The 55,629-nt window shown below is 68.6% G+C and carries 51 protein-coding genes and 1 tRNA gene (2 of these 52 cut by a window edge); 29 read left to right on the top strand and 23 right to left on the bottom strand.

The features are described 5' to 3' along the window. From ABWV53_RS19895 to ABWV53_RS19925, 7 genes are all read left to right on the top strand, one after another. On the top strand, positions 1-189 hold the 3' portion of the coding sequence (locus ABWV53_RS19895; protein ID WP_353367876.1) for a replication-associated recombination protein A. 1,155 nt of this gene lie to the left of the window's left edge; the window shows 189 of its 1,344 coding nt (coding positions 1,156-1,344); its start codon lies beyond the left edge, outside the window; the stop codon is at positions 187-189. A 297-nt stretch (positions 190-486) separates the two neighbouring features. After that, complete coding sequence (locus ABWV53_RS19900) at positions 487-1,416, top strand: branched-chain amino acid ABC transporter permease (protein WP_353367877.1); 930 nt, start codon at positions 487-489, stop codon at positions 1,414-1,416. 15 nt (positions 1,417-1,431) lie between these two features. Beyond that, complete coding sequence (locus ABWV53_RS19905) at positions 1,432-2,508, top strand: ABC transporter permease subunit (protein ID WP_353367878.1); 1,077 nt, start codon at positions 1,432-1,434, stop codon at positions 2,506-2,508. Positions 2,509-2,531: 23 nt separating this feature from the next. Continuing rightward, a complete protein-coding gene (locus ABWV53_RS19910) occupies positions 2,532-3,314 on the top strand; it encodes an ABC transporter ATP-binding protein (protein WP_353367879.1) in 783 nt (260 codons plus the stop codon). Positions 3,315-3,316: 2 nt separating this feature from the next. Further along, a complete protein-coding gene (locus tag ABWV53_RS19915) occupies positions 3,317-4,045 on the top strand; it encodes an ABC transporter ATP-binding protein (RefSeq protein WP_056666990.1) in 729 nt (242 codons plus the stop codon). Positions 4,046-4,325: 280 nt separating this feature from the next. Continuing rightward, a complete protein-coding gene (locus ABWV53_RS19920; RefSeq protein WP_353367880.1) occupies positions 4,326-4,973 on the top strand; it encodes a DUF47 domain-containing protein in 648 nt (215 codons plus the stop codon). A gap of 34 nt (positions 4,974-5,007) precedes the next feature. Next, complete coding sequence (locus ABWV53_RS19925; RefSeq protein ID WP_353367881.1) at positions 5,008-6,018, top strand: inorganic phosphate transporter; 1,011 nt, start codon at positions 5,008-5,010, stop codon at positions 6,016-6,018. A 114-nt stretch (positions 6,019-6,132) separates the two neighbouring features. Here ABWV53_RS19925 and ABWV53_RS19930 read toward each other — a convergent pair whose 3' ends face one another. Next, positions 6,133-6,579, bottom strand: a complete 447-nt coding sequence (locus ABWV53_RS19930) for an NINE protein (RefSeq protein WP_353367882.1) — start codon at positions 6,577-6,579, stop codon at positions 6,133-6,135. Then, the gene (locus ABWV53_RS19935) at positions 6,576-7,130 is read right to left on the bottom strand and encodes a GNAT family N-acetyltransferase (protein ID WP_353367883.1); all 555 of its coding nucleotides are present in this window, start codon (positions 7,128-7,130) and stop codon (positions 6,576-6,578) included. The genes ABWV53_RS19930 and ABWV53_RS19935 overlap by 4 nt, the downstream gene beginning before the upstream one ends. 123 nt (positions 7,131-7,253) lie before the next feature. Between ABWV53_RS19935 and rpsP the strand changes: the two genes are divergently transcribed. From rpsP to ABWV53_RS19965, 6 genes are all read left to right on the top strand, one after another. After that, a complete protein-coding gene (gene rpsP / locus ABWV53_RS19940) occupies positions 7,254-7,508 on the top strand; it encodes a 30S ribosomal protein S16 (RefSeq protein ID WP_056666976.1) in 255 nt (84 codons plus the stop codon). A 103-nt stretch (positions 7,509-7,611) separates the two neighbouring features. Continuing rightward, entirely contained in the window at positions 7,612-8,184 is a 573-nt protein-coding gene (gene rimM, locus ABWV53_RS19945; RefSeq protein WP_353367884.1) for a ribosome maturation factor RimM, read from the top strand. 40 nt (positions 8,185-8,224) lie between these two features. Beyond that, positions 8,225-9,007 (top strand): tRNA (guanosine(37)-N1)-methyltransferase TrmD, encoded by a 783-nt coding sequence (gene trmD, locus ABWV53_RS19950; RefSeq protein ID WP_353367885.1) that lies wholly within the window; start codon positions 8,225-8,227, stop codon positions 9,005-9,007. A gap of 122 nt (positions 9,008-9,129) precedes the next feature. Further along, complete coding sequence (gene rplS / locus ABWV53_RS19955; protein WP_353367886.1) at positions 9,130-9,522, top strand: 50S ribosomal protein L19; 393 nt, start codon at positions 9,130-9,132, stop codon at positions 9,520-9,522. 188 nt (positions 9,523-9,710) lie between these two features. Beyond that, positions 9,711-10,379 (top strand): CoA pyrophosphatase, encoded by a 669-nt coding sequence (locus ABWV53_RS19960; protein WP_353367947.1) that lies wholly within the window; start codon positions 9,711-9,713, stop codon positions 10,377-10,379. A 133-nt stretch (positions 10,380-10,512) separates the two neighbouring features. Beyond that, on the top strand, positions 10,513-11,520 hold the full coding sequence (locus ABWV53_RS19965) for a CobD/CbiB family protein (RefSeq protein ID WP_353367887.1): 1,008 nt from the start codon (positions 10,513-10,515) through the stop codon (positions 11,518-11,520). Positions 11,521-11,627: 107 nt separating this feature from the next. Here ABWV53_RS19965 and rsgA read toward each other — a convergent pair whose 3' ends face one another. The 3 genes from rsgA to ABWV53_RS19980 are packed head-to-tail and all read right to left on the bottom strand — an operon-like array spanning position 11,628 to position 14,354. After that, entirely contained in the window at positions 11,628-12,641 is a 1,014-nt protein-coding gene (rsgA, locus tag ABWV53_RS19970; protein WP_353367888.1) for a ribosome small subunit-dependent GTPase A, read from the bottom strand. Between the two features lie 24 nt (positions 12,642-12,665). Next, positions 12,666-13,010, bottom strand: coding sequence for a 4a-hydroxytetrahydrobiopterin dehydratase (locus ABWV53_RS19975; RefSeq protein WP_353367889.1), 345 nt, complete (start codon positions 13,008-13,010; stop codon positions 12,666-12,668). 6 nt (positions 13,011-13,016) lie between these two features. Next, positions 13,017-14,354 carry a M48 family metallopeptidase gene (locus tag ABWV53_RS19980; protein WP_353367890.1) on the bottom strand — a complete coding sequence of 446 codons (1,338 nt, stop codon included), beginning with the start codon at positions 14,352-14,354 and terminating at the stop codon, positions 13,017-13,019. A gap of 103 nt (positions 14,355-14,457) precedes the next feature. Here ABWV53_RS19980 and orn point away from each other — a divergent pair, with 103 nt between their 5' ends. The 3 genes from orn (at position 14,458) to ABWV53_RS19995 (ending at position 18,896) form a co-directional block, all read left to right on the top strand. Then, the gene (gene orn, locus ABWV53_RS19985; protein ID WP_353367891.1) at positions 14,458-15,054 is read left to right on the top strand and encodes an oligoribonuclease; all 597 of its coding nucleotides are present in this window, start codon (positions 14,458-14,460) and stop codon (positions 15,052-15,054) included. A gap of 286 nt (positions 15,055-15,340) precedes the next feature. Then, a complete protein-coding gene (locus ABWV53_RS19990) occupies positions 15,341-17,269 on the top strand; it encodes a DEAD/DEAH box helicase (RefSeq protein ID WP_353367892.1) in 1,929 nt (642 codons plus the stop codon). Between the two features lie 163 nt (positions 17,270-17,432). After that, a complete protein-coding gene (locus ABWV53_RS19995) occupies positions 17,433-18,896 on the top strand; it encodes a sensor domain-containing diguanylate cyclase (protein WP_353367893.1) in 1,464 nt (487 codons plus the stop codon). 30 nt (positions 18,897-18,926) lie between these two features. Here the strand turns inward: ABWV53_RS19995 and ABWV53_RS20000 are convergent, their stop codons facing one another. The 4 genes from ABWV53_RS20000 to ABWV53_RS20015 all read right to left on the bottom strand — a co-directional run bounded on the left by ABWV53_RS20000 (position 18,927) and on the right by ABWV53_RS20015 (position 21,709). Further along, entirely contained in the window at positions 18,927-20,159 is a 1,233-nt protein-coding gene (locus ABWV53_RS20000; protein WP_353367894.1) for a multidrug effflux MFS transporter, read from the bottom strand. A 183-nt stretch (positions 20,160-20,342) separates the two neighbouring features. Beyond that, entirely contained in the window at positions 20,343-20,843 is a 501-nt protein-coding gene (locus ABWV53_RS20005) for a copper chaperone PCu(A)C (RefSeq protein ID WP_353367895.1), read from the bottom strand. 37 nt (positions 20,844-20,880) lie between these two features. Further along, positions 20,881-21,519: a DUF2946 family protein gene (locus ABWV53_RS20010; protein ID WP_353367896.1), complete on the bottom strand. Its 639-nt coding sequence runs from the start codon at positions 21,517-21,519 to the stop codon at positions 20,881-20,883. Further along, the gene (locus tag ABWV53_RS20015) at positions 21,482-21,709 is read right to left on the bottom strand and encodes a DUF3606 domain-containing protein (RefSeq protein WP_353367897.1); all 228 of its coding nucleotides are present in this window, start codon (positions 21,707-21,709) and stop codon (positions 21,482-21,484) included. Before ABWV53_RS20015 ends, ABWV53_RS20010 begins: the two co-directional genes overlap by 38 nt. A gap of 341 nt (positions 21,710-22,050) precedes the next feature. Between ABWV53_RS20015 and ABWV53_RS20020 the strand changes: the two genes are divergently transcribed. Both ABWV53_RS20020 and ABWV53_RS20025 read left to right on the top strand, forming a co-directional pair. Then, the gene (locus ABWV53_RS20020) at positions 22,051-23,358 is read left to right on the top strand and encodes a sensor histidine kinase (RefSeq protein WP_353367898.1); all 1,308 of its coding nucleotides are present in this window, start codon (positions 22,051-22,053) and stop codon (positions 23,356-23,358) included. A gap of 145 nt (positions 23,359-23,503) precedes the next feature. After that, positions 23,504-25,570: a hybrid sensor histidine kinase/response regulator gene (locus ABWV53_RS20025; protein ID WP_353367899.1), complete on the top strand. Its 2,067-nt coding sequence runs from the start codon at positions 23,504-23,506 to the stop codon at positions 25,568-25,570. A 485-nt stretch (positions 25,571-26,055) separates the two neighbouring features. Here ABWV53_RS20025 and ABWV53_RS20030 read toward each other — a convergent pair whose 3' ends face one another. From ABWV53_RS20030 to ABWV53_RS20055, 6 genes are all read right to left on the bottom strand, one after another. Further along, positions 26,056-26,934, bottom strand: a complete 879-nt coding sequence (locus ABWV53_RS20030) for a hypothetical protein (protein WP_353367900.1) — start codon at positions 26,932-26,934, stop codon at positions 26,056-26,058. A 798-nt stretch (positions 26,935-27,732) separates the two neighbouring features. Further along, positions 27,733-27,808, bottom strand: a tRNA-Lys gene (locus ABWV53_RS20035). A 111-nt stretch (positions 27,809-27,919) separates the two neighbouring features. Beyond that, positions 27,920-28,897 carry a GMP reductase gene (locus tag ABWV53_RS20040; RefSeq protein ID WP_353367901.1) on the bottom strand — a complete coding sequence of 326 codons (978 nt, stop codon included), beginning with the start codon at positions 28,895-28,897 and terminating at the stop codon, positions 27,920-27,922. A gap of 221 nt (positions 28,898-29,118) precedes the next feature. Further along, on the bottom strand, positions 29,119-29,835 hold the full coding sequence (locus ABWV53_RS20045; RefSeq protein WP_353367902.1) for a hypothetical protein: 717 nt from the start codon (positions 29,833-29,835) through the stop codon (positions 29,119-29,121). A 91-nt stretch (positions 29,836-29,926) separates the two neighbouring features. Beyond that, the gene (locus tag ABWV53_RS20050; RefSeq protein ID WP_353367903.1) at positions 29,927-30,970 is read right to left on the bottom strand and encodes a tripartite tricarboxylate transporter substrate binding protein BugE; all 1,044 of its coding nucleotides are present in this window, start codon (positions 30,968-30,970) and stop codon (positions 29,927-29,929) included. A 56-nt stretch (positions 30,971-31,026) separates the two neighbouring features. Then, positions 31,027-32,238, bottom strand: a complete 1,212-nt coding sequence (locus tag ABWV53_RS20055) for a M20 family metallopeptidase (protein WP_353367904.1) — start codon at positions 32,236-32,238, stop codon at positions 31,027-31,029. Between the two features lie 225 nt (positions 32,239-32,463). Here ABWV53_RS20055 and ABWV53_RS20060 point away from each other — a divergent pair, with 225 nt between their 5' ends. Together ABWV53_RS20060 and ABWV53_RS20065 are read left to right on the top strand one after the other, a co-directional pair. Then, on the top strand, positions 32,464-33,357 hold the full coding sequence (locus ABWV53_RS20060; protein ID WP_353367905.1) for a MurR/RpiR family transcriptional regulator: 894 nt from the start codon (positions 32,464-32,466) through the stop codon (positions 33,355-33,357). Between the two features lie 65 nt (positions 33,358-33,422). Further along, positions 33,423-35,888, top strand: a complete 2,466-nt coding sequence (locus tag ABWV53_RS20065; protein WP_353367906.1) for a UvrD-helicase domain-containing protein — start codon at positions 33,423-33,425, stop codon at positions 35,886-35,888. A 38-nt stretch (positions 35,889-35,926) separates the two neighbouring features. Here the strand turns inward: ABWV53_RS20065 and ABWV53_RS20070 are convergent, their stop codons facing one another. Next, complete coding sequence (locus ABWV53_RS20070; RefSeq protein WP_353367907.1) at positions 35,927-36,535, bottom strand: hypothetical protein; 609 nt, start codon at positions 36,533-36,535, stop codon at positions 35,927-35,929. Positions 36,536-36,957: 422 nt separating this feature from the next. Between ABWV53_RS20070 and ABWV53_RS20075 the strand changes: the two genes are divergently transcribed. The 9 genes from ABWV53_RS20075 (at position 36,958) to ABWV53_RS20115 (ending at position 46,107) form a co-directional block, all read left to right on the top strand. Further along, positions 36,958-37,317 carry a hypothetical protein gene (locus tag ABWV53_RS20075; RefSeq protein ID WP_353367908.1) on the top strand — a complete coding sequence of 120 codons (360 nt, stop codon included), beginning with the start codon at positions 36,958-36,960 and terminating at the stop codon, positions 37,315-37,317. A gap of 215 nt (positions 37,318-37,532) precedes the next feature. Next, a complete protein-coding gene (locus ABWV53_RS20080) occupies positions 37,533-41,123 on the top strand; it encodes a beta strand repeat-containing protein (protein WP_353367909.1) in 3,591 nt (1,196 codons plus the stop codon). Between the two features lie 87 nt (positions 41,124-41,210). After that, the gene (locus ABWV53_RS20085) at positions 41,211-41,666 is read left to right on the top strand and encodes a hypothetical protein (protein ID WP_353367910.1); all 456 of its coding nucleotides are present in this window, start codon (positions 41,211-41,213) and stop codon (positions 41,664-41,666) included. 126 nt (positions 41,667-41,792) lie between these two features. Beyond that, positions 41,793-42,953, top strand: a complete 1,161-nt coding sequence (locus ABWV53_RS20090; RefSeq protein WP_353367911.1) for a hypothetical protein — start codon at positions 41,793-41,795, stop codon at positions 42,951-42,953. After that, positions 42,953-43,840, top strand: coding sequence for an SEL1-like repeat protein (locus tag ABWV53_RS20095; protein ID WP_353367912.1), 888 nt, complete (start codon positions 42,953-42,955; stop codon positions 43,838-43,840). Before ABWV53_RS20090 ends, ABWV53_RS20095 begins: the two co-directional genes overlap by 1 nt. Then, a complete protein-coding gene (locus tag ABWV53_RS20100; RefSeq protein ID WP_353367913.1) occupies positions 43,837-44,328 on the top strand; it encodes a hypothetical protein in 492 nt (163 codons plus the stop codon). The genes ABWV53_RS20095 and ABWV53_RS20100 overlap by 4 nt, the downstream gene beginning before the upstream one ends. 102 nt (positions 44,329-44,430) lie before the next feature. Beyond that, a complete protein-coding gene (locus ABWV53_RS20105) occupies positions 44,431-45,114 on the top strand; it encodes a hypothetical protein (protein ID WP_353367914.1) in 684 nt (227 codons plus the stop codon). After that, positions 45,114-45,851, top strand: a complete 738-nt coding sequence (locus ABWV53_RS20110) for an OmpA family protein (protein WP_353367915.1) — start codon at positions 45,114-45,116, stop codon at positions 45,849-45,851. Before ABWV53_RS20105 ends, ABWV53_RS20110 begins: the two co-directional genes overlap by 1 nt. A 1-nt stretch (position 45,852) precedes the next feature. Further along, a complete protein-coding gene (locus tag ABWV53_RS20115; protein ID WP_353367916.1) occupies positions 45,853-46,107 on the top strand; it encodes a zinc ribbon domain-containing protein in 255 nt (84 codons plus the stop codon). Positions 46,108-46,158: 51 nt separating this feature from the next. Here ABWV53_RS20115 and ABWV53_RS20120 read toward each other — a convergent pair whose 3' ends face one another. The 7 genes from ABWV53_RS20120 to ABWV53_RS20150 form a co-directional block, all read right to left on the bottom strand. Further along, positions 46,159-47,334, bottom strand: coding sequence for a DUF1513 domain-containing protein (locus tag ABWV53_RS20120; RefSeq protein ID WP_502903946.1), 1,176 nt, complete (start codon positions 47,332-47,334; stop codon positions 46,159-46,161). Beyond that, positions 47,318-48,427 carry an imelysin family protein gene (locus ABWV53_RS20125; protein WP_353367918.1) on the bottom strand — a complete coding sequence of 370 codons (1,110 nt, stop codon included), beginning with the start codon at positions 48,425-48,427 and terminating at the stop codon, positions 47,318-47,320. Before ABWV53_RS20125 ends, ABWV53_RS20120 begins: the two co-directional genes overlap by 17 nt. Next, positions 48,424-49,890: a di-heme oxidoreductase family protein gene (locus ABWV53_RS20130; RefSeq protein ID WP_353367919.1), complete on the bottom strand. Its 1,467-nt coding sequence runs from the start codon at positions 49,888-49,890 to the stop codon at positions 48,424-48,426. The genes ABWV53_RS20125 and ABWV53_RS20130 overlap by 4 nt, the downstream gene beginning before the upstream one ends. Positions 49,891-49,907: 17 nt before the next feature. Then, positions 49,908-51,116, bottom strand: a complete 1,209-nt coding sequence (locus ABWV53_RS20135; RefSeq protein ID WP_353367920.1) for an imelysin family protein — start codon at positions 51,114-51,116, stop codon at positions 49,908-49,910. Positions 51,117-51,613: 497 nt separating this feature from the next. After that, positions 51,614-53,557 (bottom strand): PhoX family protein, encoded by a 1,944-nt coding sequence (locus ABWV53_RS20140; protein WP_353367921.1) that lies wholly within the window; start codon positions 53,555-53,557, stop codon positions 51,614-51,616. A gap of 229 nt (positions 53,558-53,786) precedes the next feature. After that, positions 53,787-54,653, bottom strand: a complete 867-nt coding sequence (locus tag ABWV53_RS20145) for a BPSS1780 family membrane protein (RefSeq protein WP_353367922.1) — start codon at positions 54,651-54,653, stop codon at positions 53,787-53,789. Between the two features lie 112 nt (positions 54,654-54,765). Beyond that, positions 54,766-55,629: the 3' portion of a homoserine kinase gene (locus ABWV53_RS20150; protein WP_353367923.1), read on the bottom strand. 87 nt of this gene lie beyond the right edge of the window; 864 of the gene's 951 nt are visible here — the last part of the coding sequence; its start codon lies off the right edge, out of view — the gene reads right to left on this strand; it ends in the stop codon at positions 54,766-54,768.

A 55,629-nucleotide genomic window follows, 5' to 3' on the forward strand; every position in this document is an offset into this window, starting at 1 on the left:
TACGCGCACGACGAGGAGGGCGGCTTCGCCGCCGGCGAAACCTACCTGCCCGAAGGCATGGAGCCGCCGGGCTTCTACCGCCCGGTCGCGCGCGGGCTGGAAATCAAGATCGCGCAGAAGATGGACGAGCTGCGGGCCCGCAACGAGGCCGGCGCCCCGAAGGACGACCCGGCCGCCACCGATGCGTGATGCCCCACCGGGGCCGGCTGGACCGGGCGGCCTTGGGCGATCATGTGGCTATGGGCCGCCGATTCAGCATCAGAATTTCTAATCACTGCCGCACGCCGCTGATATGCGTCGTTTTCAAGGGAAAACCCCGGCCGGCCTCGCGAAGCGGGGTAGAAGCAACTGGCTACAATCCCGCCACCTAAACCCGCTCAGTAGTCACCCTGGCGGGTTTTTTGCTAGATGGCAGGCGGCTCACAAGGCTGCACCGACCCCCGGTGCCTGCGTGTTGGGTTCGTCACAAACGAAGGATCTTTTCTTATGGATATCTTGCTGCAGCAGATCATCAACGGTCTGGTACTCGGCAGCATGTACGCATTGATAGCCCTGGGCTATACGATGGTGTACGGCATCATTCAGCTGATCAATTTCGCCCACGGCGAGGTGCTCATGATCGGCGCTCTCACCAGTTGGAGCTGCATCGGCATGATGCAAGAGGCCATGCCCGGCGCCCCCGGCTGGCTGATCCTGCTGATCGCGACCCTCATCGCGTGCGTGGTGGCCGCCACGCTCAACTTCGTGATCGAAAAGGTGGCCTACAAGCCGCTGCGCAGTAGCCCCCGGCTGGCCCCGCTCATCACCGCCATCGGCATGTCGATCCTGCTGCAGACGCTGGCGATGATCATCTGGAAGCCGAACTACAAGCCCTATCCGACGCTGCTGCCCACGGCGCCGTTCAACGTCGGCGGCGCGGTGATCACCTCCACCCAGATCCTGATCCTGGGCGTGACGGTGGTGGCGCTGGCCTCGCTCATGTACCTGGTGAACTACACCAAGCTGGGCCGCGCCATGCGGGCCACGGCGGAGAACCCGCGCGTCGCCTCGCTGATGGGCGTCAAGCCCGACATGGTCATCTCGGCCACCTTCATCATCGGCGCCGTGCTGGCGGCCATCGCCGGCATCATGTATGCGTCCAACTACGGCACGGCGCAGCACACCATGGGCTTCCTGCCGGGCCTGAAGGCCTTCACGGCGGCCGTGTTCGGTGGCATCGGCAACCTGGCCGGCGCGGTGGTCGGCGGCATCCTGCTCGGCCTGATCGAGGCCATCGGCTCCGGCTACATCGGCACGCTGACCGGCGGGCTGCTGGGCAGCCACTACACCGACATCTTCGCGTTCATCGTGCTCATCATCATCCTCACCCTGCGCCCCTCCGGCCTGCTGGGCGAGCGCGTGGCCGACCGTGCGTAAAGAAAGAGCCACACCATGAAAAACACCAAAGTCCAATGGATCCTCGGCGCCATCGCGCTGTTGGTCCTCCCGCTCATCCTGCAGTCGTTCGGCAACGCCTGGGTGCGCATCGCCGACCTGGCGCTGCTCTACGTGCTGCTGGCCCTGGGCCTGAACATCGTCGTCGGCTATGCCGGCCTGCTCGACCTGGGCTACGTGGCGTTCTACGCCGTGGGCGCCTACCTGTTCGCGCTGATGGCGTCGCCGCACCTGTCGGACACCTTCGCCGGCTTCGCGGCCATGTTCCCGAACGGGCTGCACACCTCGCTCTGGCTGGTCATACCGCTCGCGGCGCTGGTAGCGGCGATCTTCGGCGCGCTCCTGGGCGCGCCCACGCTCAAGCTGCGCGGCGACTACCTGGCCATCGTGACGCTGGGCTTCGGCGAGATCATCCGCATCTTCCTGAACAACCTGGACCACCCCGTCAACCTGACCAATGGACCCAAGGGCATCGGGCAGATCGACTCGGTCAAGATCTTCGGTCTGGACCTCGGCCGCCGGCTCGAGCTGTTCGGCTTCGACATCAATTCCGTCACCCTCTACTACTACCTGTTCCTGATCCTGGTCGTGGCAAGCGTGGTGATCTGCTACCGCCTGCAGGATTCCCGCATCGGCCGCGCCTGGATGGCCATCCGCGAAGACGAGATTGCCGCCAAGGCCATGGGCATCAACACCCGCAACATGAAGCTGCTGGCCTTCGGCATGGGCGCTTCGTTCGGCGGCGTGGCGGGCAGCATGTTCGGCGCCTTCCAGGGCTTCGTGTCGCCCGAATCGTTCAGCCTGATGGAGTCGGTCATGATCGTCGCCATGGTGGTGCTGGGCGGCATCGGCCACATTCCGGGCGTGATCCTGGGCGCGGTGCTGCTCTCGGCGCTGCCCGAGGTGCTGCGCTACGTGGCCGGCCCGCTGCAGTCCATGACGGACGGCCGCCTGGACGCCTCCATCCTGCGCCAGCTGCTGATCGCGCTGGCCATGATCATCATCATGCTGCTGCGTCCCCGCGGCCTCTGGCCCGCGCCTGAGCACGGCAAGAGCCTGGCCCAGAAGGTTTGAGCAACACCTCGGAAAGAAGAGCAATGGCAGAAAATTCCAACGATGTGGTGCTGAAGGTCGCCGGCATTTCCAAGCGTTTCGGCGGGCTGCAGGCCCTGTCCGACGTGGGCATCACCATCGAGCGCGGCCAGGTCTATGGCCTGATCGGCCCGAACGGCGCCGGCAAGACGACTTTCTTCAACGTCATCACCGGGCTCTACACGCCCGACAGCGGCAGCTTCGCGCTGGCCGGCAAGCCCTACGAGCCGACCGCGGTGCACGAAGTGGCCAAGGCGGGCATCGCCCGCACGTTCCAGAACATCCGCCTCTTCGCCGACATGACGGCGCTGGAGAACGTGATGGTGGGCCGCCACATCCGCACCCAGTCCGGGCTGCTCGGCGCGGTGTTCCGCACCAAGAAGTTCAAGCAGGAAGAGCAGGAGATCCGTGCCCGCGCGCAGGAGCTGCTCGACTACGTGGGCATCGGCAAGTTCGCCGACTACAAGGCGCGCACGCTGAGCTACGGCGACCAGCGCCGCCTGGAGATCGCCCGCGCCCTCGCCACCGACCCGCAGCTGATCGCGCTGGACGAACCCGCCGCCGGCATGAATGCCACCGAGAAGGTGCAGCTGCGTGAGCTGATCGACCGCATTCGCCGCGACAACCGCACCATCTTGCTGATCGAGCACGATGTGAAGCTGGTGATGGGGCTGTGCGACCGCGTGACGGTGCTCGACTACGGCAAGCAGATCGCCGAAGGCCATCCGGCCGACGTGCAGAAGAACGAAAAAGTGATCGAGGCCTATCTGGGCACCGGAGGACATTGAGCATGGTGGCGAAATCGAACAACGTATTGCTGTCCATCAAGGGGCTCAAGGTCGCCTACGGCGGCATCCAGGCCGTCAAGGGCGTGGACTTTGAGGTGCGCGAAGGCGAACTGGTCTCGCTGATCGGCTCCAACGGCGCCGGCAAGACCACCACCATGAAGGCGATCACCGGCACGCTGCCCTTCGCCGACGGCGACATCGAGTACCTGGGCAAGAGCATCAAGGGCCAGGGCGCCTGGGACCTGGTCAAGAAGGGCCTGGTGATGGTGCCGGAAGGCCGCGGCGTGTTCGCGCGCATGACCATCACCGAGAACCTGCTGATGGGCGCCTACATCCGCAACGACAAGGCCGGCATCCAGGCCGACGTGGAGAAGATGTTCACCATCTTCCCGCGCCTGCGCGAGCGCAAGGACCAGCTGGCGGGCACCATGTCCGGCGGCGAGCAGCAGATGCTGGCCATGGGCCGCGCGCTGATGAGCCAGCCCAAGGTGCTGCTGCTGGACGAGCCGTCCATGGGCCTGTCCCCCATCATGGTGGACAAGATCTTCGAGGTCGTGCGCGACGTTTACGCCCTGGGCGTGACCATCGTGCTGGTCGAGCAGAACGCCAGCCGCGCGCTGGCCATCGCCGACCGCGGCTACGTGATGGAGTCCGGCCTGATCGGCATGACCGGCGCGGGCCAGGACCTGCTGAGCGATCCCCGCGTGCGCGCCGCCTACCTGGGCGAGTGACGGCCCCGGGCGATGCCGCACACGCGGCGGTCCGGCCCCGGTGACGGAAGGCACTCTACGGAGTGCCTTTTTTCTTGGGGGCGTGGCGGCATCCCGTCGGTGGGCCGCTCGGGCGCCGCTAGGGGCTGCCTTCCAGTCGGCCGGGCGCGCGCCTTCGGGCCCGCGCCGGCGGCGGACGGCGGCGGTTAAACTCCCGCCTTTTGCCGGCGACGTCACGGAAACGTCACGGCGATGTCATGTCTTTGTGTGGTTCGCAGACCCGGTCTGCCCAGGAGTTCGCATGTTGTTTGGAAAGCTGTTGCCCCGCGAGGGCAATTTTTTCGAGATGTTCAACCAGCATGCGGACCGCATCGTCGAGGCGGCGCGGGCCTTCTCGCAACTGGTGGCCAACTACAACGACCCCCATCTGCGCGACCGCTACAACCAGGACGTGGACAACGCCGAGCGTGCGGCCGACCGGGTCACGCACGAGGTCAACCGCACCCTGCACAAGACCTTCATCACGCCCATCGACCGTGAGCAGATCCACTCGCTCATCAACACGATGGACGACGTCGCCGACCTGATCCAGGATTCGGCCGAAACCATGGCGCTCTACGACGTGCGGCACATGACCGAGGAGATCACGCGCCTGACCGACATCAGCCTGCGCTGCTGCGAGCGCCTGCGCGACGCGGTGAAGCTGCTGGACAAGATCGCCGAGCCGGCCGTGGCCGAAGCGGCGCTGAAGACCTGCGAGGAGATCGACCGGCTGGAATCCGACGCCGACCGCGTGATGCGCGCCGCCATGAGCAAGCTCTTCCGCGAGGAGCCCGATGTGCGCGAGGTCATCAAGCTCAAGGCCATCTACGAGCTGCTGGAGACCATCACCGACAAGTGCGAGGACGTCGCCAACCACATCGAGGGCATCATCCTCGAGAACTCCTGAGGGCGCGGCGGCTCCCGTCTGTTCCGGATTCACCATGGAAACCGTACAAACCGCCCTCTGGGTCGTGATGCTGCTCGTCGCGCTGGCCATTCTGTTCGACTTCATGAACGGCTTTCACGACGCGGCCAACTCCATCGCCACCGTCGTGTCCACCGGCGTGCTCAAGCCGGGCCAGGCCGTGGTGTTCGCGGCCTTCTTCAACTTCATTGCCATCTTCGTCTTCCACCTGAGCGTGGCGGCCACCATCGGAAAGGGCATCGTGCAGCCAGGCGTGGTCGACACGCACGTGATCTTCGGCGCGCTGGTGGGCGCTATCAGCTGGAACCTCATCACCTGGTACTACGGCATTCCCAGCAGTTCCTCGCATGCGCTGATCGGCGGCATCGTGGGCGCGGTGATCGCCAAGGCGGGCGCTGGCGCGCTGGTGTCCGCCGGTATCCTGAAAACCGTGGCGTTCATCTTCGTGTCACCGCTGCTGGGCTTCTTGCTGGGCTCGCTGATGATGGTGGCCGTGGCCTGGATCTGCCGGCGCGCCCGCCCGGGCAAGGTCGACAAGTGGTTCCGCCGCCTGCAGCTCGTGTCGGCCGGCGCATACAGCCTGGGACACGGCGGCAACGACGCGCAAAAGACCATCGGCATCATCTGGCTGCTGCTGATCGCCACCGGCTACGCGTCGGCGAGCGACGCCTCGCCACCCACCTGGACCATCGTCGCCTGTTATGCCGCCATTGGCCTGGGCACCATGTTCGGCGGCTGGCGCATCGTCAAGACCATGGGCCAGAAGATCACCAAGCTCAAGCCCGTGGGCGGCTTCTGCGCGGAAACCGGCGGGGCGATGACGCTCTTCGTCGCCACGGCGCTGGGCATTCCGGTGTCCACCACCCACACCATCACCGGTGCCATCGTCGGGGTGGGGTCCACGCAGCGGGCCAGCGCGGTGCGCTGGGGCGTGGCGGGCAACATCGTGTGGGCGTGGATCCTGACGATTCCCGCCAGCGCCTTCGTCGCGGCGATCGCCTACTGGGTCAGCCTGCAGCTGTACTGACCTGATTCGGCGCCAAGGCGGTTTGCTATTTTTTTGATAGCTGCTCGCGCTTGATTTATAAGCGCCAGTGGCACAAAACACCTGAAAATCATGCGGAGCCGCAGCACGCCGCGGCTACTGCGAGATCTTGCGTGCTTCCTCGATCTGGTATTCGAAATAGCGCTGAAAGCTGAACGCCAGGCTGGCCATCAGCACGGTCGTGCCCAGCAGCAGCGACAGCGCGATGGCGAAGATGGTGAACCAGTGCGTGCGGCCGGGCCGTGCGTCGGGCGCGGCGGAGGGGTTGAAGCGGGCGTTCCAGCGCTCCGGCGTCATCAGGCCATACAGAATGGCCCGCAGCGCGCAGCCGGCGATGGTGAAGCCCAGCAGCGGAATCAGCACCCAGCTGAGGTGATCGTCCTGCCCCATCGCCTGCACCCGCTGGATGCCGTAGACGCCCAGCGCGGTCGGGATGGGCAGCAGCCAGCCCAGCCAGTCGCCCAGTCCGTGCAGGTAGAAACGGTGCAGCCCGAGCGGTCCGCCGACGAAGGCCAGCCAGGCGGCGACCGTCTTGTTCTTCATAGGGGAATGCCGTGCGCCGCAGGGCTGGCGGCATCGGGCGGCTGGGTGTCGCCGGCGCCCAATGCTTTTTCCATCAGCACCACGTCGCGCCAGGCGCCGAACTTCCAGCCTACCGAGCGCATGACGCCGATCTGCGTGAAGCCGGCCGAGCGGTGCACGCCCACCGAGCCCTGGTTGGCGGAATCGCCGATCACCGCCAGCAGCTTGCGCACGCCGGCGGCTTCGGCCGCCTCGCAGAGCGCGGCCAGCAGGGTGCGGCCCAGGCCCATCCCGCGCGCGGCGTCGGCCACGTAGATGGAATCCTCCGCCGAGAAACGGTAGGCCGGCCGGGGCTTGAACCAGTTGCAGTAGGCAAAACCCAACACCTCGCCGTCCTGCTCCGCCACTAGGTAGGGCAGGCCCCGGCCCAGCACGTCGGCGCGGCGAGCGGTCATGTCCGCTTCGGTGGGCGGGGTGGTCTCGAAGGTGCCCGTGCCGTGCAGGACATGGTGGGCGTAGATGGCGGTGATGGCGGCGATGTCTTCGTCGCGGCTCGGTCGAATGAGTGGCATGGACAAGATGTGGATATAATCGCGGGCTTTGCAGCGTGTCGCTGGCCGGGTGGCCATGTCGCGTGTCTCAAACGCAGCAAAAACTTCTGCAGCCACCGTGCTGCGCCACCCGAAGGATTCATTATGGTCGTGATTCGGCTCTCCCGCGGCGGCTCCAAAGGCCGTCCGTTCTTCAACATCGTCGTTGCCGACAAGCGCGTTCGCCGCGACGGCCGCTTCATCGAACGCCTGGGTTTCTACAACCCCACGGCCAAGGAAAGCGAAGAAGGCCTGCGCATCGCTCAGGACCGCCTGACGTACTGGAAGAGCGTGGGTGCCCAGGCATCCCCCACCGTGGATCGCCTGATCAAGCAAGCTGCTGCCAAGCAAGCTGCCTGATCGATCTGCACTCCTGAAAAGGGGCGGTCTCCGTTGGTTCTGCTGACGGGTTCCGCCCCTTTTCCTTTGCCTCTTTCGTTCTTTCACTGACTGCCCATTCGCCATGCCCCAGTTGCCCGTCCTCGAAGCCGCAGAACTGCCCTCCGACGCCGTCGAGATCGGGCGCATTGCCGATGCGTGGGGCGTGAAGGGCTGGTTCAAGGTGTTGCCGTACAGCGCCGCTCCCGAGGCGCTGCTGTCCGCCAGGCGCTGGTACCTGCAGCCGGCCGAGAAGGGCGCCAAGAGCTTCTTCACCGGCACCGTGGCGCTGGCGGTGCGCCAGGCGCGCGCGCATTCCGATTCTATCGTGGCCATGGCCGAGGGCGTGGTCGACCGCGACGCGGCCGAGGCGTTGCGTGGCGCCCGCATCTTCGTGCCGCGCTCGGGCTTTCCGGCGGCGGCCGAAGACGAGTTCTACTGGGTCGACCTGATCGGCCTGGACGTGGTGAACCGTGAAGGCATCGCGCTGGGCACCGTGCGTGAACTGATGGCGACCGGCCCGCAGACCACGCTGGTGCTGGGCTACGAGCACGAAGGCAAGACGCTGGAGCGCATGATTCCCTTCGTTTCCGCCTTCATCGACCAGGTGCAGCTGCCCGAGCGCCGCATCCTCGTCGACTGGCAGCCCGATTACTGAGACCGCCCCGCCCGCGGCGCGGCCGCCGGGCGTGCACGCCATGCGTTTCGACATCATCACCCTGTTCCCCGAGCTGTTCGCGCCCTTCCTGGTCAGCGGCGTGACGCGGCGTGCCTATGCCAGCGGGCAGGTGGACGTGCGCCTCTGGAACCCGCGTGATTACGCCGAGGGCAACTACCGCCGGATCGACGACCGCCCGTTCGGCGGCGGCCCGGGCATGGTGATGATGGCCGAACCGCTGGCCCGGTGCCTGGCGGCCATCCGTGCGGACCATGCCGCTGCCGCGGCGCCGGACGCCGCGTCCGAAGCGGTGCCGGTGGTGCTGTTCTCGCCGATCGGCCAGGCGCTCGACCATGCCGGCGTCTCCGGCTGGGCGGCCGGGCCCGGGGCCATCCTGCTCTGCGGGCGCTATGAAGGCATCGACCAGCGCTTCATCGACGCGCATGTCGACGTGCAGCTCAGCCTGGGCGACTTCGTGCTGTCGGGCGGGGAGATTCCGGCGATGGCGCTGATCGACGCCGTGGCCCGGCTGCAGCCCGGCGTGCTGGGCGATGAAGGCAGCCACCAGCTCGACAGCTTCAACCCCGCGCTCGACGGCCTGCTCGACTGCCCGCACTACACCCGTCCGGAGGCGTGGGCCGGCCGCGCCGTGCCCGCGCCGCTGTTGTCCGGGCACCACGCCGAGATCGAGCGCTGGCGGCGCGAGCAGCGCCTGGTACTGACCGCGCGCCACCGGCCCGACCTGATCGACGCTGCCCGCGCCCAGGGCCTGCTCAGCCGCGCCGACGAGGCGGTTGTCGCGCGGCAGGCCGGGTTGCTATAATCGCGGGCTCTTTCGATCCTCTGGCCGGCCGCTGCGCAACCGCAACGTTCCTGCAGCCTTTAAGGCGCCAATCCGGGCGCCCCTGCCAATCCTGGCGCGGACATGATCGCAGGTGAATCAACATGAATCTGATCCAGACCCTCGAGCAGGAAGAAATCGCCCGCTTGAACAAGACCATTCCCGAATTCGCTCCTGGTGACACCGTCATCGTGAGCGTGAACGTGGTGGAAGGCACCCGCAAGCGCGTGCAGGCTTACGAAGGCGTGGTGATCGCCAAGCGAAACCGTGGCCTCAACAGCGGCTTCACGGTGCGCAAGATCTCCAGCGGCGAAGGCGTGGAACGCACGTTCCAGACCTACAGCCCGCTGATCGCCGGCATCGAAGTCAAGCGCCGCGGCGACGTGCGCCGTGCCAAGCTGTACTACCTGCGCGACCGCAGCGGCAAGTCGGCCCGTATCAAGGAAAAGCTGCCAGCGCGCGTCAACAAGACGCAAGCGCCCGCAACGGCCGCCTGATCGGCCCCGGGGCTGCGAAGACGCCCCCCGCCCGCCAACGGGTCTCAGCCGCTACCGCGCAAGCCGTAGCGGCTTTTTCGTTTCCTGGCGCCCTTTTTTCTGGAGTGCTCCCTGCCGTGACCCTGCCGCCTTCCGCTCCGCTGCCGCCCGTGACGCCCGTCTCGTCGGTCATTCCGCCGGTGGCGCGCATGCCCGCGTTCGACCCCCGCAGCGTGCCGGTGGCCGGCATCGACACGCATCTGCCCGCCGTGCCGCTGGCGGCGCAAACCCCGGAGGCTTTGCGCGAACGCTTCGCGCGGACGATGGAGTGGACGCCCGAGGTGGTGCTGGAACGCTCCTTCACCGACAGGGCGCCGGCCCATGCCGCGGTGCTCGTGCCCATCGTGTTGCGCGAGCGGCCGACGGTGCTGCTCACCGAGCGCACCGCGCACCTTTCGCAGCATTCCGGCCAGGTGGCCTTCCCGGGCGGCCGGGCCGACCCGGGCGATGCCGACGCGGCCGCCACGGCATTGCGCGAGGCCTGGGAAGAGGTGGGCCTGGAAGCCCGCTTCGTCGAGGTGCTGGGCGCCTTGCCCACCTACGTGACGGGCAGCGCCTTCATCATCACGCCGGTGGTCGCGCTGGTGCAGCCCGACTGCGTGCTGCGCCCCAACCCCTACGAGGTGGCGGACGTGTTCGAGGTGCCGCTCGACTTCCTGCTCGACCCCGCGCACCACCAGCGCCACCGGCTCCAGTGGGAAGGCGCGGAGCGCGAGTGGTTCGCCATGCCTTATGCCGACGGCGACAAGGAGCGCTACATCTGGGGCGCCACCGCCGGCATGCTGCGCAACTTCTATCGCTTCATGATCGCGGCCTGATCCGGGCGCCCCGGCCGGCGCGGGCATCGGCGGCTGCCCGCCGTGCCGGCGCGGCGGCCCTGGCGCTCCGCGTGCTGCCGGGTGGGGCGGACGGGGGTGGGCGGCGCGATGTGCCTCGCTATCATTGCGCCCCATGAGTTTCTTCGCCATCTTGTTCGCGCTCCTCATCGAGCAGGCACGCCCGCTGGCCCGAACCAACACCATCCACGCCGGCGTGCGCGCCTGGGCGCTGTCGGTGCGGCGCAATTTCGACACGGGCAGCGTGCGCCACGGCTGGGTGGCGTGGAGCTTGGCAGTGGTGGTGCCCACGCTGGTGGCGCTGGCGGTGCATTGGGCGCTGATGTACTGGATCGGCTGGCCCGTGGCCATGCTGTGGAACGTGGCCGTGCTCTACGTGACGCTGGGCTTCCGGCAGTTCAGCCACCACTTCACCGGCATCCGCGACGCGCTGGAAGAGGGCAACGAGAGCCTGGCCCGCGCCCAGCTGGCCGCCTGGCAGCAGGTGGATGCACGCGATCTGCCGCGCAGCGAGATCGTGCGCCATGTCATCGAATACTCCGTGATCGCGGCGCACCGCCACGTATTCGGCGTGCTGGCCTGGTTCTCGATCCTGGCCGCGCTGGGCCTGGGGCCCGCCGGCGCGGTGTTCTACCGGCTGGCCGAATTCGTGGCGCGGCATTGGGGCGAGCGCAGCGTGCTGGTGAGCACCCACCCACCCAGCCCGGCCTTGCGGGATGCCGCCGCCCGGGCCTGGACGGCCATCGACTGGCTGCCCGCCCGGCTGACGGCGCTGAGCTTCGCGGCGGTGGGCAGCTTCGAGGAGGCCATCGACGGCTGGCGCTTCCACGCCCAGCGCTTTCCGAACGACAACGACGGCGTGGTGCTGGCTGCCACGGCCGGGGCCATCAACGTGCGCCTGGGCGGCGAGGCGCTGCGCGCGCGGGCTGACGTGGACCCGCAGGTGCCGCTGATCGATCTGGCAGCGGCCGATGCGGCGGCGGCGCAGGCCGACAGCGACAGCACGCCCGGCCGCGCACCCGAGGTCGGCCACCTGCGCAGCGTCGTGGGGCTGGTGTGGCGCTCCGTGGTGGTCTGGATGCTGCTGCTGGCGCTGCTGACGCTGGCGCGCCTGCTGGGCTGAACCGTCGGCATCGCAGCGGACCGTTCGCTATAAAATCTATAGCTATATCCGCTTGATTCATAGGCGCTGGAGGCAGTTTTTCCTCATGATCCAGCGCTGGGGCCGGCCTACCAGCGGCGGGTCTCGCTCAACTCCGCGAACAGGTTCGCGTAGATCTGGTAGCGGTTCAGGCTGATCGCGCCGGGCCCGGTGCGTGCCTCGCCCTGCAGGCCATCGACGTGCGCCATCACCATGCACCCGGGCTCGTGCAGATGGGTGCAGTTGTAGAACTTGCACTGCTGCGCATGCTGGCCGATGTCGGGCATGTAGCGCGGCAGATCCGCCGGCCCGATGTGGTGCAGGCCGAATTCCTGAAAGCCCGGTGAATCGATGAGCGCGGTGGTGCGCTCCTGCGGGTCCACCCAGTAGAGGCTGGTGCTGGTCGTGGTGTGCTTGCCGGAATTGAGCGCCTGCGAGATCTCGCCAGTCAGCACCGTGGCGCCCGGCACCAGCAGGTTGATGAGCGTGCTCTTGCCCGATCCCGACGGCCCGAGCACCAGCGTCGTCTTGCCGTGCAGGTGCTCCAGCAGCGCCTGGCGATCCACTTCTGCGGACATCGAGAGCGAAAGCGGCAGCACGCCGTAACGGTTGAAGGCAGGTGCTTCGGGCTCGGCGGCGGCAGCGGCCTCGCCCCGCGGCGCGCCCGGCATGTGCCGGTACGGCAGCAGGCGCTCCCATGCGCGGGCGAAGGGCTCGACCAGATCGCTCTTGTTGAGCGCGATGATCGGCCGGATCTGCTCGGCCTCGGCGGCGATCAGTGCCCGCGCGAGCTGGCTTTCGGAGAACACCGGCTCGGCCGCGATGAGGATCAGCACCTGGTCCAGGTTGGCCGCGAACGACTTGGTGCGGATCTCGTCCTGGCGATAAAAGAGGTTGCGCCGCTCCTGCACCCTCTCGATCGTGCCCTCGTCGCCCTGGCCCGGCGCGGGCAACTGCCAGAGCACGCGGTCGCCCACCACGGCCTGGCTCTTCTTGCCGCGCGGGTGGCAGATGCGGCGGGCGCCATCGGACGATTCGACCAGGCAGTGGCGGCCGTGGCTGGCGACGACCAGGCCATCGAACAGGGCGCTGCGTTCAGCCATGGCGTGCCGACAGGGCGAGGCCCATCATGCGGCGGCGAGCAGGGCGTCGAACCGCGACGCGCAGTCGATGTCCGTCGCCGAGATGCCGTGCACGTCGTGGGTGTTCAGGCGCACCACGCAGCGGTTGTAGTGCACCGACAGGTCGGGGTGGTGGTCCTCGGCGTTGGCGATGAAGGCCACGGCGTTCACGAACGAGATCGTCTCGTAGTAGTTGGCGAAGTGGAAGGTCTTCTCGATCGCCACGGCGTCGCCGTCGCCGCTCAGCGTCCAGCCCTGCAGGTCGGCCAGGCGGGCGACGACCTCGGTGGCGGTCAGCGCGCGGCGCGCCTGCCGGGACCAGTCTTTCTTGGGGAGCATGGAAGTCGTCATGTGGAGTTATCCAGGGGTGGCCGGGGCAGCGGCGGTGGCGATGGGCATGCGCGCCAGCCGTTCGACGGCCGGCGGGTGCGAATAGTAGAACTTCACGTACACCGGGTCCGGCGTCAGGGTGGAGGCGTTGTCCTCGTAGAGCTTGAGCAGCGCGGTCGCCAGGTCGTGGCCGTTCGCCTGGGCCATGGCATAGGCATCGGCTTCGAATTCATGGCGGCGCGACAGCTGCGCGAAGACTGGCGAGATGAACACGGTGAACACGGGCGCCGCTAGCAGGAAGAGCAGCAGCGCCAGCGCGTCATTGGGCGCAGAGCCGGCAACGCCTTCGACCATCAGGTTGGGAACGACGCCCAGGCCCGTGTAGAACCAGGCCTGCGTGCTCAGCCAGCCCAGCAGGGCGAAGCCGGCCAGGCTCAGCGCGAACAGCCCGGCGATGCGCTTGACGATGTGCCGGTGCTTGAAGTGGCCGAGTTCATGGGCCAGCACGGCCTCGACCTCGCCGACGTTCAGCTGGCGCAGCAGCGTGTCGTAGAACACCACCCGCTTGGCCGCGCCGAAGCCGGTGAAGTAGGCATTGGCGTGGGCGCTGCGGCGGCTGCCGTCCATCACGAACAGGCCCTTGGCGGCGAAGCCGCAGCGTTGCATCAGCGCGGTGACGCGTTCCTTCAGCGAAGCGTCTTCCAGCGGCTTGAACTGGTTGAAGAACGGCGCGATGAACAGCGGGTAGATCACCATCAGCAGCAGGTTGAAGGCCATCCAGGCGCCCCAGGCCCACAGCCACCAGAACGCGCCGGCCGCACCCATCAGCCAGAGGGTGAGGGCGGCGATGGGCAGGCCGATGGCCGCGCCCATCAGCGTGGACTTGGCCAGGTCGGCCAGCCAGAGCCGGGGCGTCATCTTGTTGAAGCCGAAGCGTTGCTCGATCACGAAGGTCTGATATAGCGTGGCCGGCAGATCGATCAGCCCGCTGATGGCCGCGAAGGCCGCCAGCAGAGCCAGCTGCTGCACCATGCCGCCGCCCAGCCAGGACAGCAGCGCGCGGTTCAGCAGGTCGAGCCCGCCCAGCAGCGTCCAGCCCAGTAGCACGGCAGCCGACAAGGCCATCTCCAGCAGGCTGAAGCGGGCCTTGGCGATGGTGTAGTCGGCCGCCTTCTGGTGCGCCGCCAGCGGAATGCGGCCCGCGAAGGCGGCCGGCACGGTGGATCGGTGCTGCGCCACATGGCGGATCTGGCGCGAGGCCAGCCAGAGGCGCAGCGCCAGTCCGGCGAGCAGCGCGGCGGCGAACACCAGCGTCAGCAGCACCGACGGCGACAGGAAGGAGGGGGCGGGCGTGGAGGGCGGCATGTGCGCTGGAGTGTAGGGCCTCGGGATGGCACGGGCCGGCCGTTCAGGAATGCCCGCATCCCCCGCCGGCGGCCCGCCGCTGCCATCGGCGACAATCCATGCCATGTCCGAGACCGCCGCCCTTTCCGTTGCCGAAACGCTCCCCTGGCCCACCCTGTCCAAGTCCGACCAGAACCTGGTCTGGCTGGACTGCGAGATGACCGGGCTCGACCCGGAGACCGACCGCCTGCTGGAGATCGCCGTGGTCGTCACCGGCCCGCAACTGGAGCCGCGCATCGAAGGCCCGGTGTTCGCCATCCACCAGTCCGACGAGCTGCTGAACGGCATGGACGCCTGGAACAAGGGCACCCACGGCCGCAGCGGCCTGATCGAGAAGGTGCGCGCATCGACCGTGACCGAGGCCGATGCGGAGCGGCAGATCATCGAATTCCTGGCGCGCTACGTTCCCAAGGGCACGGCGCCCATGTGCGGCAACAGCATCGGCCAGGACCGGCGCTTCCTGGTGCGTTACATGCCCAAGCTGGAGGCGTTCTTCCACTACCGGAACGTGGACGTCAGCACCTTGAAGGAGCTGGCCAAGCGCTGGAAGCCCGAGGCGTATTCCTCTTTCAAGAAGGCCCAACGCCACACGGCGCTGGCGGACGTGCACGAGTCCATCGACGAGATGGCCCACTACCGCACGCATCTGCTGTCGATCTAGCGGATCCACGCACGCCAGCCATTGCGGGAAAACCCCAGGCGTGCCATAATCGACGGCTTGCGTGACAGGGCTATGACCCAGAGCCATTTGGCGACACGCAGCTTGTGCATCTCCCTTCACACACCGGGCCTGCGGGCAGCCTTTCTTCTTGGCTGCATCCATCCGCACAAATGCCCACCTGCTCTGCACCTCGCAGCGCTGGTTTCGTTTGATGGTTGATGTTTTTTAACCATTGACGGAACCTCCCGCAGGCCACGCCTGCGGTCGTTTTCGTGTGAGAAAAAATATGACTGACACTCTTGCAGTGCAGGGCGAATTCGCGCCTGCTGATACTTCCGTGGCCGCTGCCGACACCGCCGTGTCGCAACAGGCTGAATCCGCCGTGGCGGTTGACAGCCAGGCCGTGCAGGCCGAAGGCGCGTCGATCGACGCCGTGCAGGCCGAGCCGAACGGCTTCGTCGAGCTGGGCCTGGCGCCCGAACTGGTGCAGGCCGTGGCCGACCTCGGCTACACGCAGCCCACCCAGGTGCAGGCCCGCGCCATTCCGCTGGCCATGGGTTCTGGCGACGCTGCTGCCCGCTTCATCGACCTGATGGTCTCCAGCCAGACCGGCAGCGGCAAGACGGCAGCCTTCCTGCTGCCCGTGCTGCACACGCTGATCCAGGAACAGGCCGCTGCCGATGCCGCCGCCCGCGCCGAATTCGACAAGGCCACGGCCGAAGCCCTGGCACGCGGCGAGGCGCCTCCGAAGCGCGCCAAGCGCAAGGACCCGACCAACGCCCGCAACTTCAAGGCCGCCACCCCCGGCGCGCTGATCCTGTGCCCCACGCGCGAACTCGCGCAGCAGGTGGCGCACGACGCGATCGAGCTGGTCAAGCACTGCCGCGGCCTGCGCGTGGCCAACGTGGTGGGCGGCATTCCTTACCAACTGCAGATCGCCAAGCTGCAGAACGCCAACCTGGTGGTGGCGACCCCGGGCCGTCTGCTCGACCTGCAACGCTCGATGCAGATCAAGCTCGACCAAGTGAAATTCCTGGTGGTGGACGAAGCCGACCGCATGCTAGACCTGGGCTTCTCCGACGACCTGGCCGACATCAACCAGCTGACCAGCCAGCGCCAGCAGACCATGATGTTCAGCGCCACGTTCGCGCCGCGCATCCAGCAGCTCGCCATGCGCGTGATGCACGACGGCGGCTCGCAGGTGCAGAAGGTGCAGATCGACAGCCCGCAGGAAAAGCACGCCAACATCAAGCAGGTGCTGTTCTGGGCCGACAACGCCCAGCACAAGCGCAAGCTGCTGGACCACTGGCTGCGCGACACGTCGATCAACCAGGCCATCGTGTTCGCCAGCACCCAGGTGGAGTGCGACGGCCTGGCCAACGACCTGCAGCAGGAAGGCTTCTCGGCCGTGGCGCTGCACGGCGCCCTGAGCCAGGGCCTGCGCAACCGCCGCCTGATGGCGCTGCGCGGCGGCCAGGTGCAGATCCTGGTGGCCACCGACGTGGCAGCGCGCGGCATCGACGTGCCCACGATCACCCACGTGTTCAACTACGGCCTGCCGATGAAGGCCGAGGACTACACCCACCGCATCGGCCGCACGGGCCGCGCCGGCCGCGACGGCCTGGCCGTCACGTTCGCCGAGTTCCGGGACCGCCGCAAGATCTTCGACATCGAAGGCTACAGCCGTCAGCAGTTCAAGTCGGAAGTGGTGCCGGGCCTGGAGCCCCAGCAACGTGCACCGCAGGCACGCCCCGAGTTCGGCGGCCGTGGCGGCCCGCGTGACGGCGGCGGCTTCCGTGGCGGCGATCGTCGCCCATCGGGTGGCGGCGCGGGCCGTGGCGGTTTCGGCGGTGGCTTCGGCGACCGTGGCGGCGACCGTTTCGGCCGCGGCGCTCCTGCCGGCCGTGACGGCGGCGGCTACCAGGGCGGTGGCCAGTTCGCTCCACGCGGCGACGACCAACGCGGCGGCGGCTTCGGCGGCGGTGCGCGCCGTGACGGCGAAGGCTATGGCCGCAAGCCCGGCTTCGGCGACCAGCCCCGTGGCGGCTTCGGTGACCAGCCGCGCGGCGGGTTCGGCGGTGGCCGTCCCGAAGGCGGCGGCCGGGGTGGCGACTTCGCCCCCCGCAAGCCGGCCTTCGCCAAGCCTGGCGTGGGTGGCCCCAAGCCTTTCGCCCCGCACGACGCCCGCAAGCGCCCTGCGCGCCCCGCACGCTGAGCGCCTGAGCCGCTCCGCCTTCTGAACAAGCCAGCCCGTGAGGCTGGCTTTTTCATGGGCGCCTGCCGGCCAGGGCGACGGTGCGGACGGGCCGGGCAATAATTCGCCTTCGCGGTTCCAGGGCGTGTGGCCCCTGGCAAGCACGCCTGACAGGAGTCTCCAGATGTCTTCTCTTCCCTCGCCGGGCGATGATTTCGAGCACATGTTCGACATCGCGCCGGTGTCTCTCTGGCTGGAAGATTTCAGCGCGCTGAAGGTCTTGCTCGACGGCTGGCGCGCCGAGGGAGTCGAAGACGTCGAGGCCTTCGTGAGGGCCGACCCCCGCCGCATGGCGCAATACAGTGCGTCGCTCAAGGTGCTGCGGGTGAACCAGCGCACGCTGGAGCTGTTCGCCGCGCCCGACCAGGCGACCCTGGTGGCGTCGCTCGGGCAGGTGTTCCGCGGAGACATGCTCGATCAGGCGGTGCAGGAGCTGCGGCAGTTGTGGTCGGGCGCGCTGGAGTTCTTCAACCAGACCGTGAACTACACGCTGGACGGGCGGCGGCTGGACGTCCAGATCCGCGCCCGCATCCTTCCCGGCCACGAGGCCCTGTGGGACCGCGTGCTGGTGTCTCTGGAGGACAACACCCCGCAGATCAGCAACCACGAGCGGCTGCGCCGCAGCGAACAGTATGCGCGCGGCCTCTTCGAGCATTCGCCCGTGTCGCTCTGGGTCGAGGACTTCAGTGCGGTCAAGCGCCTGCTGGACGATGTGCGCGGGCAGGGCATCCGCGATTTCAAGACTTTTTTGAAGGTGCACCCGGAGTTCGTGACCCGCTGCATGCACGAGATCCGTGTGATCGATGTGAACCAGCTGACACTGCAGATGTTCGGCGCGAACAGCAAGGCCGAGTTGCTCAACCAGATCGGCAAGGTGTTCCGTGGAGAGATGCACGAGTCGTTCACCGAGCAACTGCTGGACCTGTGGGACGGCAAGCTGTTCCAGCAGCGTGAGGTGGTGAACTACAGCCTGACCGGCGAAGCGGTGAACATCCACATGCAGTTCTCGATCCTCGAGGAGCATCGGCACGACTGGTCGATGGTGCTGCTGTCGCTGGTGGATATCACGGCGCGCAAGAAGGCCGAGGCCTACCTCGAATACCTTGGCAAGCACGACGTGCTGACCCAGCTGCGCAACCGCGCCTTCTATGTCGAGGAGCTCAACCGGCTGAGCCGCAAGGGCCCCTGGCCCGTGGCGGTGATCGTCATCGACATGAACGGGCTCAAAGCCATCAACGATGAATCGGGCCATGCCGCTGGCGACGCCATGCTGCGCCGTGTCGGCGAAGTGCTGGCCAAGGCCGTGGATACGCCCGCCTGCGCAGCACGCATCGGCGGCGACGAATTTTCGGTGCTGATGCCGGTCACCGACGAACGGGGCGCCCAGGCCGCGATCGACCGTATCGTCTCGTTGCTGGACCTGAACAACCAGTTCTATCCCGGCAAGCCGCTGAGCCTGTCCATCGGCATGGCCATCGCGGTGACCGGCGACCAGATCGAAGCGGCCGTGAACCGGGCCGACCAGGCCATGTACGCCGAGAAGGCACGCTACTACGAGGCGTTGGGCCTGGAACGCCGCCGGGGTTGAGGCGGCGGGGTGGACGAGGCCGCTTTCTGCTCAAGGAGCGGTGGCGGTGCGGCCCACGTCGGGCCAGCGGTGGTGCAGGTAGATCCACGCCAGCAGTCCGACGCACAGCATGAGCAGCGACGCGCTCGCCAGCAGCAGGGTCGAATGCATCACGAGCGGCGCGATCACGCCGGCCACCACGCCGTTGGCCGTGGAGCCGACGAAGGCCTGCAGCGACGACGCCATGCCGCGCCGCTCCGGGTGCAGGTCGAGCACCAGCAGCGTCACCACCGGCACCATCAGCGCCCAGCCGAAGGCGAACACGGCGATCGGCAGCAGGGCCCAGGCCACATGCGCGGGAAAGAGCGCGTTGGCCGCGAGGTTGATGAGCGCCATCGAGAACATGATGACGAAGCCATGGCGGATCTGCCGCTTGGGCGCGATGCGCCCGGCCAGCCGGCCGCTGAGCCAGGCGCCGCCCATGATCCCCGAGATCGTGAGAATGAAGAACCAGAAGAAGTGGGTGGGTGCCAGCCGCAGGTGTTCGCCCAGGAAGGCCGGCGCGGCCAGCACATAGAGGAACATGCCATTGAACGGCACCCCGCTGGCAAGGGCCAGCAGCAAGAAGCGCGGGCTGGAACCGAGCTGCCAGTAACCCTGCATCAGGTGCCTCGCATTGAACGGCTGGCGCTGGCTGGCATGCAGGGTTTCCGGCAGCAGGCGGAAGTTGGCCACCCAGAGCAACAGGCCGACGCCGGTGAGGAACCAGAAGATGCTGTGCCAGCCCAGATGCACGAACAGCCAGCCGCCCACGATGGGTGCGATCGCCGGCGCGACACCGAAGTAGATGGTGACCTGGCTCATCACCTGCTGGGCTTGCGCTGGCGGGAACATGTCGCGGATCACCGCGCGGGACACCACGATGCCCGCTCCCGCCGACAGGCCCTGCAGGGCGCGAAACAGCACCAGTTGGCCGATGTTCTGCGACAGCGCGCAACCGGCCGACGCGATGGTGAACACCGCGATGCCCCACAGCACCACCGGACGGCGCCCGACGCTATCCGACAGCGCGCCGTGGAACAGCGTCATGAACGCAAACCCGAACAGGTAGGCCGACAGCGTCTGCTGCATCTCCACCGGCGTGGCGCCCAGCGCCGCTCCGATACCCGAGAACGCCGGGATGTAGGTGTCGATGGAAAACGGCCCGAGCATTCCCAGCACGGCCAGAAGGGCGGCCAGGGCCCAGCGCGGGCCGCGCCAGAGTTCGGTGGCTTGTGGGTTCATTAGGGGATGTGCGTTCGTCGCTGGCTAGTGTGAGCGAGCCGGGACCGGCATACGGTCGGCCGTCGTGGAATGCGGTGCAAAAGAGCCGGGCGCTGCCGTGCGGCAGCGTGACCTCGGTGCCGGTCCAGGAAAGGTGCAGGGGGTGATTGCGCCCGTTCTCATGGCCCGGCGCTGCGGCTTCGGTCAGTGCTTGTGAGCCCCGCCGTGAGGGGCATTGCCCGGCGCCGCCGCTGCGGCTCCCGCGCCCACGCCACGCGCCTGCGCCTGGACTTGCACCGTTTCACGCTGGCCGTCCTTGCCCTCGAAGACGAGCGTCAGCGGGACGGTGTCGCCCTGCTTCACCTGCGCCGGTAGGTCCATCAGCATGACGTGGAATCCGCCCGGCGACAGCTCGACCGGCTGGCCGGCAGGCAGCGGCAGGCCGGGCACGGCGCGCATCTTCATCACGTTGTCCACCATCTTCATTTCGTGGACTTCCGCCACCGGCGCCGCCGGCGTGCTGATCGAGACCAGGCGCGTGTCCTTGCTGGACTGCAGGCGCATGAACGCACCGGTGGCTTTTTGCTGGGGCACGGTGGCGCGGACCCAGGCGTCCTGCACGGTCACCTGCGCCTGCGCGAGGCCGGCCGCGCTGGCGAGCGCCATGCCAAGGCCGAGGGAGAAGGGGGTAATGAAATGCTTCATGTCTCGATGTCTTAAGGTTGTGCGGCGGGCGCGTCGGTCAGCCGGGTTGACGCGCAAGAAAGTCGCCAGCAGCCGGGCTGCCGACGGAAAGGTATGGATGCCCATGGGCAACGATGGCGGCGGGCGGCCCCCGAGGAGGCATGGCGGCGCGGGATTGCGGTGCCGCCGGAGCAGCGGTGGCCACGAGTGCGGGCTCTCCAGCGCGAGCCGCTTGCGCATGCCCCATGAACGCGAGCGCCCGCCCCAGTGCCGGCCCCATGCACAGCGGGCAATCCAGGGTGTGGGCGAGAGGAGGCGCATCGCTGCCCCCGGCTGCCGGTGAGCGGGGCGAGGCCCCGGCGCCGGAACAAATGGCAGACCAGCCGGCAGGTGCCGCATCGGCCAGGCGTCGCACGAGGGGCGACAGGTTGGCTGCCAGGATCAGCGTGAAGAAGCACGCCAGCACCCACCGCGCATGGCGAACTGCGGGACGGAAAATGCGCAAGGCACGCGGCATGGTGCCGCGATTATGGCGGGATCGCCCGATGCCGATGTACGTGCAGGCGACAGAGGGTGCGGCTCGAAACCAGGACGCAGTCCTGCGCGTTGTCGAGGCTCGGCTGGCAGAGAGAGTTCGTGCCGCAGCCCCGACTGCGTGGTCAGTCTGTGCCTGCGCCGGCCTGCTCAATCCGGTCATCGTTGGTTGTGCTGCGGGTGCCCTTCAGGTGCATCTCGACGTCGGAAGCCTTGTCACCTACCTCTGCGACGGCGTCCTTGATCTGCTGCTCGGTCACGTCGAGCTTGCTCGCCCATTGCGACACGGCCGCCGTATCGCTCAAGGGGATGCTGTCGGCGGCAACTGCATTGGGGGCGTGGGGCTGGTTCATGAGGTACTCCGGCTCAAGGGGTTGGGGGTGTTCGGCGAACTCGTACAGGGATGGTGGGCGCGGAGTGCAGTCGGGGTTGGCGGCGCAGGGCGATGCTGGCTGTAGGTAAAGGCGCTGGCTCTCCACGAGCTTGAATGAAACACCGATGAGGCCATGCTTCTCCCGCCTCGCGGGATTCCCTTGGGGCCTGCGCAGAATCGGCAATACCGCTGCCATACTCGTCATGTTGCGAAGCGCGGCCCGATGCACAGAGCCGCTCCGTCCGCAATGTCAAAAGACGCAACGAACTGCGGTTAAACACAGGTATAACCGTCGTTTGCACACCAGAGGTTGGAGGCCTCATGCTTGCTTCATTGAGCACCAACCCCCGCGACATGCGGCTGCTGACGGAGTTGCTGGACCAGCGGCCTTCGCGTCAGGACCAGGACCCCACCCAGATTGCCGCGCTGATGCGCCTGGCATCCGTGCTGGCCACTTCGCCCGATGACCTGATGGGGCGGGTCACGCAGGTCGCGCTGGAACTGACCGGCGCCCAGTCCGCCGGCATCAGCCTGCTGGAGCGAGACGAACGCCTGGGTCCCGTCTTTCGGTGGAAGACCGTGAAAGGCTTGCTGCAGTCGCAGGAGTCCCGAGCGCTGCCTCGGGAGGCCAGCGCCTGCGCCATTTGCCTCGAGGCGGGCACGGCGGTACTCATTGCCCCGCCGATGGGGGAGTTGCCCGGCCAGGAAGACATTCCCGCGTTGACTGAGCGTTTGCTGGTGCCGGTGGTGACGCTCGAGGGCGTGGCGGTGGGCGCCCTGTGGGTGGCCATGCACGACAGCAGCCAGGGCTTTACCCGGCAGGATGCCCGCGTCTGCGAAAACCTGGCGGTCTTCGTGGGTGCCGCGGTCAAGTCGTTGATGGACGCGCGGGAGGCCCGGCAGGCGGCTGCCGAGCAGGCGCTGCAGGAAGAGCGGGTGGAGAACTTCATCCTGTCGCTGGCGCACGAATTGCGCAACCCGCTCGGCTCGATCGCCCTGGCGGAATCGGTGCTGCGCAACCGCGCCAAGCCGGGCGACGAGCTGAAGCCGCTCGACGTGATCCGTGCGCAGTTGCGCCGCATGTCGGTGATGGTGGAAGACCTGGTCGAGCTGGGCAAGATCCGCCTGGGCATCATGGAACTCAGGCTGGACGACTGCCGCGTCTCCGACCTGCTGCTGGCCTCGGCACAGGCCGTGCAGGCGCAGGCAGAGGCCGCTGGACACCGTTTGGTGCTGCACCCCAGCGATCCGGGGCTGCTCATTCACGCGGACTCGGCCAAGATGATCCAGGTGCTGGTCAACCTGCTGACCAATGCCATCAAGTACAGCCCGCAGGGCGGGGTCATCACGCTGTCGGCCACCCCCGACGATCGCCACATCGAGCTGCACGTCGCCGATACCGGCATCGGCTTGTCCGCCGACCAGCTCGGCCGCATCTTCGAGCTGTACGCGCAGGTCGACCGCAAGTCCTTGGTGGCGGCAGACGGCATGGGAATCGGCCTCGCCCTGGTCCAACGGGTGGTGGAACTGCACCACGGCACGGTGCGGGCGGCCAGCGCCGGCCTGGGGTGCGGGGCGACCTTCACCGTGCGCATTCCCCGGGAGCCGACCGGGACTGCGGTCGGTTGAAGGCTCGGCCCACGCTGCGGCAGTCCGGGGCCGGCCGCCGGAGTTAGGCCTCCACGACGCAAGGCCATCCTCATGCGCTGCAGGCATGGCAATATGACAATGGCGTATCAGGCGCACAGGCCGCGCGGTTGTACAGATGCCAGCGATGCAACTTACCCCTCACGACGAACCGACCGATCCCCTTCCCTGGCACAACAAGGAAGAACAGTTGCGCCTTGCCATTGAGGCGGCCGACATCGGGCTGTGGGACGTCGATATCGCCACCGGGAAGGTGTACTGGCCTGAACGCGTCAAAGCCATGTTCGGCATGTCGCCCGGGCGCAACGTGACACTCGATGACTTCGCGCAGGCTCTGCACCCGGAAGACGCGCCCCGCGTGCTCGATGCCTTCGCGGCCGCCCAGGACCCATTGTTGCGCACCGTGTACGACGTGGAATACCGCGCCATCGGCCGCGAGGACGGCGTCGTGCGGTGGGTGGCCGCCAAGGGGCGCGGCGTGTTCGACGAAACGGGCCGGTGCGTGCGCGCCATCGGCACCGTGATCGACATCACGGCGCGCAAGCGGGCCGAAGCGCTGCAGCGGCAGGTCCAGGAGCGGGTGCAGCTGCTCGGCAGCATCGAACGCGCTACACGCCCGCTGATAGACGCGGCCGACGTCATGCAGGTCACGGCGCAGCTGCTGGGCGAGCATCTCGGCGCCACCCGCTGCGCCTACACCGATGTCGAGCCGGCTGGCGATCAGTTCACCATCCTCGGCCATTGGTCCGAAGCGGGCGTTCCTCCCTGCGTCGGGGTGTACCCCCTCTCGCTGTTCGGCGCGCGGGCCATCGCCCACTTGCGGCGCGGTCACTCCGTGGTGGTCAACGACGTCGACCAGGAGTCGTCCGAGGACAGCGCGGTGGCCCTGTGCAACGCCATGGGCATCAAGGCCCTCGTGTGCGCGGCGCTGGTCAAGGGCGGCCGCCTGGTGGCCATGATGGCCGTGCAACAGGCGAGCCCACGCCAGTGGTCCGAGGCGGAATTGCGCATCATCAGCGACGTGGTGGAGCGCTGCTGGACGCACATCGAGCGCGTGCGCGACGCCGCGATGCTGCGCGAGCAGGACCGGCGCAAAGACGAGTTCCTGGTGACCCTCGCGCATGAGCTGCGCAACCCCATTGCGCCCATGCTGTACGCGGTGGCCTTGATGAAGCGCGACCGGGACCCGGAACGCCAGGCGCGGCGGGTCGAGGTAATCGAGCGGCAGGCCAACCACATGGTGCGGCTGGTGGACGATTTGCTGGACGTCTCCCGCATCAGCCGTGGCCTGATCGAGTTGAAGCGGGAAGTGGTGGACCTGGCGCCCCTGTTGACGCAGGCCCTGGAGGCCGCCGCACCCCTGGTGGAATCGGCTGGGCACCACCTGAGCGTGCAACTGCCGGCGCAGCAGGCACCCGTCCATGCGGACCCGACACGGCTCGTCCAGGTGTTGACCAACCTGCTCAACAACGCCTGCAAGTACACCCCCGATGGGGGCGACATCCGGCTCGCTGCCTGGGTGGAGCGCGACCGGGTGGTCATCGAACTGTCGGACAACGGCATGGGCATTCCGCCGCAGGACCAGAAGCGGCTGTTCCAGCTGTTCACGCAGCTCAGCCATACCGGGCAAAAGGCGCATGGCGGCCTGGGCATCGGCCTGTCGCTGGTCCGCAGCCTGGTCGAAATGCACGGCGGCACGGTCGGCGTGCGCAGCGAAGGGCTGGGCCGAGGCAGCACGTTCCAGGTCGAGTTGCCGCTGGCTGTCGGCGATGGTGCGGTGCAAGAGCCGTCAACAGCCACGCAGTCCGCGCAGCCCGGCCGTGTGCTCGTCGTGGAAGACAACTCCGACGGGCTGGCCACCCTGGTCGAGCTCATCACCGCGCGCGGCCACACCGTGCAAGGCGCCGCCGACGGACTGCAGGCGCTGCGCCTGGTCGAGCACTGGAAGCCGCAGCTCGTGCTGCTCGACATCGGCATGCCCGTCATGGACGGCTATGCGGTCGCGCAACGCCTGCGTGCGGATCAAAGTCTGGCCGGCGTGCGCATCATCGCGCTCACTGGCTGGGGCACACGGCAGGACCGCGAGAAGACGGCGTCCGCCGGTTTCGACGACCACATTACCAAGCCGGTGGATCCGGAACGGCTGCTGGCGTTGATCGATGGATGGATGGGGTCTGAAGCGACGGTTCGCTGAGCCGTAGTGCGGGTGTCGAGAGGCGATGTGCGGCCAGAAGGGCGGCTTGCCGCCGCATCCTTGCACGTTGGTTAACGACAGGTGGCGGCGGTGTTCAGCACGCGTGTTGCTGAGCCTCGGGCGAATCCCGATGTTCTGGCAGCCGTAGAGCGCACTGATGAGATCGGGCAACAGATGGCGGAAACGGCCGAGGCACTGGAAAGAACCACTGAACTGTTGCGGCATGCCGAAGCGAGCGCCAGCAAGTCCCCGTGCGACTAGGCCACTGGGCCTTCAGGCCTTCAGGCCTTCAGGCCTTCAGGCCTTTAGGGCAGGCGCGGCAACTAAGTTTTCCCGACCCCATTCCTACCAGTGTCGCTGGACGATGTCGCGCGTGCTGCGATGGCGGAGATCAAACGGCGGGGGGCTATGAGGTGCAGTTGGGGCGGCGCTGAAGGCGTGCCCGGGGGCCGATCGCGACAGAGCAGTTGAGCTTTTCCAACGCCTCAGCGGCGGCGAGGCAAGCGAGTAACGGCGATCAGTGCGAGCAAGCCACCAAGAATCATGAGTGCCCAAGCCTGCAGTGAAGGGACCGGTCTAGGAGTCGTTGACTCCAAGCGCGGGTTGCTGAACGACCTGAAATTGTAGAAACCCACTGCTTCGGACTGCGGCTGGGCCGGAATGCCGAGCCAACGCAGTTCCGTGATGTAGCGTCCGGCGGCAAGATCAGCTTGGGATAACACCACCCCGAAAGTCTTCGGTGGAGCTCCAGCCGGATTTGTCGGTCCTGTGACGACCGTGCTGGTGCCATCGCTTGCGAGGATTGTCAACGCCGACTTCTGTGCACCATCATTCCAGTCAACGAAGCTGAAGCTCATGCCCGCAGTGGTCGAGACGGTAGGCTTGATCGAAACTCCGGCATTGGGCGCCATATCTCCGAACAGCCCCGGCACACGAGGCGTCGTGGGGTTCCAATTCACGCAGTTCGCGCCCCCCAAATCAGTGCAATACCGCGAGCCACCAAGCTGTCCGCCAGAGCCGAATTTGTTGATTGTGAAGCCGTTCCAAACGTCTCCGGAAGCGCCAGCTGCAGCCACCTGAGCTTGGTCGACAGCGGTGGCAAAGCTCTCCGACCGAACCACGGTGGCGGAGCCGAGAGCCGCCTGAAATCCGGGCTCATCGTCCACAAAAGTTTGGAAGGTTGCCGCTGAAGCGGCAGCGGAAAAGAGCAGCGCTAGGACTGCCGTAGACGCCAAAATGTTTCTGGCAAAACTTGAAGACATGTCAAACCTGTAGAGATGGCAGCGCACGCACAGTTGCACTACCAAAATTAAACTCTGATTGACCAGATCAATCAAGACTGCAACAAGATATTTCTGTTGCAATCGTCAACTTTTGTCATCTGAACCCGTTTTTGACAGTTCTTTGCAACGACGCAGTGCGGGTTGTACTAAATGTTGACGAAGGGTGCTGCTCTGCATGGGGTGCGCGGGGCGCCTTGGCGCGTAGCCTTGGGCGCCGCCGTCCCTTTCGCTCGTGCGAAGCTCTGAATTTAAGCCTGCGTTGCCCGCGCAGCAGTTGTCTTGCGCTTGCGCCGTCGCGCGAGCCATGCTCGATGCGCGTCCGGTGGGCTTTCCCGGCTCAGCTATTTAGACTGAGCCTTGTTTAAAATGTGCAGGTAGCAGCTGAACTCGCCTCTCGCTCCAACCAGAGATTTGGCCCATTAGGGTCAGTAGAGCCTCATTCAGCGGAGCCCTGCATCTCGTGCGCAGCCTACTGAATCGCTGGCTCGTAAAAGCGGTAGGCAACCTTGGGCAAGTCTGATGCAATACGCGATGCCGAAGTAATAGCGCTCTACCCAAGCTTAAGGCCGTTGTGGCGGAGCGGGAGGAAATGGTGCAGCACTCCTGAGCCTGGGTATGTCGGCTGCAGCGCACCATACCGGTCAAAGGTGGCGGATGCCCGGCTCGTCAGTCCACAACAGTTGCGGTCGGGCCCCAGGTCCAATTGTTTGCCGAGGGGCTGTCTTGTGTTCGAAGTGCGTCAGCCAAGCGATCGATGCGGCGTTGTCACCTAACTGTATATGTGATGCATCACAAAAAACGTCTCATACGCAAGCCAACGAAAAAAGCCGACGCTATCGTTTGAATAGCATCGGCTTTAGTGGCCTTGCGGCTTGTAAGTGGTGGGTCCTGAGTGACTCGAACACTCGACCTACGGATTAAGAGTCCGCTGCTCTACCAACTGAGCTAAGAACCCACTTTTGAAAACTTGTCTGCGTTGCAGCAGAGACTCGAATTATGCACTAGTTTTTTGGCTGGGCGCAAGAGCTGCAGAAAAATCTGCGGGCCCTGGGCCCAGCCCCGGCGTTCACATCAGCAGATGCTCGCCCGCGTTGTCGCCGCCCAGGATCACGTAGTTCACCTTGCGCACGTCCATCAGCTTGGTGCCGCCGGCGTAGCTGATCGAGCTCTGCACGTCCTGCTCCATCTCAGTCAGGGTGCTGGCTAGCGTGCCCTTGATGGGTTCCAGGATGCGCTTGCCCTCGACGTGCTTGTATTCGCCCTTGTTGAAGTCGCTGGCCGAGCCATAGTATTCCTTGAACCGCTCGCCGTCGACCTCCACCGTTTGGCCCGGGGATTCTTCATGGCCGGCGAACAGCGAGCCGATCATGACCATGGTCGCGCCGAAGCGGATGCTCTTGGCAATGTCGCCGTGGCTGCGGATGCCGCCGTCCGCGATGATGGGCTTGGTGGCCACGCGGGCGCACCACTTGAGCGCCGACAGCTGCCAGCCGCCGGTGCCGAAGCCCGTCTTGAGCTTGGTGATGCACACCTTGCCCGGGCCCACGCCCACCTTGGTCGCGTCGGCGCCCCAGGTTTCCAGGTCGATCACGGCTTCGGGCGTGGCCACGTTGCCGGCGATGACGAAGGAGCCCGGCAGCTTCTCCTTCAGGTAGCCGATCATGTTCTTCACGCTGTCGGCGTGGCCGTGCGCGATGTCGATGGTGATGTATTCGGGCACCAGGCCTTCGGCCGCCAGCGTGTCCACCGTGGCGTAGTCGGGCGCCTTCACGCCCAGCGATATCGACGCGAAGCTGCCGGCCGCATGCATGTCGCGCACGAACTGCACGTTGTCCAGGTCGAACCGGTGCATGACGTAGAAGTACCCGTTGTCCGCCAGCCAGCGGCAGATTTTTTCGTCCACCACGGTCTTCATGTTGGCCGGCACCACAGGCAGGCGGAACGTGCGCGTGCCCAGCGTCACGCTGGCGTCGCACTCGGACCGGCTTTCCACCCGGCACTTGCGCGGCAGCAGAAGAACGTTGTCGTAGTCGAAGATTTCCATGAGATCCCAAGCTCCTGTGAAAGGTCGCGGGAGAGACATTCCCCCGCGATGGGGCGCTTGGCTTGGAGACCGGTTCGGTGGGCGCGCCGTGCGGCGTCGCCGGACCCTGCTGAGCGCAGGCACCCAAAAAAAACCGGACACCAAAATACTTGGGCCCGGTGATTGATTCTACCCCTGAGGGGAAGGCCGTACCGCGCGCGGGGCTGCACGGCGGCGTGGCGTCACTGCGGGGCAGGGCACACCGATTGCGCGGCGGCCACGGCCTGGCCGGCGGCATCTTCCAGCCAGCCGACCACGCGTGTGCGGCTCGCGTCCGCGCCGTCCGGCAGGCGCATGGAGCGGCTCTCCTTCCAGAGCCATTGCTCTTCTTTTGGTAGCTGCATGCGCTCATTCCATGGGCCTTGCAGCATGTTTCGCACCAGATGGCGGGGCGCGGTGGCGCCTTCGGTGCCGGCGGGAATGCTCTCGACCAGCAGCAGCGTGTAGCGGTACTCCGCAGCGGGCATGGCCCGGCGGGCGTCGCGCCCCAGGCTGATGGACGTGCCCCGGTAGTCGTTCACCGCAGGGCCGACCATCACCCGCAGTCGGCCCGAGGCCGGTGCCGAGGCGGGCGTCGCCACCTCGCTCACATGGGTGTCCGTCGCGGCGGGCACCGGGCGACCCAGTTGCTGCAGGCGTTCCAGCGCGTCGCGCGTGGCCGCGGCGGACAACGGGGCTTCGTCGCCCTGGGCGGCGCTGGGCACGATCCAGTCCACCAGCAGCGCCGACGGGCCCGGGATGTGCGTGGTGGACTCCGCCCAGCAGCGCGCGCAGTCGGCATTGATGAACCGCTCCACCAGCGCGACCGGCTGGGACTGGCCGTCACTCGTGCACGTGGATTGGGCATGCGCCAGCAGCGGGGCGCTGGCGATGAGGGCGGAGGCGAGCAGGAGGCGCATGGCGGGTGCAAGAAGCGGCGGTGCGCCATGTTCCCACAAGCGCTGCCAGCCTGCCGCGACGGGAGCCGTCCCGCCGGTCAGCCCGGGCGGCTCATTCCGGCTTGATGTTCGCGCGGCGCACCACCTCGCCGTAGCTCACCAGCCGCTCGGACATCATCTTCTCGAACGCCGCCGGGCTCATCTCCTCGGGCGGAATCACGCCCCGGGTCTTCAGGTTCTCGACCATGGCCGGCTCGGTGGCCACGGTGCGGATGGCCTTGTGCAGCGCCTGCACCACGGCCTCGGGCGTGCCGGCGGGCGCGGCGATGCCGGTCCACGAGGTCTGATTCAGGCTGGGGTGGCCGAGCTCGGCGAAGGTGGGCACATCGGGCAGCTGGGCGATGCGTGCGGGCGAGGCCACCGCCAGGGCGCGCAGCTTGCCGGCCTGGATGTGCGGCAGGAAGGTGACCAGGTTGTCGAAGATGAACTGCACTTCATTGGCCAACACCGCCGTCACGTGCGGGGAGCCGCCGCGGTACGGGATGTGCACCGCGCGCGTGCCGGTGGCGAGCAGGAAGGCCTCGGCGTTCAGCTGGCCCATGCTGCCGGCGCCCGCGCTGGCAAAGTTCACCTGGCCGCCCTGGGCCTTGAGGTAGGCGACGAATTCCGCGAAGGTCTTCGCCGGCACGCTGGGGTGCACCAGCAGCACGTTGGGCTGGCGGCCCATCATGGCGATGTTCTCGAAGTCCTTGATCGGGTCGTAGCCCAGGTTGGGCTGCACCAGCGGGTTGGCCAGATGGCTGCTTTGCGACGACGCGATCAGCGTGTACCCGTCGGCCTTGGACCGGGCCACGAACTGCGTGCCGATGGAGCCGCCCGCGCCGGGCTTGTTGTCGATGACGATCGGCACGCCCAGGATGCGGCCGAGCGGCTCGGTGTACTGGCGGGCCATCACGTCCACCGAGCCGCCGGGCGGGAACGGCACCACCAGCGTGATCGGCCGGGCGGGGTACTTGCCGTCGGCGGCCCGGGCGGGCAGGGCGGCGAGCCCGGCGACACCCGACAGGGCCAGGCCCATGCCGGCGCCCAGCAACTGGCGGCGGGACGGATTTGCAAAAGTGGAGGCGGGGGCCAGGAGCGTGTCGGGACGGAGCATGGTGAACGAGTCAGGAGTCAAAGGAACGAAAAGCAAAGCCGGAGGGGAGAGGCGCGTCAGCGCAACGCCAGCAGGGTCAGCGCCAGCGCCTGGGCACGCGGCACGAAGGTGGACAGATCGCAGAACTCGCGCTCGCTGTGGGCGTAGCCGCCCACCGGGCCCAGCGCGCAGAGCGTGGGAATGCCCATCGACGAGGTGATGCCGCTGTCGGCCGCGCCGCCCGTGAATTCGCCCTCCACGGTGAAGCCGATGCGTTCGGCCGAGCGCTGGTAGGCCTGCAGCAGCGCGTCCGGCGTGCGCGCCATCGGCAGCGTGCCGGTCTGCTGCACGATGCGGCCGCTGGTGCGCGGCAGCGACTCCTCCTCGATCACCGCCCGGATGCGCGCCAGGATGGAATCGACGTCGTTCTCGGCCGTGTAGCGCAGATCGACGTGCGCGCTGGCGAGCGGTGCCACCACGTTCGAGGCCATGCCGCCCTGCACCCAGCCCACGTTCACCGTGATGCCGGGCTCCGCGTCGTTGAGCGCGTGCAGCGCCAGGATCTTGCGGGCCAGCGCATCGATGGCGCTGGCGCCCTGCGCCGGGTTGATGCCGGCATGCGCCGCCACGCCCTGCACCTCGAAGTCGATGCGGTAGGAGCCCTTGCGCTGGTTCACCACGTTGCCGGTGATGCGGCCCGGCTCGGCGTTCAGCACGGCGCGCGCGCCCTGCGAGATCTCGCGGATCACCGTGCGGCAGGCGGGCGAGCCCACTTCCTCGTCGCACGAGAAAAACAGCTGCACCGGCGACGCGTTGCCGCCGAAGCGCGCCAGCGCCTCGAGCACGAAGACATTCATCACCAGGCCGGACTTCATGTCGGCCACACCGGGGCCGAAGGCCTTGCCGCCCTCGACGCGCCAGGGCCGCTGGGCCACCGTGCCGGCCGGAAACACCGTGTCCATGTGCCCCATCAGCTGCAGGTGGCCGGGCTCCGTGGCCGGGTCGGCGCCGTGGGCGGCGGGAAGGCGCGCCAGCAGGCACTCGCCCCAGCCCGGCTCGGGCAGCGTCTGCACCGCGATGCCGGCGGATTGCAGCCGCGAGCGCAGCAGGGCCGCCACCTGGCGCACGCCGGCCTCCTGGCCGCTGCCGCTGTCCACGTTCACCACCTGGGCCAGCAGGTCGAACATGGCGGATTCCTGCGACGCCAGCCAGTCGAGCAAGGGCGCGGCGGTGGAAGGCACCGATGCGGGCGAGGGGGTGGTCGGGTCGGCGGGCGTGGCTGTGGTCATCGGGAGGGGTGTCGGTTCGCAGTGGGGCAGCCCACGCCCCGTGAAGGGCATGCGGCCGTGCGGCTGATTGAAATGAATATTTCAGGAATGATAGAGGCATTGCAATGTTCATTGCAATGTTCATGGCCATGACTTCCCTGGCTGGGGGCGTCGGTGGCGTCCCGCTATGCTGCGGCGACCGCGCTCCCCGACCTGTTTGCCACGCCTTCCAACCCCAATCTCCCCATGCTCCTTACCGACCGATTGCTTCTCCAGGCCGCGGCGCTCACGGCCAGCGAGCGAGCGCTGGCCGACCATCTGCTACGCCACTATCCCGACGGCCTGCTCGACTCGGCCAGCGCCATGGCCGCCCGCGCCGGCACCAGCGCCTCGACGGTGGTGCGGCTCTTCGCCAAGCTGGGCTATGCCAGCCTGGCCGAGGTGCGGCGCGAGGCGCGCACCGAGGTCACCGCGCTGCTGCAGACGCCCGCGCAGCGCACGCCCGCCACCATCGGCAGCGCGCGCAGCCTGGCCGAATGCGTGGACGACGCCGCGCTGCACGACCAGCACAACATCGCCGCCACGCGCCAGGGGCTGGACATGGCGGTGTTCGAGGCCTTCGCCCGCACGGTGAGCGACTGCACCGGCCGGGTGCTCGTCATGGCGGAGAAGAACAGCGCGCCGGTCGCGTCATACCTCACCACGCACCTGAACATGTGCCGCCCGGGCGTGCAGGAGCTGGGCCTGGGCGCGCCGTTCGCCGTGGACCGGCTCCTGTGGGTGCAACCGCAGGACGTGCTGCTGGTGTTCACCATCCGCCGCTATTCCAACGGCGCCTTGCTGGCGGCGCGGCATTTCCGCGGCCAGGGCTGCCCGGTGCTGGCCATCACCGACAGCGTGGCCGCGCCCATCGTGGCCTGCGCCGACCACACCCTGCTGGTGGGCACGGCCAATGCCTCGCCGTTCGATTCCTACACCGCCGCGTTCTTCCTGGCCAACGCGCTCGTGTCCGCCGTGGCCCAGCTGCGCCCCGATGAGGTGGCGCGGGCGCTGGAGCGGCGCGACGCGCTGTGGAAGGGCTTCGAGGCCGATGCGGTGGACGGGCTGCGGCGCACGCCCACGCCGCGCCGCATGAAGTAGAGGCGGCCGCTGCCGCGAACGCCCCTGCGGGCACCCGCGAACGGGCGGCTTCCTACAATGGCGGAATGCTCCCACACGACCTGTTTTCCGGCGCGCCCGACGCGCCTTTCGGTGCTGGCGAGGCCGGCCCGGCGCCGCGCATCGACCCCGCCAGCTCGCCCCTGCTGCAGAACCTGAACGACGAGCAACTGGCCGCCGTCACGCTGCCGGCGGGGCATGCCCTCATCCTGGCGGGCGCCGGCTCGGGCAAGACCCGCGTGCTGACCACCCGCATCGCGTGGCTGCTGCAAAACGGCTACGCCACGCCCGGCGGCATCCTGGCCGTCACCTTCACCAACAAGGCGGCCAAGGAAATGGCGGCGCGGCTCTCGGCCATGCTGCCGGTGAGCGTGCGCGGCATGTGGATCGGCACCTTCCACGGCCTGTGCAACCGCCTGCTGCGGGCGCACTACAAGCTGGCGGGGCTGCCGCAGTCGTTCCAGATCCTGGACACGCAGGACATGCTCTCGGCCGTCAAGCGCCTGTGCAAGCAGTTCAACATCGACGAGGAGCGCTTTCCGCCGAAGCAGGTCGCGTATTTCATCAGCGGCTGCAAGGAAGAGGGCCTGCGCCCGGGCGACGTGGAAACGCGCGATGCCGACAGCCGCAAGAAGGTCGAGCTCTACCAGCTCTACGAGGAGCAATGCCAGCGCGAAGGCGTGGTCGATTTCGGCGAGCTGATGCTGCGCAGCTTCGAGCTGCTGCGTGACAACAACCCGATCCGTGAGCACTACCAGCGCCGGTTCCAGCACATTCTGGTGGACGAGTTCCAGGACACCAACAAGCTGCAGTACGCATGGCTCAAGCAACTGGCGGGCGACACGGTGGACGGGCGCTTCCAGTCGCGCGGCAGCGTGATCGCGGTGGGCGACGACGACCAGAGCATCTATGCCTTTCGCGGCGCCCGGGTGGGCAACATGGCCGACTTCGTGCGTGAGTTCGGCGTCGAGCGCCAGATCAAGCTGGAGCAGAACTACCGCAGCTACAGCAACATCCTCGACTCGGCCAACGCGCTCATCAGCAACAACAGCCGCCGCCTGGGCAAGAACCTGCGCACTACGCAGGGCCCGGGCGAGCCGGTGCGGGTGTACGAATCGAGCACCGACCTGGCCGAAGCGCAGTGGATGGTCGACGAGATCAAGCAACTGGTGAAGAGCGACGGCTTCGAGCGCAAGGAGATCGCCGTGCTCTACCGCAGCAACGCGCAGAGCCGGGTGATCGAATCGGCGCTCTTCAATGCGTCCGTGCCCTACCGCGTCTACGGCGGCCTGCGCTTTTTCGAACGCGCCGAAATCAAGCACGCGCTGGCCTACCTGCGCCTGCTGGAGAACCCGCACGACGATACGAGCTTTCTGCGCGTGGTCAATTTCCCGCCGCGCGGCATCGGCGCGCGCAGCATCGAAGTGCTGCAGGACGCGGCGCGCAGCGCCGGCTGCTCGCTGCACGACGCGGTGAGCGCGGTGCCGGGCAAGGCAGGCGCCAACCTGGGCGCCTTCGTCGCGCTGGTCGATGTGATGCGCGAGCAGACGCAGGGCCAGAACCTGCGCGGCATCCTGGGGCAGATGCTGGAGTCCAGCGGCCTGGTGGAGCACTACCGGAGCGAAAAGGAAGGCGCCGACCGGCTGGAGAACCTGGACGAACTCATCAACGCGGCGGAGAGCTTCGTCACGCAGGAAGGCTTCGGCCGCGACGCGGTGGCCCTGCCCGTGGACGAGCACGGCGCCAACCTGTCGCAAAGCCCCGCCAGCCAGGGGCTGGACCCGTCGCAGCCGGTGACCGACGAGCCGCTGCCGCCCGTGGCCGGCGTCGTGGACGCCGACACGGGTGAAACCCTGTCGCCGCTCGCCGCCTTCCTGACCCATGCCGCGCTGGAGGCCGGCGACAACCAGGCGCAGGCCGGGCAGGACGCCGTGCAGCTGATGACGGTGCACGCCAGCAAGGGGCTGGAGTTCGATGCCGTCTTCATCGGCGGCATGGAGGAGGGCCTCTTCCCGCACGAGAACTCCATGAACGACCGCGAAGGGCTGGAGGAAGAGCGCCGGCTGATGTATGTGGCGATCACGCGGGCCCGCAAACGCCTCTACCTCAGCCATTCGCAGACCCGCATGCTGCACGGCCAGACCCGCTACCACATCAAGAGCCGGTTCTTCGACGAGTTGCCGGAGTCCGCGCTCAAGTGGATCACGCCCCGCCAGGCCGGCTTCGGCAGTTATGCTCCTAAATCGATAGCTGGAGGCGCTTATGAATCGGGCGCCAGAGGCGGTTTTGGCTTCAAATCAGAGACCTTCGCCAGCCCGCCGGTGCCGGTGCAGAAGGCCGCGCCGGCCCATGGCCTGCGCGTGGGCCTGGCCGTGTTCCACACCAAGTTCGGCGAAGGCAAGGTGCTGGCGCTGGAGGGCACGGGCGACGACGCGCGCGCGCAGGTCAGCTTCCCCCGCCACGGCACCAAGTGGCTGGCGCTCAGCATCGCCAAGCTGACCATCGTCGACTGACCGGGGGAGATCGGCCTTGGCGCCATGCCGCGCCGGGGTCAGGTCGGCAGGCAGAGGATGGTGGCGCGGTCCGAGGGCAGCTTCTCCGCGTAGAGGCCCTTGCGCTCCGGTGACAGCAGCGCCGACAGGCCCTGCATGACCACCACGTCCGCGCCCGCCGGCGCCTGGCGGTAGCACTTGCCCAGCACCTCCACCGTGCGGGTCAGCGCGCGGGCCTGGTCGGGTGCGCTCTTTTCCACGCTGGCCGCCTGCTGGGTCAGCCAGCCCTCGTAGGCCTCCAGCGTCTGCGCCTTCAGCTTCTGCCGCTCGGCCTCGGGAATCATGCCCGCGTAGAGCGCGGTCAGGCTCTGCGCGCCCGGCTGGCCCAGGTGCAGCACCGCGTCGTACTGCGCCTCGAACGCGCCCTGCCGGTACACCACCCGCTGGATGCGGTAGCGCAATTCGCCCTGCTCGCCGCCCAGCGTCTTGACCAGCTCCCGCGCCGAGGCGCTGTTCGGGTCGCTGGCGAACTGCTGCTGCAGCGCCGCCGTCACCTGCGCGTCGGACGGGAAGGCCAGGTGGTCGGTTTTGAATTCGCCCTCGCGCGGCGAGCAGGCGGCCAGCAGGGGAATTAATGCCGAGGCGATTAACAGGCGGGTCGTGGGCATAACGGGCTGCAAGGTTTTCATGACGGCTGTGTGAATGATGGGGTGGAGGACAGGGTAATACGGGGTGAATTCCATCCTGCGGATCGCGGATTCTGAATGTTCACTGCGGTTTCATAATGATCGAAGCGGTAACCGGTTGATATTCTGGCGGGGTTGACAGTGCGCTTTCTCCCCCTCCAGCGTCGGATGAATGTAACTTTGTTCACATAATTTTGTATCAGCGGCGGCGTCTCCATTCTTCCTGCCATTTCCTTGGGGAATCGCGCTCGATTACCGGCCGATTCGTGTAGGACAAGGCGCTTTATGACAGTCCGCTGGAGAAACTTTTATTTACAGCCGCAACCCGCCACACCGAAAAGAATTCGCTGCCGGCCCATTTCGGGTCGCCGTGTTTGATTCATCCGACCTGAAAGGATTTCTCCATGCGCAAGCTTGCAATCACCGCAGTCGCCACCCTGTCCATGACCTGCGGCATCGCTTTTGCCCAGAGCGGCAACATCAGCGTTCCCGGCCTCGTGTCCGGCAAGGGCTCGGCGGGTTCCGAGATCACCAACAGCCGCATCACCGTGGCCGGCAACAAGGCCACCAACGTTACCGCCGGCGGCGGCAAGGTCGGCATGAAGATCGCAGAGGTCTCGATGGACGGCATTGCCAACGTCAACAGCATCAACATCACCGGCTCCAAGATCCGCAACAGCGAGATCACGGTGAGCAACAACGAAGCCACCGACATCAAGGCCTACGGTGGCACGGCCAACGTCAACAGCATCAACATCAACTGATGTACGGGTTCGCTGGCGGTCCACTCCGCCAGCGTTCTGCCGTGGGCCTGGCGTGGCGGGGTTGACCTCCGCCCTGGCAAGGCCCACCGCAGAGCGGCCGAACCCTTCCATCGCGCCCCCAGGCAGCGCCCGCCGCACGGCCGGCAGCCGCCACCGGAAACCACCGAACGTCCCCCCGATCGCCGAGCCCACGGCCGACGCAGCGAAGGAGTCCCGTGCAACGTCCTCCCACCACCACTTCCCCGCGCCATTTCCCGCGCAAGCGGACCAGCTGGCCCATGGTCTGCCTGATCGGGGCTTCCGTCGCCGTGCCGCTGGGTGCCGCAGCACAGGAGTCCATCCTCAGTGGCCTGGGCTGGCACAAGAACAGCCCGGGCACGCAGGTCGAAGGGCAGAGCGAGGTCCGGGTGCAGAACAACCGCGCCAATGCCCGCGTGCTGGGCAGTGGCGCCAAGGGGTCGGGCCTGGCCAACGTGGGGGCGCAGATCGACCTGGTGGGCACCGCGCAGGCCAACGTGGCGGGCCTCGCCGGCATGCAGTTGCGGCAGACGGCCGTGCAGGTGCTGGACAACCAGGTGACCGGCTTCGTGAACGCCATGGGCGGCGCGGCCACGGCCAACGTGGCGCTGATCGCCAGCGGAAGCGGCTCGCGGCCGCTCACCTCGTCGCAGGTCAGCGTGCTGGGCAACCGCGCGTCGAACATTTCCGCGTTCGGTGCCAACGCCAAGGTGCTGCTGGGCACCGGCTCCCTGCAACTGCCTGGCCGGGCCTCGGGCAACAGCGTGCTGCTCGACGGCACGGATGCCAGCCAGGCCCGGCTGACCGTGGCGGACAACGAAGCGAGCGACGTCACCTCCATCGGCGGCTCGGCCCTGGCCAACACGCTGACGGCGAACGGCGGCAAGCTGAGCGACGTGGACATCGCCCAGGTCGGCAACCGGGCCCGTGAGGTCCGCGCGGGTGGCGGCTCGGCCGGCGTGGGGCGCGGCACCATCGGGCAGGTCAACCTGACCGGCGTGGCCGCTGCCAACACGGTGGCGATCGCATCGAGCGAGTTGGCCCGCGCACGCATCACGCAGACTGAGAACCAGGCCAGCAACGTGGTCACGACCGGCGGCAGCGCGCTGGCCAACTCCGTCAGCTTCTCCGACCACCGCTCCGGCGCAGGGCGCTACACCGCCACCCTGACCGGCAACCGGGCCGACCAGGTGCAGGCGTGGGGCGGGGAGATGTCGATCCTGCAGGGAGCGCTCGCCGATGTGCGGCTGTCCGCCACCGCCCTGGCCAACACCGTGTCGGTGAACCGGGGGCGGCTGGATGCCGACCCGGCGCACCTCATCGCGTCGAACACGGCGCGCAACGTGGCGGCCACCGGCGGCGGCGCCGCGGCCAACAGCATCTGGCTGGACGACGCCACGGTACGCGGCGGCACTGTCACGTTGAGCGGCAACACCGCCGAGCAGATCCAGACGGCAGGCATGGCCGGCCAGGTGGGGGCCGGCGTGGTCGGCAGCTTCGAGCGCAATGGCCGCGCCGTGGCCAACAGCCTGGTGGCCGACCGCCAGTCCACGCTGGAGCAGGTGCCGCTGGCACTCGCGGCCAACACAGCGGGCCAGGTGTCCGGCAGCGGCGGCCTGGCCGCGGCCAACGCGGTGCTGCTGAGCGAGGGCCGGGCGGAGCGCACCTCCGTGAGCCTGGCGGGCAACACGGCGCAGGACGTGCGCTCGACCGGCTACGCCGCCTCGGCGGGCGGCGGGCTGCTCTTTTCGGCGTCGCAGCAGTCGGCGGCGCTCGCCAATACCCTGGCGGTCACGGGCTCGCAGATCGATGCTTCCGGCGTCACCGTGGCCGGCAACGACGCGGCGCGGCTGAACGCGCGCGGCGGCAGCCTGCTGGCCAACAGCGTGGCGCTTGAGAGCGGCGGCGGGCAGGCATCGCGGCTGTCGGCCGCCGGCGTGCTGGCGGGCAACACGGCCACCGACATCGGCACCGAAGGCGGCGCGGTCTCAGGCGCGGCGGGCGCGGTGTCGAGCGAGGCCCGCGCCCGGGCGGCCGCCAATGCGCTGCTGCTGCACGACGGCGCCCAGGTCGACCGCTCCGCCTCCTGGACGGTGGCAGGCAACACGGCGCGCAACGTGCAGGCGGCCGGCGGCACGGCACTGGTCAACGCGCTGGCCGCCTACCGGCAGGCATCGGTGCGGGGCGGCAGCGTGGTGCTGGCGGGCAACACGGCGGACGGCGTCCGGGCGGAGGGGGGCACCTCGCAGATGCTGGGCGTGGGCTCGAACAGCAACGGCGTGCTGGCGGCCAACTCGGTCTATCTCGACGGGTCCGGCGCGGTGGGCCTGTCGCGCAGCACCGCCGTGGTGGCGGGCAACACGGCGCGGCAACTGCAGGCCCAGGGCGGCCGCGTCAATGCCAATGCGCTGTCGGTCAACGCGAACGGCCAGGTGGGCGATACCAGCGTGGTGATCGCCGGCAACACGGCCGCCAGCGTGCGCAGCGAAGGCAGCGAGGGCACGGTGGGCGGGTTCGCCGCCTTCGGCAAGGGCGTGGGCCAGGCCAATGCCAACGCCGTGCAGGTGCTGGCCCGCCTGCAGGCCGGCAGCGTGCAGCTGGCGGGCAACACCGCCGGGGGCGTCACGGCCACCGAGGGGCTGGCCGCGGCCAACAGCTTCGTGCAGGGCGGCGGCGATGCGCGCGGGGTGCAGGTCGCCGTCACGGGCAACACCGCCGGATCGGTGCGGGCCGACGGCGGCCAGGCCGCGCTGGCCAACAGCGTGCGGACCGACGGCAGCCTGCAATCGGCCTCGGTGACGGTGGCGGCCAACCAGGCGTCGGCCCGCACCGGGTCGGGCGATGCGCTCGCCAACAGCGTGCGGGTGAAGAAGCAGGGCCGGGTGCAGGGTGCCTCGGTGACGGTCGCCGGCAACCAGGGCCACTCCACGGGCGGCACGGCCAACAGCGTGGACGTGGCGGGCAGCGTGCAGGGCGGCAGCATCACCGTGCTGGGCAACCAGGGCCGCGCGGAGGGCGGCGGCACCATCAACAGCGTCACCGGCGACGGCCGGTTCTCGGGCAGCCAGATCACCATCATGGGCAATTCGGGCAACGCCACCCGGGGCATGGCCAACAGCGTGGCCAGCAGCGGCTCCATCGCCGGCTCGAACATCACCATCCTGGGCAACCAGGCGTCGGTGCGGGGCGGCGGCACGGCCAACAGCGTGGACAACCGCGGCACCATCGGCGGCAGCCAGATCATGATCGCCGGCAACACGGCCCAGGTCACCGGCTCGGGCGTGGTCAACAGCGTGCGCAACCGGGGCAGCATGACGGGCGCGAACGTCGCCATCATGGGCAACCGGGGCAGCGCACAGGGCGGCGGCACCGTCAACAGCGTGGACAACCGCGGCAAGCTGACCGGCCGGGTCGTCATCGCCGGCAACGAAGGCAGCGCCACCATGGGCGGCACCGTCAACTCGGTGGTCAACCAGGGCGTGCTGACCGGCAACGTGCTGATCGCGGGCAACCGGGGCCGCGCCCTGGCCGGCGGCGTCTCCAACTCGCTCATCAACCAGGGCATCGTCACCGGCACGGTGGCCATCGTGGGCAACACCTCGGCCGCGGCGGTGGGCATCACCTCGGGCAGCGTGCGCAACGTGGGCGGCGCCATCACCGGGGCTGCCGGGGTGGCCGGGAACGCGGCCTACGCGGCGAATCCTGGCTACACCTACACGATTCCGTCGTCGGGGGTGATAAACCAGTCGGTGACCGTTTTGCCGGCGGTCAACCTGCTCAGCATGTAGTGCGAGGGCGCGCCCGGTGGCGTGCCTTCCCCACCTGTCATGCATGCGCGCAGCAGCCCATTCTTTGTCGAACAAGGAGCTTTCTTCATGACAACAACGGTATCGGTAAGCCACCGCTACAGCGCCTGGTGGGTCCGCTGTGCGTGCGCGCTGGCAGTGGCCGGCGGCGCGGCGGGTGCGCAGGCCCAGCTGGTCAACTACAACGAACAACTGGGCAACTACAAGGACTCGAACCAGAGCGGCGTGAAGCTGCAGGACAGCGTCTACCCCTCGGTGAGCGCCAAGGCCCGCGTCAACCGCGCCATCGCCCAGAACGCGCTGGTGGAGCAGAGCGCGCTGGTGCAGCCCGACGGCACGCTGAAGCTGCCGGAGGACCAGCGCAACGTGGTGATCCGCTCCACCTATTCCGACGTGCAGCGCGGCGCCGACGGCACGCTGCGCATCGCGAGCCCCGTGATCCAGGGGCCGGTCAACGGCAACGTGACGCTGTTCGTGGAAGGCCGCGGGGTCGAGAACATCACCGTCATCAATTCCCCCCGCTGAACCTTCGTTCCGTTTTTTCTTCGTCTCGTCGTGCAGGGTTGAGAGACTGCACGGGCGCCGGCAGGGGCTGAAAGGGCTTCGACGCCGTGGCGCCATTCCTTCAATCACACAAAGACCACAAAAATCATGATGCAAACGACACTGCGTTGGGGAGGCGCGCTGCTGGCGCTGGCTCTGTTGGGCGGCTGCGCCACGTCGCGCAACGCCCTGGACGATGCCTCCAGGCTGATGGCCGAGCGCGACGCCGAGAAGCTGCTGCCCGTGACCAACCTCAGCGCCTATTCGCTGGCGCTCGGCCGCTTCGGCTCCATGCTCGACGTCTACAAGGATGGCGACCCCATCATCTACATGCAGACGCGCAGCATCCTCGACGCGACCAATCTGTCGAGCCCGCTGGCCGGCGCTGAAATCCCGGGCGACATCACCGAAATGGTCCGCACGGCGGTGAACCGCATCGGCGCGCGCGTGGTGTACGTGCCCTACCACCCCGACTACCTGGTGGCGCAGGCGCAGCTGGGCGCCAAGTTCGGCGTGACCATGCCCGACTTCCTCATCACCGGCGCCCTGACCGAATTCGACCGCGCGATCTCCGGGGCTGGCCGGGTGAATTCGGCCGGCATCGAGTTCGGCGGCGGCAACGGCAAGGTCACGCTCGGCGCCGACGTCAAGCGCACGGCCATCTTCTCGGCGCTGGCGCTCGACCTGAACCTGGTCAGCTTCTCCACGCAGCAGATGGTGCCGCGCATCCAGTCGTCGAACGTGGTGAAGGTGCTTAACTTCAGCTCCGAGGACAACGCCAGCCTGGGCTTCTACGGCGACGCGTTCGGCTTCAAGATGGAGGGCAAGTACCTGCAGGGCCGCCACTCGGCCATCCGCACCCTGGTGGACCTGAGCGTGCTGGAACTGGTGGGCAAGGCCACCAACACGCCGTACTGGCGCTGCATCCCGGGCGGCACGCCCGACCCGGTGGTGATCGAGAACATGCGCGCGGCCTACACGGGCCTGACGCCCGAGCTCAAGCTGGGGCTGATCCAGGTCATGCTGCGCAAGTACGGCGAGCCGGTGCAGGTCACGCAGAAGTACGACGACGCCACCAAGGCGGCGCTGCAGAAGGTGTACTCGGAACGCTTCGCCGACAAGGGTGAAGTCGACGTCATGCAGTGGTCGGGCTTCGAGCCGCTCTTCTTCAACGTGCCCATGTCGTGGGAGGCGCGCTCGGCCAACGCCGCCACCGCCACCGTGCCTGTGAGCGGCGCCGCACAGCCCGCCGCGAAGGCAGGCACATGATGGCCCGCCCTGCATTCACCAGGCGCTGGCTGCGCGCCGCAGGCTGCGCTGCCGGGCTGTCCGTGGCCGCCGCGTCGGCCATGGCGCAGACGGTCTCGGCCCCGAACACCACCGTCACTACCGGCACCACGGGCACCACGGGCACCACGGGCACTAGCAACGCGGCCCCCGCCGCACCGGCTACGGCAGCGGCCGCCACCTCCACCGTGCGCGGCACGCCGGCCGCCGGGGAGGGCGCCCGCTTCGTCGAGGCCTGCAACCAGTCCATCGAGAAGGGCGTGGCGGGCCTGGGCTGCCAGGGTCCCATCTACCGCAACGAGCTCGAGCGGCTCAAGCAGGAGGCGCTGACCACGCAGAACCCGCAACTGCTGTCGTTCGTGGGCGATGCCTACCAGAACCAGCGCTCCGGCATCGCCGACATCAGCCAGGCCTACCGCTGGTACCTGCTGGCCGCCGTGCGGGGCGATCCGCGCGCCATGCAGCAGCTCTCCGAGATGAACCGCCAGGGCCGCGCCGGGTTGCCGCAGGACCGCGTCAAGGCCCTGGGCTACGCAAGGCTGGCCGAGCGCCTCGGCAGCCCGGGCATGGGGGCGGCGACCGACGCCACCCGTGCCATCACCGAACTGGGCGGGCAGATGGCCGCTGAAGAGGTGGCGCTCGCCGAGCGCTTCTCGCAGGAGCTGGAAATTCAGGTCCGCCAGCGGCAATCCGGCGGCGCAGCACCGTCGCCCGCCGCGCCTGTGCTGCCCTCGGCCGGCGGAGGCTTGCCGGGCGCAGGGCAGGTGGCGCCCTCCACGGCTCCAACCGGCGGGGCTGCGACCTCGCCAGCGCCCGCCGGTGCGGCGCCTCTGCCCGGCACCCGCTTGCCAGGAACCCCGATGCCATGACCCAGTCCTCTGCCCGTTTCAGCTTCCGCCTGTCCGTCGTGCCCGTGGCCGTGATGTGTCTCGCTCCCGTCCTGGCGCAAGCCCAGATCGGCCCCGTCGGGCCCATCGGCCCGGTGGGTCCCACTGGCACGGGCACCCAGGGCGGCAGCCGGGAGCGTGCCGCTCCTGCGGCTCCGGCCGCACCCGCCGCTCCGTCCACCCGGGCTGCACCGGTGGAGCCGGTGAAGCCGGTCAAGCCGGTGACAGGGCAGGGCAACCGCATCGAGGTGACCGGCAACACCGCCACGCACACTGGCTGCGGGCCGGGCGGCGCGTCCGTCAATTCCATCCAGGTCGACCGGCAGAGCCTGGAGGGGCAGACTGTGATCGTGCAAGGCCGCAACAGCAGCGACGTGGACGTGCGGCCCTGCCCGCCGGCGGGGCACGGCAGCGAAGCCGCACCCGCGGCGGGCCCGGGCACGCAGGTCAACAGCATCCGGGTGCGCTAGCCGCACCGCGTGGTCGCCCGCGCCGGCTGCGGCCGCCACCGTTTGCCAAGCCGGGGCGACTCCGCATCTTCATAACGAACAGGAACCAGAAAGGCCAAGGGAATGAACCTGATCCATACCGCCCTCTCCACCGACACGCGCCCAGCGCCCACAGCCCTTCGCGCCCTCGTGCGCCCGGCTGCCATGGCCATTGCGCTCGCCATGGTCGCGCTGGCCGGCTGCAAGGACCAGTCCGCACCTGCCGTGGCGGCCACGCCAGCCGTGCCAGCGGTGCCGGCCACGCCAGCGACGCCTGCGGTCGCAGTCCAGGCTCCGGCCGCTCCCGCAGCCCCTGCGGCGCCGGCCGTCGCCGGTGCCCCGACCGAAGTGCCCACCACCACCATGTCGCCCGCTGCCTCCGCCGTCCCGCGCAAGCTGCCGCTGGGCCTGCAGGGCGTCGCGCCGGCCGGCGTGACGGTGCGCGTGAAGAGCGTGGAGATCGGCGGCGACGCCACGGTGCTGGATGTGAGCATTTCGTTCGCCAACCGCATCACCGACTCCACCATGCTGGCGCTGGCCGATACCTACCTGCAGGACGAGTCGGGCGCCAGGCTGCACATCAAGCGCCCCGACACCAACCGCGACCTGACCATCCGCGAAGGTGAAACGCTCAACGGCCAGCTCGTCTTCCTGGGCAGCGTGGCGCCCACCGCGCGCAAGCTCAAGCTGGTGTTCAACGACGGCGCCCAGGGCGACAACATCGTCTCGCCCGGCTTCTCGATGGACCTGCCGCTGCAGGGCGGCTGATGGGAGGCGCCTACCGCAGTCACCTGGCGCCGGCTGTGCTGGCCGCCTGCGCTTGCCTGGCCGGTGGCGCGGCCAGCGCCCAGTCGCTGGTGGTGGAGCGCAGCGGCAAGCCCCTGGCGCAGGTGGCCAGCACCCAGTTGCGCGTGGTGCCCGATGCGCCGCGCACGCAGCTCAGCCCGCAACCCGTCGCCGGCTCGCTGGCATCGCAAGGCCCTTCCACCCAGCTGCAGCCGCAGGCCGGCCCGCAGACCCTGCTGCGCGAGGCGGAAGTGCCGCGCGCACGGCTGGAGCAGACCCGGGCGCTGCTGGTGGAGCTGAAGGCGCAGCCCACGCCGCAGCAGGCCATCTCCGTCGACCTGCCGGCCGACGTGCTGTTCGACTTCGACAAGGCCACCCTACGGCCCGATGCGGCAGGCCCGCTCGACAAGGCGGCCGAGCTCATCAAGAGCTACCCGCAGGCCCCCATCACCGTGGTGGGCCACACCGACAGCAAGGGCAACGACGCCTACAACGATGCCCTGTCGCTGCGGCGTGCAGAGACCGTCGCGCAGGCCTTGCAGCAGCGCACCTCGCGCCTGCCCGTGGCCCGTGGCCTGGGCGAGCGCGAGCCGGTGGCGCCCAATGCCAAGCCCGACGGCCGCGACGACCCACAGGGGCGCCAGCAGAACCGGCGCGTGCAGATCCTGATCGGCGCGCTCTCGTCCGGCGGCGCTGCCGCCGCCACACCAAGGAACTGACATGGCCCTGATCCGCTGCCCCGAATGCTCGCGAGAGGTCTCCTCGCATGCCCCGGCCTGCCCAGGCTGCGGCTACCCGCTGCAGGCCGGCACGGCCCGGCCGGGCGCGCCCGCGCCGCAGCCGGCGTGGCAGTCGCCCAGCGTGTGGGGCCGCATCGCCACGGTGCTGGGCGCGTGGATGATCGTGCCCTGGCTGGCGCGCCTGATCTTCGCCGTGGGCGCGCTGGTGCTGGGCTACTTCATGTTCACCAAATAGGCCCCTGGCCTGGCCTGGCCCGGCCCGCCGAGGGCGCGGGCCTTGCCGCCGTCACGTGCGGGCGACGGTCCAGTGGTTGTCCATGCGCGCGCCGGCCAGCGCGCTGGCATGCGCATGCGGCCTGGGCGCGGCGCCGGCCGCGTCCTGCAGCGAATGCGCCAGCCCGGCCGCCCAGAGCTGGCCGCCCGCGGGCGCCAGCGCGCACACCTCCGGCAGATCGACCAGGCCGCGCCAGTCGCCCTGGCGCGAGAAGGTGGCGATGCCGCCGGCACGCGGACAGCTCACCGCCCACCCACCGGCCGTCGCCGCGATGCTGCCGCCGTAGCCGCGCAAGGCCGCCGGCCCGGGCTGCGCGGCCTGTGCCAGCCGCAGCCGCTGGCCGTCGAACAGCGCCAGCACGGGCGCCTGGGCGCGGGCCTCGGCATCGTCGTGCTCGGCCTGCAGCGCGATGCCGAGCATCGACCCCGAGGCGTCCCATGCCAGGTGCCGCAGGCTCAGGCGCGCGTCCGGCAGCCGCCACTGGCCGCGCAGCGCGCCCGTGCTGCCGTCCAGCAGCACCAGGGACGAATCCATGGTGTGCAGGTCGCGCTTCACGCGGCCCGTTTCCGGGGCGGTGGGCACGCCGCCATTGGCCACGACGAGCTGGCCGGCGTGCAAGCCGCCATGGGCGGCGGGCACCCACAGCAGTTCATGCGCGTCGATGCCGTGCGTGGGCCATTCAGCCACCGTGTCCAGGCTGCCTGCGTCGCGGCGAACCACCAGGCTGGCGCCGGTGTCGAGGTCGGTTTCGGTGGTGTAGAGCGCGCTGCCGTCCGCCGATGCGATCACGTGGCCGTTGAACGACCGGGTGGCGTCCACCCAGTGCCAGCGCGGTGGCGCGGCGGCGCCCGGTTGCCAGCGCAGCAGCCAGTCCCCGGGCCGGCGCGCGGTGGCCACGATGCTGCCGTCGGGCAGCACGTGCACGCCGTGCGCCCGGGTGGGCACTTCCAGCGCATGCAGCACCTGCACCGGGGCGGCGGGATCGCGGTCCACGCCGAGCAGGCCGACGCGATAGCCACCATCGGCCTGCTGCCAGGCCGCCGCCAGCCGCACTTGCAGCCCTGCATGCGCCGCGTGCGCCACGGCGCTGCAGGGCAGGCCGAGCAGGCCCAGCCATTGCAGCGCGAGGCGGCGGCTGGGCCCGGCGGAAAGCAGGGTGCGCGGTATCACGTCAGTCTCCATCCGCATCCGAAAAGCCGATGCTCACTTCCAGCGCCGGCGCGATCTCGGCCTCGGCCAGGCGCTTGAGCGCGGCCAGCTCGCGGGCCACCTGCTGCACCGCAGCAGCCTGGGGTTGGCTGCCCGCCTTGTCCAGGGCAGTGAAGGCCGCGTCCACCGACCGGGTGGCGGCCAGCAGGCGGTCGGCCAGCGGATTCAGGCCCCGGCCGCGCAGGTAGGTTTCCAGCGGCACCAGCGCCTGGCCCGGCGCGGGCGTGGCGGCCTCAGCCGGCAACACGGCCAGGGTGCGCACGGCCTGCCACTCGGCCTGCCAGGCGGCGGCGGTGCGGCCGCTGGCGGCGCGCGGGTAGTCCGGCGCGCGCGTGCCCTGCGCGGCGCGCAGGGGCTTTTCCATGTGCGCCCAGCGCAGCCGTTCGATGCCACCGACCCACTGGTTGATGAATTCCGCCATGGCCTGGGTCGACCGCTCCTGCTCGTCCTCGGCCGCCCAGTCGGTGCGCGCGGCGGCATCGAAGGCGGTGCGCAGCGCGACGGCCTCGCGCTCCACGTCCAGCGCGGCCTGCACGGCATAGCCGCAGGCCGGCGTGCCGGGCAGGGTGGGCTGCGTCCACAGCAGCCATTCCAGCGCCGGCAGGCCCTTGGCGGGCGTGCCTACGCGCTCGAAGTCGGCGGCGCTCTGGGGCTGCGTCTTGATGGCCCGCTCGATCAGGTGGGGCCGGGTGGGGGCGAAGTCGATCTGCCGCTGCGCACGCCGCGCGATCACCGGGCCGATCGCCACGCCCGAGAGGCCCTCCCAGGCCAGCATGGCGTCGGCCCAGGCGGCGCGGGCGCCCTGCAACGCCGCATCGGCCTGCGCGGGGGGCGCCGCGCACAGGGCGCGCAGCGCCGCCGGCAGCGCCTGCGCCGCGCTGGCGAAGGCAGTGGCCCGGGGCACGCCCCGGTGCGCATACAGGCCCTGCAGGGCGTGGGTGGTGTCGTAGAACGGCACGGCCTGCACGCGCCAGCCCGTCTGGGCATGGGCCGGCGGCAGCGCGGCGGCCAGCGCCAGGGCGGCCGCGAACAACGCGCGCCGGGTGGGTGATGCAAGGGCTGCATGTCTCATAACGACTCCACGAACCGGACCAGCGCTTCGCGGTCGGCCTTGTTCATCTTCAATACGTTCTGCCTGGCCTCCTCGGCCTCGCCGCCATGCCACAGCACGGCCTCCAGCACGCCCCGCGCCCGGCCGTCGTGCAGCAGCCGGGTGTGGCCGTTCACGTCCTTGATGAGGCCGATGCCCCAGAGCGGCGGCGTGCGCCACTGGCGGCCGCTCGCCAGGAAGTCGGGGCGCCCGTCGGCCAGGCCCTCGCCCATGTCGTGCAGCAGCATGTCGGTGTAGGGCCAGATGCGCTGGCCCGACAGCGCCTTGCTCGTCAGGCGCGGGAAGGGGCCTTCCTTGGTGACGTAGCTGGGCCGGTGGCAGGTGGCGCACTGGGCCTGCGCGAAGAGGGTCTGGCCGCGCAGCACCTGCGCGTCGCTGGCGTCCCGCCGGGCCGGCGGCGCCAGCGTCGCCTGGTAGAACACCACGTCGTCGAAGGTCTTGTCGTCGATCTCCACGCCGTGCTGGCCGCGCGCGCCGGCGCTCACGCCGCTGGGCGAGGCGGCGCAGTCGGCCTGGGTGGTGGTGCACGATTCGCTGGGGAAGTGGCGCGAGGTGATGCCCATGTCGCCCACGAAGGCGCCGCCCGTCTGGTGGGCGATGGTGGCCACGTTGGCCTTCCAGCCGAAGCGGCCCAGCAGGGTGCGGCCCGAGGGCGCGTCCCACACGCGGTTGGGCATGCCCTTGATGGGGCCGGGCGCGGCGGCCTGGTCGGCCGCGTTGGCCAGGATGTCGGCCTCGTCGATGGCCTCCAGCAGGCCCACGCCGATGATCTGGGGCGCGATGCGCGGGCCGATCATGGTGCCCTCGTGCAGCGGGCCGTAGCCCAGGTCGCGCACGCCATAGGTGGGTTTCAGCAGGGTGTAGCGGGTGCCGTCGGCGAAGCGGCCGCGCAGGGTGTCGTAGCGCAGCGTGGCCTGGCCTTCGGGCTTGACGCCGTGCACGGCGGCCGTGTTGAGCTGGTCGCCATACACCGGCTCGGGGTTGGGGCCGCCGTGCGGGTCGGTGCCCGGAATCGACAGGCGCAGCAGCAGCGACACCAGCGGGTCGCGCGTCTCGCCCAGGCGGTTGAAGATGGCCGGCGGCTCGCCCCGGCCGTCCTGGATGTGGCAGCCGCCGCAGGAGCGTGCGATGAAGTGCGGGCCCAGCCCGTCGCGCGCGGTGGTGGAGCCGCCGGTTTCCACCCAGTTGCGGCGAAAGAACGAATTGCCGATCACGAAGCGCGTGCGCTCCGGGTCTTCCAGGTTGGCGGCGGGAAAGGAGAACGCATTGCGGCCGGTGGCAAACACGGTCGTGTCGCCGCCCGTGCGCTCGCCCAGCGGGTCGGGCGGGGCGCTGGCGACGAGGCCGGTGGCGGCGGCCAGGCCGGCGCCCGCCACGGCGAGGCCACGCCACGGCGCGCCCGTCCATCGCAGAGATCGTCGCATCAGGGGCATGGCTTTCTTCAGGGCTGCACCAGCGTCAGCTGCGTGATGCCGATGGCGTTGGCGGCCTCCACCAGATCCTTGCTCTGCTGCGTGAGGCTGTTCACCGCCTTCTGGATGCGCTGGCGGCCTGGGGCATCGTTGCCGCCGATGATCTCGCGGTCGAACGGCGCCTGGATTCCTTCGGTGGCGGCCACCGATGCGGCGATCTGCGCGGTGACCTTCTCGGCCAGCTGCGGGTTCTTGGCGGCGACCAAGGCGCGCAGGGACGCACCCTGCACCTGGCTGCCGTCGGCACGCCGGTAGCTGCCCAGCCAGACGTTCTGGATGCCCATGGCGTTGGTCACCGCGTCGCGGTGGGTGTTGTCGGAAAAGCAGGAATGCTCGTCTTCCTGGTCCTGGCTGTTGAGCGCCACCTCCAGCCGCTCGCCCGCCAGCTCGCCGCGCGACAGCGAGCCCAGCCCCACCAGCATCTTGCGCAGCGACTCCTGGCCGCCGCGCACGAACTGCGCGCGGTAGTTTTTCTTCGCCTTCGGGTCCCAGGCCTTGACCAGCGACGTCAGGTCGTCGATCAGCAGGTCGGTCACCACGTTCAGGTACTGGCGGCGACGGTCGGCATTGGGCTTCTTGCCGTCCACGAAGTCCTCGAAATTGCGGTCACCGGGGCCGGTGTCCGACAGGTCCTGGCCCCACAGGAAGAACTCGATGGCATGCCAGCCAGTGGCGATGTTCTCTTCGCCGCCGCGCTCGTTCTGCGCGATGAGGTTCTTCTTGTTGATGACGAACTTGCGGTCGTTGATGAGGCCCGAATCGGGCTTGCCCTCGACGCTGTCCACGTACGACTCGTCCATCGGCCAGGCGTTGAGCTGGCCTTCGGGGCCCTTGTCGTCGTCGATGGGGCCGCCGTAGAAGCGGAAGGCCTCGGTCTGGCCGTAGAACTCGCGCGCGGCGAGCCAGGTCTTGCGCGCTTCTGCAAGCGTCTCGGCCGAGGGCTTGGCGGTGAACGCCTTCACGGCGGCCTGCATGCGCCGGGCGGCGTTCAGCGTGTCTTCGTAGTTGGCATGCACCAGCACCGCGTAGTGGGCCGCCACGGCCTGTGCGGTGACCGGCTGGGCCGCCTGGGTCGCCGGTGCGGCCGTGCCCTGGGCCTGCGCCACGCCCAGGGTGCCCAGGGCGCCGGTGAACATCAGTGCGGCCAGCGTGGCGGTCTTGAACGAAGGGGTGGTCATGGGCATCTCCAGGAAAGGACAGGGTGGAACGATGGGCGTGGCCCGCCGGAAGGGGGCGCGGAAAGCAGCGCTGTGCAGCCGGGCCGCGGAGCGGGCTGGGGCACGCCGGAGGCCAGCCGGGGCGCTTGCCGACGACCGGGGTGGGCGCCCGGAGCTGGCTTGCGGCTGGACAGCTCGGCATTATAAGAATGCGATTTATTATCATTTGAGACGCGGCGCATTCTTGGGCGGAATGGGCGTAGATGGCGGGTGCGCCACGCTCGCATCACAGCGCCGTTTGCTATTGTATTGATAGCTGTAGGCGATTGATCTATAAGCGACAGAGCCGATTTTTGCCATGAAAAAGGCGGATGCCGAACCGGCCGGACGCCACCCGCATGCTGGCGGCGGCGATGCGAATGCCCATGCAAAAAGCGAGGCAAAGGCCTCGCTTGTGTCGAGCCCGCCGCCCCGGGTTCGGCACCGGAGCGGGGGCAATGCGCGCTGGTGGTGCGCGATCAGTTCAGCTTCATCTGCGAGGGCGTGCCCGTGAGGTAGCCCACGGCCGAGCCGAACTTGTCCTTGTAGTTGGCGCGGATCAGCGGATCGAGCTGGTCCTTGACCTTGCCGTGGATGCTGCCCCAGTCACCCGCGTGCTGGAAATTGCTCATGATGTAGGTGAAGCCGTTGATCTCGTCCACCGCGTGCAGGCCGGTGGATTCGCCGCCGGCGGGCACCGACATGAGGCGCGACAGCTGCTTCGTGTCCACGTTGTACGCCCAGAGGAAGTTGTTCACGTGCTGGCTGCTGTCCTCGCCGATGAAGAGGGTGCGCAGCTTCTCCGAGAACTTCAGGTTGTCGGGGTTGGCGATGTTGTTCGGGTTGGCGGTGTTGCCCAGCGCGTCGGCGGAAATGTCCTCGCCGGCCAGCAGGGCCTTGGTGTCCACCGGCATCCAGTCGCTGTTGATGGCAGCGCCATTCGTGTCCTTCTGGCCGCCGCGCAGGTTCAGCGCCATCACGGCACCGGCCACCAGCTGCTTGGGCACCGAGATGCCGTTGCCCGGCACGTTGGCCGCGTTGCCGGCCACCATGGACGACTGGATGTTCTGCAGGGCGGAGTAGGCGATCTTGTCCTTGGCGTTGACGGTGGTGCCTTCCATCTTGGTGAAGCCCAGGCTGGCGCCGCGCAGCGCGGCGTAGCGGTGGGTTTCGAGGAAGGCGGCGGCCTTGTCCATGCCGGGGTTGAGCTTGATCCACTCGGTCTTGCCGTTGGCGACGATCTTGGTGAAGGTCGCGTCCTTGGGGTCGGCGGTGGCCACGGTCATGATGTCCGTGGGCTTGAGCGTGTTGGCGAGCTGCTCGATTTCGGCGCTGGTGGCCGAGCCCAGCTTGATCCAGGTGAGCGGCGCGGCGGTGGTGGCGGCCGGGTCGATGGAGAAGCCCGCGCCCACCTTGGCCGCGTACAGCGTGCCGGAGGACAGGTCCTTCTCCTTGTCGGCCACGAACACGAAGTAGCCGCTGTTGGTGGCGTCGTCGCCCATCAGCGCGGTGCGCTGGTCGGGCATGACCTGCACCAGCTCGTGCGAGATGCGGCCCATGCAGAAGTGCTTCTTGATCGACGCGGTGCCGTCGGCGTTCACCGTCACCTCGGGCATGTGACCGTAGTGGTAGGGGTTGGCGGCCGTCTCGCTGCCGTACAGGTTCTTGCTGTAGGCCTTGAACTGCGCGTTCGACGCGGCGGTGAAGGCATCCGGTTCGTACTCTTCGCTGGACAGGTGCGTGCCCCAGGGCGAGAGGCTGGCGCCGCAGGTGATCCAGAGGCCGTGCACCTTGGACGTATCCACGTTGTGGTACTTGACCAGCGACAGCTTGCCGGTGGCCGGGTCCTGGTCGAGCGACAGCACGGCGATGGGGGAGGGCAGCTTGCCGTACATGTCGGTCTTGCCGTCCTGCGCCCAGGTGGTGTATTCGAACTGCACCACGGCGAACACGGGGTTGCCCTTGACGCCGTCCACCTTGGCATTGGGTACCGTCAGCAGCGAGGTGCCGTCCGGCGAGTCGGAGAAGAACTGGCGTTCCTTGCCGGCGACGGTGGTGTCGGTGATGGGCTTGTTGTTGATGTCCACATAGCCGCCGGCCAGGATCTTGCCGCCCTTGCCATCCGCGACCATGTCGCCCGTCACGAAGAAGGGCTGATAGGCCAGCTGGTAGTTCTGCACCGAGTCGTCGCTGAACTTCACGCTCATCGTGGAGCCGACCGAGGTGGTGGCCATGGCGGCGGGGTTGGCCAGGCTGGGGGCCGCCATCGAGCTGAAGCTGGCCGACTTGAACGTGGCGCTGTCGCTGCCGCCGCCGCAGGCGGTCAGGAACGACACGGAAGCGCTGGCGCCCAGCGGCAGCATGGGCATGCCAGCGAGGAATTGGAGGGCCTTGCGGCGGGTGGGCATCGGGGTGTTGGACATCGTTATTTCCGGCGGGTGAAGGGCGCAGCCTGCCGCTGCACGGCCAGTCGAGGCCGCGGCGCAGGCGAGCAAGAGGTGACCGGAGCCGCAAGGCCGCGATCACCGACCGGATGCTAGGCACCGGCCGTGACACCGCATTGACGGATCGATGACGGAAAAATGACGGTCTTGGAGGCGGCGCGCCGGCGCCCGATGCGCCCGGTGCGCCGGTGGCCGTTGCCCGGCCGCGTCAGGGCGCGGGTGGTCCGCTGCTGTTGCTGTCGCCGGCGTCGGGCGACGCGGCGGGTGGCGTTTCGGCCGCCGTGTGCGCGGTCCACTTCTCGGGCGGCTCGAAGCAGTCGCGGAAGGTGAACACCACCGAGCTGAAGAACATGGCGGCCAGCATCAGCGCGGTGCCCACCATGATGCCGCCGGCGATGCCCGTGCCCAGGCCGAAGACGGCCAGCAGCGTGACGACCACGCTGACGACGATGCCCGCGCCGAGGAAAACGCCCGTCCAGGCCAGGCCATACACCGTGAACGCGCCGAAATTGCGCAGGCAGGCGACGATGCTGAAGAAGAGGGCCTTGACCGGCGGCACGCCGTGCCAGTGGACCAGCCCGGGTGCATGCCAGAACAGCAGCGAGAGCGGCACGTAGAGCGTCAGCGACAGCCACATGGCGGCCTGGAAATCGCCCGCCTGGGCCACTTCGCGAGTCAGGGGCGCGCCGCCCAGGTACACGCGGGCGAACTGGCCGTCGTCCACCAGCGCCGAGATGCCCATCACCGCCAGAAAGCCCACCGCGTAGAGCGCGCCCAGCGCCAGCATGGCGCGCAGCCGGTGCTGGCCGGTGCGAAAGGCCACCAGCAGCAGCGCCGGGGTGGGAAAGCGCCCCTGCGTCGCCTCGGCGGCGGCCACCATCATCGCCAGCGTCGCCGACGGCAGCAGCGCCAGCGCCACGGCCGGCCCGACCAGCGGCAGCAGCGACGCCAGCGACATGGCGGTCATCGTGAGGAAGAACAGCGCCGCCAGCGCCATGGGCTGGCGCCAGAACACGCGGATGCCGAGGCGAACCCATTCCAGGCCCGTGCGTGCGGGAACGATGTGGAGTTTCATGCAGTGTGTGTGGAGTGCGTGCGCACGGCGCGGGAGCGGACGTCCCGGAGCGCGCGTGCGTTGAATTTACCCGACGCGCCGATGCGCGGGGTGGGCCAAGCCCTTGCGGCCGTCAGGCGTGTAGGGGATGCGCCACGCGCTGGCGCAGCACGCGCTCGAAATGCGTGGGGTCGTGCGGGGTCAGCAGGGCGGCCTCGCGCGGCAGGTAAAAGTCCCACAGGCGGGAGATCCAGAACCGCAGCGCCCCGGCGCGCAGCATGGCGGGCAGCAAGGCGCGCTCCTCGCCGGTCAGGGGGCGCACGGCCTGGTAGGCGTCCAGCAGCGCGGCGGCCCGGGCCGCGTCGTGGGCGCCGCTCGCCAGCTCGATGCACCAGTCGTTCAGGCACACCGCCAGGTCGAAGAGGAACGTGTCCACGCCGGCGAAGTAGAAGTCGAAGAAGCCGGTCAGCTCCTCGCCCTCGAACATGGCGTTGTCGCGGAACAGGTCGGCATGCACCGGCCCGCGCGGCAGCGCGGCGTAGGCGGACGAGGCCGCCACATGGTTCTGGTAGGCCAGCTCGGCCCGCAGCAGGGCGGACTGCGCCGCGTCCAGGTAGGGCAGCACCACGGGCACGGTCTCGTTCCACCACGGCAGGCCGCGCAGGTTGGGCTGGCTGCGATCGAACCCCCGGCTGGCCAGGTGCATGCGCGCCAGCATGGTGCCCAGCGCCGCGCAGTGGGCCGCCTGGGGCTGCAGCTGGCTCTGGCCGCGCAGCTTGTTGACCACGGCGGCCGGCTTACCCGCCACGCGGTGCAGGATGTCGCCGTCCGAGTCGGCCTGCGGGTCGGGCACCGGGATGCCGGCATGCGCCAGGTGCTTCATCAGGTGCAGGTAGAACGGCAGCTGCTCGGCCGAGAGCCGCTCGAACAGCGTCAGCACGTATTCGCCCTGGTCGGTGGTGGCGAAGTAGTTGGTGTTCTCGATGCCGCCCTGGAT

The sequence above is a fragment of the Acidovorax sp. FG27 genome, assembly GCF_040365715.1.
Taxonomy (GTDB): domain Bacteria; phylum Pseudomonadota; class Gammaproteobacteria; order Burkholderiales; family Burkholderiaceae_C; genus Paracidovorax.

What these genes read in the sequence shown, in the direction of transcription:
- ABWV53_RS19900 (WP_353367877.1), top strand. Translation starts at nt 487, where the DNA reads ATGGATATCTTGCTGCAGCAGATCATCAACGGTCTGGTACTCGGCAGC.
- ABWV53_RS19905 (WP_353367878.1), top strand. Translation starts at nt 1,432, where the DNA reads ATGAAAAACACCAAAGTCCAATGGATCCTCGGCGCCATCGCGCTGTTG.
- ABWV53_RS19910 (WP_353367879.1), top strand. Translation starts at nt 2,532, where the DNA reads ATGGCAGAAAATTCCAACGATGTGGTGCTGAAGGTCGCCGGCATTTCC.
- ABWV53_RS19915 (WP_056666990.1), top strand. Translation starts at nt 3,317, where the DNA reads ATGGTGGCGAAATCGAACAACGTATTGCTGTCCATCAAGGGGCTCAAG.
- ABWV53_RS19920 (WP_353367880.1), top strand. Translation starts at nt 4,326, where the DNA reads ATGTTGTTTGGAAAGCTGTTGCCCCGCGAGGGCAATTTTTTCGAGATG.
- ABWV53_RS19925 (WP_353367881.1), top strand. Translation starts at nt 5,008, where the DNA reads ATGGAAACCGTACAAACCGCCCTCTGGGTCGTGATGCTGCTCGTCGCG.
- ABWV53_RS19930 (WP_353367882.1), bottom strand. Translation starts at nt 6,579, where the DNA reads ATGAAGAACAAGACGGTCGCCGCCTGGCTGGCCTTCGTCGGCGGACCG.
- ABWV53_RS19935 (WP_353367883.1), bottom strand. Translation starts at nt 7,130, where the DNA reads ATGCCACTCATTCGACCGAGCCGCGACGAAGACATCGCCGCCATCACC.
- rpsP (WP_056666976.1), top strand. Translation starts at nt 7,254, where the DNA reads ATGGTCGTGATTCGGCTCTCCCGCGGCGGCTCCAAAGGCCGTCCGTTC.
- rimM (WP_353367884.1), top strand. Translation starts at nt 7,612, where the DNA reads ATGCCCCAGTTGCCCGTCCTCGAAGCCGCAGAACTGCCCTCCGACGCC.
- trmD (WP_353367885.1), top strand. Translation starts at nt 8,225, where the DNA reads ATGCGTTTCGACATCATCACCCTGTTCCCCGAGCTGTTCGCGCCCTTC.
- rplS (WP_353367886.1), top strand. Translation starts at nt 9,130, where the DNA reads ATGAATCTGATCCAGACCCTCGAGCAGGAAGAAATCGCCCGCTTGAAC.
- ABWV53_RS19960 (WP_353367947.1), top strand. Translation starts at nt 9,711, where the DNA reads ATGCCCGCGTTCGACCCCCGCAGCGTGCCGGTGGCCGGCATCGACACG.
- ABWV53_RS19965 (WP_353367887.1), top strand. Translation starts at nt 10,513, where the DNA reads ATGAGTTTCTTCGCCATCTTGTTCGCGCTCCTCATCGAGCAGGCACGC.
- rsgA (WP_353367888.1), bottom strand. Translation starts at nt 12,641, where the DNA reads ATGGCTGAACGCAGCGCCCTGTTCGATGGCCTGGTCGTCGCCAGCCAC.
- ABWV53_RS19975 (WP_353367889.1), bottom strand. Translation starts at nt 13,010, where the DNA reads ATGACGACTTCCATGCTCCCCAAGAAAGACTGGTCCCGGCAGGCGCGC.
- ABWV53_RS19980 (WP_353367890.1), bottom strand. Translation starts at nt 14,354, where the DNA reads ATGCCGCCCTCCACGCCCGCCCCCTCCTTCCTGTCGCCGTCGGTGCTG.
- orn (WP_353367891.1), top strand. Translation starts at nt 14,458, where the DNA reads ATGTCCGAGACCGCCGCCCTTTCCGTTGCCGAAACGCTCCCCTGGCCC.
- ABWV53_RS19990 (WP_353367892.1), top strand. Translation starts at nt 15,341, where the DNA reads ATGACTGACACTCTTGCAGTGCAGGGCGAATTCGCGCCTGCTGATACT.
- ABWV53_RS19995 (WP_353367893.1), top strand. Translation starts at nt 17,433, where the DNA reads ATGTCTTCTCTTCCCTCGCCGGGCGATGATTTCGAGCACATGTTCGAC.
- ABWV53_RS20000 (WP_353367894.1), bottom strand. Translation starts at nt 20,159, where the DNA reads ATGAACCCACAAGCCACCGAACTCTGGCGCGGCCCGCGCTGGGCCCTG.
- ABWV53_RS20005 (WP_353367895.1), bottom strand. Translation starts at nt 20,843, where the DNA reads ATGAAGCATTTCATTACCCCCTTCTCCCTCGGCCTTGGCATGGCGCTC.
- ABWV53_RS20010 (WP_353367896.1), bottom strand. Translation starts at nt 21,519, where the DNA reads ATGACCGGATTGAGCAGGCCGGCGCAGGCACAGACTGACCACGCAGTC.
- ABWV53_RS20015 (WP_353367897.1), bottom strand. Translation starts at nt 21,709, where the DNA reads ATGAACCAGCCCCACGCCCCCAATGCAGTTGCCGCCGACAGCATCCCC.
- ABWV53_RS20020 (WP_353367898.1), top strand. Translation starts at nt 22,051, where the DNA reads ATGCTTGCTTCATTGAGCACCAACCCCCGCGACATGCGGCTGCTGACG.
- ABWV53_RS20025 (WP_353367899.1), top strand. Translation starts at nt 23,504, where the DNA reads ATGCAACTTACCCCTCACGACGAACCGACCGATCCCCTTCCCTGGCAC.
- ABWV53_RS20040 (WP_353367901.1), bottom strand. Translation starts at nt 28,897, where the DNA reads ATGGAAATCTTCGACTACGACAACGTTCTTCTGCTGCCGCGCAAGTGC.
- ABWV53_RS20045 (WP_353367902.1), bottom strand. Translation starts at nt 29,835, where the DNA reads ATGCGCCTCCTGCTCGCCTCCGCCCTCATCGCCAGCGCCCCGCTGCTG.
- ABWV53_RS20050 (WP_353367903.1), bottom strand. Translation starts at nt 30,970, where the DNA reads ATGCTCCGTCCCGACACGCTCCTGGCCCCCGCCTCCACTTTTGCAAAT.
- ABWV53_RS20055 (WP_353367904.1), bottom strand. Translation starts at nt 32,238, where the DNA reads ATGACCACAGCCACGCCCGCCGACCCGACCACCCCCTCGCCCGCATCG.
- ABWV53_RS20060 (WP_353367905.1), top strand. Translation starts at nt 32,464, where the DNA reads ATGCTCCTTACCGACCGATTGCTTCTCCAGGCCGCGGCGCTCACGGCC.
- ABWV53_RS20065 (WP_353367906.1), top strand. Translation starts at nt 33,423, where the DNA reads ATGCTCCCACACGACCTGTTTTCCGGCGCGCCCGACGCGCCTTTCGGT.
- ABWV53_RS20070 (WP_353367907.1), bottom strand. Translation starts at nt 36,535, where the DNA reads ATGCCCACGACCCGCCTGTTAATCGCCTCGGCATTAATTCCCCTGCTG.
- ABWV53_RS20075 (WP_353367908.1), top strand. Translation starts at nt 36,958, where the DNA reads ATGCGCAAGCTTGCAATCACCGCAGTCGCCACCCTGTCCATGACCTGC.
- ABWV53_RS20085 (WP_353367910.1), top strand. Translation starts at nt 41,211, where the DNA reads ATGACAACAACGGTATCGGTAAGCCACCGCTACAGCGCCTGGTGGGTC.
- ABWV53_RS20090 (WP_353367911.1), top strand. Translation starts at nt 41,793, where the DNA reads ATGATGCAAACGACACTGCGTTGGGGAGGCGCGCTGCTGGCGCTGGCT.
- ABWV53_RS20095 (WP_353367912.1), top strand. Translation starts at nt 42,953, where the DNA reads ATGGCCCGCCCTGCATTCACCAGGCGCTGGCTGCGCGCCGCAGGCTGC.
- ABWV53_RS20100 (WP_353367913.1), top strand. Translation starts at nt 43,837, where the DNA reads ATGACCCAGTCCTCTGCCCGTTTCAGCTTCCGCCTGTCCGTCGTGCCC.
- ABWV53_RS20105 (WP_353367914.1), top strand. Translation starts at nt 44,431, where the DNA reads ATGAACCTGATCCATACCGCCCTCTCCACCGACACGCGCCCAGCGCCC.
- ABWV53_RS20110 (WP_353367915.1), top strand. Translation starts at nt 45,114, where the DNA reads ATGGGAGGCGCCTACCGCAGTCACCTGGCGCCGGCTGTGCTGGCCGCC.
- ABWV53_RS20115 (WP_353367916.1), top strand. Translation starts at nt 45,853, where the DNA reads ATGGCCCTGATCCGCTGCCCCGAATGCTCGCGAGAGGTCTCCTCGCAT.
- ABWV53_RS20120 (WP_502903946.1), bottom strand. Translation starts at nt 47,334, where the DNA reads ATGCGGATGGAGACTGACGTGATACCGCGCACCCTGCTTTCCGCCGGG.
- ABWV53_RS20125 (WP_353367918.1), bottom strand. Translation starts at nt 48,427, where the DNA reads ATGAGACATGCAGCCCTTGCATCACCCACCCGGCGCGCGTTGTTCGCG.
- ABWV53_RS20130 (WP_353367919.1), bottom strand. Translation starts at nt 49,890, where the DNA reads ATGCGACGATCTCTGCGATGGACGGGCGCGCCGTGGCGTGGCCTCGCC.
- ABWV53_RS20135 (WP_353367920.1), bottom strand. Translation starts at nt 51,116, where the DNA reads ATGACCACCCCTTCGTTCAAGACCGCCACGCTGGCCGCACTGATGTTC.
- ABWV53_RS20140 (WP_353367921.1), bottom strand. Translation starts at nt 53,557, where the DNA reads ATGTCCAACACCCCGATGCCCACCCGCCGCAAGGCCCTCCAATTCCTC.
- ABWV53_RS20145 (WP_353367922.1), bottom strand. Translation starts at nt 54,653, where the DNA reads ATGAAACTCCACATCGTTCCCGCACGCACGGGCCTGGAATGGGTTCGC.